Source organism: Streptomyces sp. NPDC028368, assembly GCF_055565615.1.
Genome location: NZ_JBVHTY010000012.1, coordinates 57436 through 113148 on the forward strand (window position 1 = coordinate 57436; position 55713 = coordinate 113148).

52 protein-coding genes and 1 tRNA gene (2 of these 53 cut by a window edge) are annotated in these 55713 nt (G+C 71.0%); 26 read left to right on the forward strand and 27 right to left on the reverse strand.

Translation table 11 applies throughout. The features are described from left to right. A protein-coding gene (locus tag ACZ4S3_RS26090; protein WP_467938158.1) for a peptide MFS transporter crosses the window boundary here: on the forward strand, positions 1–82 show its end. The gene continues 1448 nt to the left of window position 1, outside the view; the window shows 82 of its 1530 coding nt (coding positions 1449–1530); its start codon lies beyond the left edge, outside the window; its stop codon occupies positions 80–82. Positions 83–229: 147 nt separating this feature from the next. On the opposite strand, the gene ACZ4S3_RS26095 is transcribed toward ACZ4S3_RS26090, so the two are convergent. The 9 genes from ACZ4S3_RS26095 to ACZ4S3_RS26135 form a co-directional block, all read right to left on the reverse strand. Further along, the gene (locus ACZ4S3_RS26095; RefSeq protein ID WP_467938160.1) at positions 230–925 is read right to left on the reverse strand and encodes a TetR/AcrR family transcriptional regulator; all 696 of its coding nucleotides are present in this window, start codon (positions 923–925) and stop codon (positions 230–232) included. Positions 926–1092: 167 nt separating this feature from the next. Continuing rightward, positions 1093–1632, reverse strand: a complete 540-nt coding sequence (locus ACZ4S3_RS26100) for a RipA family octameric membrane protein (RefSeq protein ID WP_467938162.1) — start codon at positions 1630–1632, stop codon at positions 1093–1095. Beyond that, a complete protein-coding gene (locus ACZ4S3_RS26105; protein WP_467938164.1) occupies positions 1629–3011 on the reverse strand; it encodes a hypothetical protein in 1383 nt (460 codons plus the stop codon). The genes ACZ4S3_RS26100 and ACZ4S3_RS26105 overlap by 4 nt, the downstream gene beginning before the upstream one ends. A 253-nt stretch (positions 3012–3264) precedes the next feature. Next, complete coding sequence (locus ACZ4S3_RS26110) at positions 3265–4686, reverse strand: hypothetical protein (protein WP_467938166.1); 1422 nt, start codon at positions 4684–4686, stop codon at positions 3265–3267. Between the two features lie 50 nt (positions 4687–4736). Beyond that, entirely contained in the window at positions 4737–5873 is a 1137-nt protein-coding gene (locus ACZ4S3_RS26115; RefSeq protein WP_467938168.1) for a hypothetical protein, read from the reverse strand. After that, positions 5870–6919: a COG1470 family protein gene (locus ACZ4S3_RS26120; protein WP_467938170.1), complete on the reverse strand. Its 1050-nt coding sequence runs from the start codon at positions 6917–6919 to the stop codon at positions 5870–5872. The genes ACZ4S3_RS26115 and ACZ4S3_RS26120 overlap by 4 nt, the downstream gene beginning before the upstream one ends. Before the next feature lie 63 nt (positions 6920–6982). Next, positions 6983–7702, reverse strand: coding sequence for an LPXTG cell wall anchor domain-containing protein (locus ACZ4S3_RS26125; RefSeq protein WP_467938515.1), 720 nt, complete (start codon positions 7700–7702; stop codon positions 6983–6985). A gap of 192 nt (positions 7703–7894) precedes the next feature. After that, entirely contained in the window at positions 7895–8404 is a 510-nt protein-coding gene (locus tag ACZ4S3_RS26130; RefSeq protein ID WP_467938172.1) for an ATP-binding protein, read from the reverse strand. Between the two features lie 174 nt (positions 8405–8578). Next, complete coding sequence (locus tag ACZ4S3_RS26135) at positions 8579–8947, reverse strand: STAS domain-containing protein (protein ID WP_467938174.1); 369 nt, start codon at positions 8945–8947, stop codon at positions 8579–8581. Positions 8948–9354: 407 nt separating this feature from the next. On the opposite strand from ACZ4S3_RS26135, the gene ACZ4S3_RS26140 reads away from it, so the two are divergent. Further along, a complete protein-coding gene (locus ACZ4S3_RS26140; RefSeq protein WP_467938517.1) occupies positions 9355–10176 on the forward strand; it encodes an RNA polymerase sigma factor SigF in 822 nt (273 codons plus the stop codon). A gap of 287 nt (positions 10177–10463) precedes the next feature. Beyond that, positions 10464–11132 carry a rhomboid family intramembrane serine protease gene (locus tag ACZ4S3_RS26145; RefSeq protein WP_467938176.1) on the forward strand — a complete coding sequence of 223 codons (669 nt, stop codon included), beginning with the start codon at positions 10464–10466 and terminating at the stop codon, positions 11130–11132. Between the two features lie 195 nt (positions 11133–11327). On the opposite strand, the gene ACZ4S3_RS26150 is transcribed toward ACZ4S3_RS26145, so the two are convergent. From ACZ4S3_RS26150 to hutU, 5 genes are all read right to left on the reverse strand, one after another. Continuing rightward, positions 11328–12635, reverse strand: coding sequence for an SUKH-4 family immunity protein (locus tag ACZ4S3_RS26150; protein ID WP_467938178.1), 1308 nt, complete (start codon positions 12633–12635; stop codon positions 11328–11330). 69 nt (positions 12636–12704) lie between these two features. Beyond that, positions 12705–13904 carry an imidazolonepropionase gene (gene hutI / locus ACZ4S3_RS26155; RefSeq protein WP_467938180.1) on the reverse strand — a complete coding sequence of 400 codons (1200 nt, stop codon included), beginning with the start codon at positions 13902–13904 and terminating at the stop codon, positions 12705–12707. Between the two features lie 17 nt (positions 13905–13921). Further along, on the reverse strand, positions 13922–15277 hold the full coding sequence (locus tag ACZ4S3_RS26160) for a formimidoylglutamate deiminase (protein WP_467938182.1): 1356 nt from the start codon (positions 15275–15277) through the stop codon (positions 13922–13924). Further along, positions 15268–16485, reverse strand: coding sequence for an allantoate amidohydrolase (locus ACZ4S3_RS26165; protein ID WP_467938519.1), 1218 nt, complete (start codon positions 16483–16485; stop codon positions 15268–15270). The genes ACZ4S3_RS26160 and ACZ4S3_RS26165 overlap by 10 nt, the downstream gene beginning before the upstream one ends. Positions 16486–16502: 17 nt before the next feature. Continuing rightward, on the reverse strand, positions 16503–18167 hold the full coding sequence (gene hutU, locus ACZ4S3_RS26170) for a urocanate hydratase (protein ID WP_467938184.1): 1665 nt from the start codon (positions 18165–18167) through the stop codon (positions 16503–16505). Positions 18168–18439: 272 nt separating this feature from the next. Here hutU and ACZ4S3_RS26175 point away from each other — a divergent pair, with 272 nt between their 5' ends. From ACZ4S3_RS26175 to ACZ4S3_RS26195, 5 genes are all read left to right on the forward strand, one after another. Next, positions 18440–18928 (forward strand): hypothetical protein, encoded by a 489-nt coding sequence (locus ACZ4S3_RS26175; protein WP_467938186.1) that lies wholly within the window; start codon positions 18440–18442, stop codon positions 18926–18928. Next, positions 18925–19272, forward strand: coding sequence for a transcriptional regulator (locus ACZ4S3_RS26180; RefSeq protein ID WP_467938188.1), 348 nt, complete (start codon positions 18925–18927; stop codon positions 19270–19272). The genes ACZ4S3_RS26175 and ACZ4S3_RS26180 overlap by 4 nt, the downstream gene beginning before the upstream one ends. Beyond that, positions 19269–20222: an ABC transporter ATP-binding protein gene (locus ACZ4S3_RS26185; protein WP_467938189.1), complete on the forward strand. Its 954-nt coding sequence runs from the start codon at positions 19269–19271 to the stop codon at positions 20220–20222. The genes ACZ4S3_RS26180 and ACZ4S3_RS26185 overlap by 4 nt, the downstream gene beginning before the upstream one ends. Then, entirely contained in the window at positions 20219–21091 is an 873-nt protein-coding gene (locus ACZ4S3_RS26190; protein WP_467938191.1) for an ABC transporter permease, read from the forward strand. The genes ACZ4S3_RS26185 and ACZ4S3_RS26190 overlap by 4 nt, the downstream gene beginning before the upstream one ends. Before the next feature lie 78 nt (positions 21092–21169). Beyond that, positions 21170–22711, forward strand: coding sequence for a type III PLP-dependent enzyme domain-containing protein (locus ACZ4S3_RS26195; protein ID WP_467938193.1), 1542 nt, complete (start codon positions 21170–21172; stop codon positions 22709–22711). Positions 22712–22802: 91 nt separating this feature from the next. On the opposite strand, the gene ACZ4S3_RS26200 is transcribed toward ACZ4S3_RS26195, so the two are convergent. The 4 genes from ACZ4S3_RS26200 to ACZ4S3_RS26215 form a co-directional block, all read right to left on the reverse strand. After that, a complete protein-coding gene (locus ACZ4S3_RS26200) occupies positions 22803–23339 on the reverse strand; it encodes a hypothetical protein (protein ID WP_467938195.1) in 537 nt (178 codons plus the stop codon). Positions 23340–23428: 89 nt separating this feature from the next. Beyond that, positions 23429–24040 (reverse strand): hypothetical protein, encoded by a 612-nt coding sequence (locus tag ACZ4S3_RS26205; RefSeq protein WP_467938196.1) that lies wholly within the window; start codon positions 24038–24040, stop codon positions 23429–23431. A 152-nt stretch (positions 24041–24192) separates the two neighbouring features. Beyond that, the gene (locus tag ACZ4S3_RS26210; RefSeq protein WP_467938198.1) at positions 24193–25116 is read right to left on the reverse strand and encodes a MurR/RpiR family transcriptional regulator; all 924 of its coding nucleotides are present in this window, start codon (positions 25114–25116) and stop codon (positions 24193–24195) included. A 157-nt stretch (positions 25117–25273) separates the two neighbouring features. Beyond that, positions 25274–26755, reverse strand: coding sequence for an aromatic amino acid ammonia-lyase (locus tag ACZ4S3_RS26215; RefSeq protein WP_467938200.1), 1482 nt, complete (start codon positions 26753–26755; stop codon positions 25274–25276). Positions 26756–27001: 246 nt separating this feature from the next. Between ACZ4S3_RS26215 and ACZ4S3_RS26220 the strand changes: the two genes are divergently transcribed. From ACZ4S3_RS26220 to ACZ4S3_RS26235, 4 genes are all read left to right on the forward strand, one after another. Continuing rightward, positions 27002–28189: an ABC transporter ATP-binding protein gene (locus ACZ4S3_RS26220; protein WP_467938201.1), complete on the forward strand. Its 1188-nt coding sequence runs from the start codon at positions 27002–27004 to the stop codon at positions 28187–28189. Continuing rightward, complete coding sequence (locus tag ACZ4S3_RS26225) at positions 28186–28878, forward strand: ABC transporter permease (RefSeq protein WP_467938203.1); 693 nt, start codon at positions 28186–28188, stop codon at positions 28876–28878. The genes ACZ4S3_RS26220 and ACZ4S3_RS26225 overlap by 4 nt, the downstream gene beginning before the upstream one ends. 7 nt (positions 28879–28885) lie before the next feature. Next, positions 28886–29557: an ABC transporter permease gene (locus tag ACZ4S3_RS26230; protein ID WP_467938204.1), complete on the forward strand. Its 672-nt coding sequence runs from the start codon at positions 28886–28888 to the stop codon at positions 29555–29557. Positions 29558–29622: 65 nt separating this feature from the next. After that, positions 29623–30561 (forward strand): ABC transporter substrate-binding protein, encoded by a 939-nt coding sequence (locus tag ACZ4S3_RS26235; protein ID WP_467938206.1) that lies wholly within the window; start codon positions 29623–29625, stop codon positions 30559–30561. A gap of 21 nt (positions 30562–30582) precedes the next feature. On the opposite strand, the gene ACZ4S3_RS26240 is transcribed toward ACZ4S3_RS26235, so the two are convergent. Further along, complete coding sequence (locus tag ACZ4S3_RS26240; protein ID WP_467938207.1) at positions 30583–31161, reverse strand: dihydrofolate reductase family protein; 579 nt, start codon at positions 31159–31161, stop codon at positions 30583–30585. A gap of 279 nt (positions 31162–31440) precedes the next feature. Between ACZ4S3_RS26240 and ACZ4S3_RS26245 the strand changes: the two genes are divergently transcribed. Both ACZ4S3_RS26245 and ACZ4S3_RS26250 read left to right on the forward strand, forming a co-directional pair. Then, on the forward strand, positions 31441–31770 hold the full coding sequence (locus tag ACZ4S3_RS26245; RefSeq protein WP_467938209.1) for an STAS domain-containing protein: 330 nt from the start codon (positions 31441–31443) through the stop codon (positions 31768–31770). Positions 31771–31970: 200 nt separating this feature from the next. Next, positions 31971–32192 carry a DUF7489 domain-containing protein gene (locus tag ACZ4S3_RS26250; RefSeq protein ID WP_467938210.1) on the forward strand — a complete coding sequence of 74 codons (222 nt, stop codon included), beginning with the start codon at positions 31971–31973 and terminating at the stop codon, positions 32190–32192. A 129-nt stretch (positions 32193–32321) separates the two neighbouring features. On the opposite strand, the gene ACZ4S3_RS26255 is transcribed toward ACZ4S3_RS26250, so the two are convergent. From ACZ4S3_RS26255 to ACZ4S3_RS26265, 3 genes are all read right to left on the reverse strand, one after another. After that, positions 32322–33329 carry a sigma-70 family RNA polymerase sigma factor gene (locus tag ACZ4S3_RS26255; RefSeq protein ID WP_467938521.1) on the reverse strand — a complete coding sequence of 336 codons (1008 nt, stop codon included), beginning with the start codon at positions 33327–33329 and terminating at the stop codon, positions 32322–32324. Between the two features lie 130 nt (positions 33330–33459). After that, a complete protein-coding gene (locus ACZ4S3_RS26260; protein WP_467938211.1) occupies positions 33460–33963 on the reverse strand; it encodes a hypothetical protein in 504 nt (167 codons plus the stop codon). Beyond that, positions 33960–35006 carry a LacI family DNA-binding transcriptional regulator gene (locus ACZ4S3_RS26265; protein WP_467938212.1) on the reverse strand — a complete coding sequence of 349 codons (1047 nt, stop codon included), beginning with the start codon at positions 35004–35006 and terminating at the stop codon, positions 33960–33962. Before ACZ4S3_RS26265 ends, ACZ4S3_RS26260 begins: the two co-directional genes overlap by 4 nt. Positions 35007–35183: 177 nt before the next feature. Between ACZ4S3_RS26265 and ACZ4S3_RS26270 the strand changes: the two genes are divergently transcribed. The 4 genes from ACZ4S3_RS26270 to ACZ4S3_RS26285 all read left to right on the forward strand — a co-directional run bounded on the left by ACZ4S3_RS26270 (position 35184) and on the right by ACZ4S3_RS26285 (position 38651). After that, entirely contained in the window at positions 35184–36101 is a 918-nt protein-coding gene (locus ACZ4S3_RS26270; protein ID WP_467938214.1) for an amidohydrolase family protein, read from the forward strand. Beyond that, positions 36098–36670, forward strand: a complete 573-nt coding sequence (locus tag ACZ4S3_RS26275) for a cysteine dioxygenase (RefSeq protein ID WP_467938215.1) — start codon at positions 36098–36100, stop codon at positions 36668–36670. The genes ACZ4S3_RS26270 and ACZ4S3_RS26275 overlap by 4 nt, the downstream gene beginning before the upstream one ends. Before the next feature lie 120 nt (positions 36671–36790). Further along, entirely contained in the window at positions 36791–38233 is a 1443-nt protein-coding gene (locus ACZ4S3_RS26280; protein WP_467938216.1) for a purine-cytosine permease family protein, read from the forward strand. Between the two features lie 10 nt (positions 38234–38243). Continuing rightward, complete coding sequence (locus ACZ4S3_RS26285) at positions 38244–38651, forward strand: hypothetical protein (protein ID WP_467938217.1); 408 nt, start codon at positions 38244–38246, stop codon at positions 38649–38651. A 308-nt stretch (positions 38652–38959) separates the two neighbouring features. On the opposite strand, the gene ACZ4S3_RS26290 is transcribed toward ACZ4S3_RS26285, so the two are convergent. Beyond that, positions 38960–40351, reverse strand: coding sequence for a cystathionine beta-synthase (locus ACZ4S3_RS26290; RefSeq protein WP_467938219.1), 1392 nt, complete (start codon positions 40349–40351; stop codon positions 38960–38962). 225 nt (positions 40352–40576) lie between these two features. On the opposite strand from ACZ4S3_RS26290, the gene ACZ4S3_RS26295 reads away from it, so the two are divergent. From ACZ4S3_RS26295 to ACZ4S3_RS26305, 3 genes are all read left to right on the forward strand, one after another. Continuing rightward, on the forward strand, positions 40577–41593 hold the full coding sequence (locus tag ACZ4S3_RS26295; protein ID WP_467938220.1) for an SGNH/GDSL hydrolase family protein: 1017 nt from the start codon (positions 40577–40579) through the stop codon (positions 41591–41593). A gap of 259 nt (positions 41594–41852) precedes the next feature. Then, entirely contained in the window at positions 41853–43073 is a 1221-nt protein-coding gene (locus tag ACZ4S3_RS26300) for an acetyl-CoA C-acetyltransferase (RefSeq protein ID WP_467938221.1), read from the forward strand. Between the two features lie 434 nt (positions 43074–43507). After that, on the forward strand, positions 43508–44464 hold the full coding sequence (locus tag ACZ4S3_RS26305) for a hypothetical protein (RefSeq protein WP_467938223.1): 957 nt from the start codon (positions 43508–43510) through the stop codon (positions 44462–44464). Positions 44465–44485: 21 nt separating this feature from the next. Here ACZ4S3_RS26305 and ACZ4S3_RS26310 read toward each other — a convergent pair whose 3' ends face one another. Then, a complete protein-coding gene (locus ACZ4S3_RS26310) occupies positions 44486–44830 on the reverse strand; it encodes a hypothetical protein (protein WP_467938224.1) in 345 nt (114 codons plus the stop codon). A gap of 98 nt (positions 44831–44928) precedes the next feature. Here ACZ4S3_RS26310 and ACZ4S3_RS26315 point away from each other — a divergent pair, with 98 nt between their 5' ends. After that, positions 44929–45156, forward strand: a complete 228-nt coding sequence (locus ACZ4S3_RS26315; protein WP_362709866.1) for a DUF4287 domain-containing protein — start codon at positions 44929–44931, stop codon at positions 45154–45156. A 131-nt stretch (positions 45157–45287) separates the two neighbouring features. Here the strand turns inward: ACZ4S3_RS26315 and ACZ4S3_RS26320 are convergent, their stop codons facing one another. Continuing rightward, the gene (locus ACZ4S3_RS26320; RefSeq protein ID WP_467938225.1) at positions 45288–46121 is read right to left on the reverse strand and encodes a Bax inhibitor-1/YccA family protein; all 834 of its coding nucleotides are present in this window, start codon (positions 46119–46121) and stop codon (positions 45288–45290) included. Between the two features lie 550 nt (positions 46122–46671). Here ACZ4S3_RS26320 and ACZ4S3_RS26325 point away from each other — a divergent pair. After that, positions 46672–49521 carry a bifunctional glycosyltransferase/CDP-glycerol:glycerophosphate glycerophosphotransferase gene (locus ACZ4S3_RS26325; protein WP_467938523.1) on the forward strand — a complete coding sequence of 950 codons (2850 nt, stop codon included), beginning with the start codon at positions 46672–46674 and terminating at the stop codon, positions 49519–49521. Positions 49522–49532: 11 nt separating this feature from the next. After that, on the forward strand, positions 49533–50702 hold the full coding sequence (locus ACZ4S3_RS26330) for a glycosyltransferase (protein WP_467938227.1): 1170 nt from the start codon (positions 49533–49535) through the stop codon (positions 50700–50702). A 103-nt stretch (positions 50703–50805) separates the two neighbouring features. Here ACZ4S3_RS26330 and ACZ4S3_RS26335 read toward each other — a convergent pair. Next, a tRNA-Leu gene (locus ACZ4S3_RS26335) sits at positions 50806–50887 on the reverse strand. Positions 50888–51353: 466 nt separating this feature from the next. On the opposite strand from ACZ4S3_RS26335, the gene ACZ4S3_RS26340 reads away from it, so the two are divergent. Next, the gene (locus ACZ4S3_RS26340; RefSeq protein WP_467938229.1) at positions 51354–52136 is read left to right on the forward strand and encodes an ABC transporter ATP-binding protein; all 783 of its coding nucleotides are present in this window, start codon (positions 51354–51356) and stop codon (positions 52134–52136) included. 61 nt (positions 52137–52197) lie between these two features. After that, a complete protein-coding gene (locus tag ACZ4S3_RS26345; protein WP_467938230.1) occupies positions 52198–54732 on the forward strand; it encodes an ABC transporter permease in 2535 nt (844 codons plus the stop codon). Positions 54733–54801: 69 nt separating this feature from the next. On the opposite strand, the gene ACZ4S3_RS26350 is transcribed toward ACZ4S3_RS26345, so the two are convergent. Beyond that, positions 54802–55713, reverse strand: the 3' portion of a protein-coding gene (locus ACZ4S3_RS26350; protein ID WP_467938232.1) for a class I SAM-dependent methyltransferase. The gene runs 408 nt beyond the window's last position; only the last 912 of its 1320 coding nucleotides appear in the window; its start codon lies off the right edge, out of view; its stop codon occupies positions 54802–54804.

The following is a 55713-nucleotide window of genomic DNA, read 5'->3' on the forward strand; positions in this document are numbered from 1 at the left end:
GGCCGGCATGGCGGTGCTGGCCGGTGTCGCGGTGTGGCTGAGCCGCAAGAAGATCATCGCGCTCATGGGCGACGTCCGCTGACGCGACCCTCACCACGGAAAGGCCCGGTACGCCACCGCGTACCGGGCCTTTTCGCTGTCTGCGCCACGGGGCGGGGCTCGCGGGGCGGGTCAGGGCGCGGGCGAAGGTGTCCGCGGCGGATGCCGCCTCCGTGCGCCGGTGTGCCCGTCAGGGCGTCGGCTCCGGAGGCCGGTACTCGTCGCCCAGGCCCATCCCGGTCATCAGCTCCAGCATCAGCATCTCGAACATCGGCTCCTGATCGGCGTTCATCAGCGGCGCGAAATGGTCGAAGACCTCCAGCGCCACCTGTCCGTAGATCGCCCGCCAGCAGGAGAGCATGACGACGAGCGCACCGAGCGGAATGTTCACGCCGGTGGCCTCGCGGTACTGCGTCATCTGGGCCGCCAGCCGCGGATCGAGATCATCATCGGCGCGGACGGCATACGGGCGGTCGGCCCAGAACTGCATGAACACCACGCCCCAGACCCCGGCCAGCTCCCGCACCCATTGGCTGGTCAATTCCGCCTGGGCGTCACCCGCCGCCTTGGTCGGCGTGCCGAACAGCAGGCTGAACTCCTGGCGATGGGCCAGGGCCCACTCCCGGAACACCCGGGTCGGGGCCACCATGCGGGCCGCGTAGTCCGTTTCCCGCTCCCCCTCGACCGCGCCCTGCATCGCCCGCGCCAGCTCGTCGACGATGTCGCGGGCGGTGTGCCGGACGATGTCTTCCAGGCCGCCGGGGAAATGCCGGTACAGCGCCGCCGGGGTGACGCCGACCCGGCGGGCGATTTCGGCCAGCGTGAGCGCGTCCACGCCCTCACTGGTGATGATCTCCCGCGCGCTGGCCCGGACCTCTTCGGACATCTGAACGCGCAGTCGGTCACGTCGGGTTGCCGCACTCACTCTGTCCAGCCCTTTCCGGTCTCGCAGTGGCCCCGATCCCGACCTTAGGCTGTCCCGGTCCGGCACAGAGTGGTGGGGCCGGGCACAGCGTGCCCTTCCCCGTCCCGTTCGCGGCCGGCGCCGCCTCCTCATCTCGTGATCAGCGCCACCGCCAGCGCCGCCGCGTACAGCACCACGAAGGTCACGGGCACCGCCAACTCGACCCGGGTGAGCGGCACATACCGCCTCCACGACGCGCCTTCGCCCAGCTCCGACCACTCGGCCTCGAGGTACAGCCGCGCGGGCAGCCGGCTCTCCAGCTCACCGATGACGCGGTACTTCGCGCCGTTGAGCTGCTTGTACGAGCGGATCAGCAGCAGCCACACCGTGCACTGGCAGCAGGCGACCAACGCGACCAGCAGCAGGCCCCAGACCGGTAGTTCCCTGAGGAACGAGCGGCTGACGGCGCCCGCCGTGGTGAGCAGCGCGGCGTTCACCGTGAGGAAGAAGGTGTTCGTCAGGCTCCGGCGGGCGCTGATCCGGTCCGCCATTTCCACATAGAGCTTGTATTGCTCCATGACGGCCGTCCGGTATTTCTCGCCGCCCGCCGTCGCATAGTCCTGCGGGCCGACCGCGCCGTTCCACAGCCGCTGGGCGATGACCGGGGCCCCGTCCCGGGGGCCGGTCATACGACCGGGTCCGGTTCCTCGTTCGCGCCGGCGCCGGCGCCCGCCACCGGGCCCACCTGTCCCGGTACGACCGCCGCGTCCGGCTTTTCCACGACGAGCAGCCCGGCCGGATCGGCCACCTGCTCCAGGCCGATGTCCCACTGCGCGATCCGCCCCCGCGACGGCACGACCTTGGTGACACCGACATGCACTTCGCCGCCCTTGGTCACCGAACCGGCGCGAATGGCCTGCCAGAGCTCCTCGCTCATGTTCTTGAAGTGCAAAAGCCCCAGCCGCCGATATCCGGCGAGCCGCACCTTCACATATCCGCCGTCCAGCTTCACATCGAAGAGCGTCCCGACAAACCTCTCCCCCACCTTCGGGTACTCCCCCTCGGGCGGCTCCGTCAGATTCGCCTTCGGCGCCTCGGCCAGCGCGACTTCGATCCGCCGCTGCTGCGGATCGACCCGGGTGATCCGGACCTGGATCTCGTCGCCTTCGCTCAGGCCCGCGGCCCGTGCCTGATAGGGCGGGATGAAGGACCTTCCGCCCGCCGGGGAGAGCCGGATGAAGGCGCCCGCGGGGCCCGCCTCGGTGACCCGTGCGGGGTGGATCTGCCGCGGCAGGTACGTGGACACCCGCCGGGGCCACGGGTTGTTCTCCCGATGCCGCCGGGTGAACCTGGCCCGGCCCGCGTCGTCGACCACGAAGAACCCGGTGACCGTGCTGCCCTGGCGGTATTTCTTCGAGGCCGCCATGTCCTCGGGCAGCATCTCGTCGTAGCTCAGATCCTCCAGGCGGAGTTCGGCACTGCGCTGCGAGTCGTTGATGTCCCGTACGAACACATGGTCCTGGCAGGCGATCTCGATCAGTGTGGTGGCCTCGACCTCTCCGGAGCCGGTGCGCGCCTTGAGGTCCATCTCGGGGTCGGTGCGCCGGCGCTCGGCCAGGATCCGCTCCTTGAGATCTTCCTTGAGCTTGCGGATCCGCTCCCCGTCTCCCGTGTAGGCGATGGGCCGAAGCTGGCCGCGCACGTTCGTCGGCACATCCGCGCCCTCGTACGCGATCACCACCATCCGCTTGTGCAGACACATGGCCCAGCCCAGCTCCATGGCCACGGACGTCGACGGGACCGACAGGTCCACGACCACGATGCCGGCCCGGTCGACGCCGTCCCATGCCGCTTCCAGCACTCCGACGCTGCTGTCGCCGTTCTCGTCGGCCCGCTCGACGCGCACGCCCAGTTTGGTGTCGAGCTCATCGTGGAGCTCTCGATAGATGAAGTCGAAGTCCAGCTCGGAGCCGTCGGCGACGGTCTTTTTCCCGTACGGCATCAGGAAGAACACCAGGTCCGGTTCCACGGGCCGCCCGGACTTCCGCTCCAGGTTCATCAATCCCACAGGGCAACTCCTTACGATCTCCCTCGAGTAACGAGCCATTACAAACTATCGCTGCTTTACTCGACAGTCAGCCGTTACGCGAGGGAGCGCGGAGGCACACAGGGGGCGCATACCGACGACATCGAGCGCCCAACAGCCCGTCCCCGGTGAGCTTGTGACGGTCCGTCACGACGGGAACGCGGGGTGCCGGCACACGGTCCTGGTCCTCCGCGTGCCGGACCCCGCGAGCCCGACCTGATCCAAACGACAGGCCCTAGCGGCGCAGCCGCCGCCATGGGGTGAAGGTGAAGACCGCGCCGCCGAGCAGGATGGCGGTGCCGGCGACGAACCCGAGAGCGGTCAGGGCGCCGTGGTCGCCGGCGCCGGTCGCGGCGAGGCCGCCGGCGCTGCCGCTGCTCCCGCCGCCGCTGCTCCCGGAGTCGGTGGCAGATCCCGTGGCGCCGCCCGACGAGCCGCCCGATGAACTATCCGATGAACCGCCGGTGGAGCCACCCGTCGTACCGCCCTGCTGCGCCGAGGTGTCCAGCGTGAGCGAGGCGCCCGGGTCCTTCTCCGGTGTGCAGGTCGTGGTCGTCCCCAGGGCGTTGACGGTCAGCACGCCGGGTGTCAGCGTCGCCTTCCCGGTGGCGCCCGGCTTGTACGTACCCTTCAGATCCGGGATCTCGATCGGATCGCCCGACTTGATGGGCTTGGCGTTGGTCGGGCCCTCCACCTTGACCGAGCCCTTGTCCGCGCCGCCCACCTTGACGTCCATCGACGGCTTGACCGAGTCCTTGGGGATATCCGCCGGGCTGTCCATGACGGACTTGCGGAACTTCACCGTCAGGTCGTAACTGCCGCTCTTCTTCACGGCGTTGATCTGTACCGGCGAGGTCGCCTTCTTGTCCCCGATGGGGGTCTTGCAGGCGTACGGGACGCTCACCTCCTTGCCCTGGTACGCGGTGCCGTCGGGGTCGCCGCCCGAGCCGCCGGAGGAACCGCCGGACGACCCGGCGTTCGTCCCGCCGGCGGTGCTGCCGCCCGAGTCCGTACCGGCGGACGTTCCGCCGCTGCTGGTGCCGCCGTTAGTGGTGCCGCCGCTCGTCGTGCCGCCGCTCGTCGTCCCGCCGCTTGTCGTCCCGCCGCTTGTCGTCCCGCCGGAGTCGCCTCCGCCGTCCGTCACCTTGATGGTGACCGCCGGCTTCACCTCCTCCTTGGGCGAGCACTTGGTGTCCGTCGAGATCGGCTTGTTGACGTTGATGTTGTAGAAGCCGGGCGACAAGGTCACCTCACCCGGTTTCTCCAGCTTCAGCTTGCCCTTCATGTCCGACAGCACCATCGGGGCGCCCTTGGGGATCGGCGGGTTCTGCCGCGGCCCCTCCATCGGCAGATCGCCGGCCTGTGCCCCGGCCACCTTGATCGTGCCGGTCGGCTGGACGGTGTTCTCACCCAGGTCGAGGATGTCGGGGTTCTTGGAGGCCCCCTCGACCGTCTTCCAGACCACCTCGATCTCGTCGCCGACCTTGGCGGTCGCGGGCGCGCTGACCGACACCTTCGTGGTGCCCTCGATCGGCGGCAGCCCCGATATCGGCGGCGGCAGACACTCCGTCGCGTAGGACACCTCCGCCGCCTGGGCGGGCCCGGCCAGGGCCAGCACGCCCGCACCAGCGAGCGCCAGCGCGGCCGTCGAGGCCATGCCCGCCCTCCTCCGTTGCCTCGTCAGCCTCATCAGCCTCATCAGCGTCATCACGCAGAACCTTTCGACGTGGGTCGTTCGGTTGATGTGGTGGTGGACGGTGCGGTGTCCGGGGTGAACCACGGCAGCGCGGCGCTCTCGCCGGCCTGCCCGGTCACACTGCGTTTCCTTGTGGTGCGTCGGTGGCGGGTGGCGGTGGGCTGCCTGCGCGGACGGACGCGGTCCACGATCGCCATCCCGATACGGAACACCGCCGTCGGGATCACCAGGCACAGCAGCACCCAGAAGAGCGTCACGCCCCACGGCCTGCCGACCCCCCACGGCTGCTCGACCAGGACCTTGCCGCCGTACTTGAGGGAGACCACATAGTCCCCATGAGCCCCGGCGGCCAGCTCCACCGGCAGCTTGACCTCGGCCTTCTTCCCGGCGGGCACGGCCCCCCGCCACTGCTGGTCCTCCCACTCCGGCGCGAAGACGCCGTGCGAGGTGCCGACCTGGAAGACCGGGTTCCTGGCCGGCGCCGAGCCGACATTGCCGACGGTGAGGGTCAGCTCGCGCTGCGGCGGGGCGCCGAACCAGGTCAGCAGTCCGCTGCCGCCCGCCAGCCGTGGCGGGGCCAGGACGGTCAGCCGGCCGCCGGTGCTCTCTTTGGGCAGCGGCGCCACGGGGTGGCCCGCCACCTTGAACACGGCATCCGCGGCGGCCGCCGAGCCGGTCACCGTCGCCACATGCACCACACAGGGGCAGGGCTTGGGCGGTTCGGCGACCGGGAGGCTCTTGTGGAAGGCGCCGTGCGCGTCGGTGGTGACCGCCCGCCCGTCACCGTTGGCGCAGGCATTGGTCCCGCCGATCATGTTCTGCCCGCAGATCAGCAGCGTGAGCAGCGCCTTCGCCCGCCAGCCGCGGCCGGTCACGGTGATGGTGCCGCCCTTGCCCGCCTCCTTCTTGGAGACGTGTACGGAGGGCTGCCCCGCGGCCGCGGCGGAGGCGGCGTGCGCGGAGGCGGCATGCGCGGATGCGGCGGAGCACAGCGCCGACGCCAGGGCAACACAGAGGGCGAGCGCGGCCGCGACCCGTCGCAGGGTGGCCAGGGGGGCAAGGGGGGCAAAGGGGGTCGTGGCGGTTGGGGTCGTGGCAGTTGGGGTCGTGGTGGTGCGGTCCTTCGCCGTATCCGTCTGGCCGTTCACGATCGCGCTCCTGATCCCGGTACCGCTCCCGATCGCGATCCCGTACCTGTCCTCGATCCCGTACCTGAACTCGATCCCGAGCCTGCCTTCGATCCCGTGCTCGCCAACTCCCGTTCGCCGACGGCCACTTCGCACTTCTGGACGGCCATGTGGCCGCCATCGGCCGCACTGCCGGCATCCGTGCCCGCGCCGCGCTCCTGTCCCGTACGCCGCCTCCGTACGAGCACCCAGCCGCCCGCCACCAGGACGGCCACCACACCCGCAACCCCGCCCCAGGGAACCGCCGTATACGCGGCCGTCGCCGCCCCGCGCACCCCGTCGTCGGCCGTCGCCGTCACCCGTACCTGCACCGAGTCCAGAGCGGGGGGATCCGGCCATTTTTCCGTGCGGTCGATGCGCTGACCTGGCCGCAGCTCGCCCGGCAGAGGGCGTACCGCCCTGCGCAGCAGCACGCCGAAGACCCCGTCGGCGCGCACCGCGACCCGTGGCCTGAGCGCGACGTTCCCGCGGTTGACCAGCGCGTACCGGATCACCGCCGTGCCGTCCCCGGCCGTACCCACCGACACGTTCTCGACGGTCAGCGCGGACAGGGCCGGCCCGGTCACCCGTAGATGAACCGGCACCCGGGCCCGTTTGCCCGCCGTGCCGCCGCTGGTGGCGATGATCGCGCCGGGGTGGTTGCCGGGGGCCGTGGTCCGCGGCACGGTCACCGTGAACGGCACGCTCGCCCGGGTGCGCGGCGGGATCCTCACTTGCTTCGCGGCGAGCGCGAGCCACGAGCCGGTGCCGGAGCCGCGCAGCCGTACGGTGACGGCCCGGCCGGCGGGATTGCTGAGGGAGAGCCGGTCGGTCATCACCGTGCCGGGGGCGCCCTCCAGATAGAAGTACGGACGGTCCTGTGCGCTGGGCCGGGCGCCGCCGCCCGGTGCGGGTGCGGCGGACCACGCCGGTGCGGCCGGCCGGGCCGCGGCCGCGGCGGGGCACAGCAGTACGGCGGCGGTCGCAAGGACCGCACCGCTGACCGCTGCGCGGGTACGGAACGGCATCGGCGGCTCCTGGTGCTCGGGCGGGGGCTCGGGCTCGTACGGAGGGCGGGGGCGCGCCCCGGGTCAGGCCCGCTGGTTGCGGCGGGTCAGCCAGAGCGCACCGGCCGCCCCGGCCAGCAGGACCGTGCCGCCGAGGGTGCCCAGCGCGAGGGCGGAATCCGCGGGCCCGGTCTGCGGCAGTTGGCCGCCGGAGGAGCCGCCCGCGGCCGCACCGCCGGCGCCGCCCGACGACCCGCCCGAGCCGCCGGAGCCCTTGACGTCCAGGGAGAGCGAGGGCTTGGGGTTGTTGCTCGGGGTGCAGGTGGTGGTCGTGCCGAGGGCCTTGATGGTGAGGGTGGAGGCCGTGAAGGTGACCTTGCCGTCGGCCTTGGGGGTGTACGTACCGCTCAAGTCGCTGATCTTGATGGGGGTGTTGGCCGGTATCGCCTTGTCGTTGGGCGGCCCGGCGACCGGCACCGTACCGCTGTCCGCGCCGCCCAGCTTGATCAGCGCGCTCGGTTTCATGGCGCCCTTGCCCAGTTCGACGGGGCTGGAGGAGACGCCCTTCTGGAAGGACATGACGAGCTTGTACGCTCCCCCGCTGGGGGTGGACTTGATGTCGATGGGCGATACCGCGCCCTTGTTGCCGATCGGTGTCTTGCACTGGTAGTTGACGTCGACGACCTCGGCGTGTGCGGCCGGTGCGGCGAGCAGCACCGCGGACCCCGCCGTCATCGCCACGGCCAGCGTCAGCCCGGCCGTGCGGCGCGGGTGCCTGCCGTGTGGTTCACAGAAGCGGGCCACCTCGATCTCCCCTTCTCCCGGGTAGCGCACCGCCGGATGTTACTGACGGCACATCAGATTGGGCGTCAAGGTACGCCCGGGGCCTTGCCGAGGGAAGGCACAGCGCAGCCTCGATCGGAGCGGGTGGGCGGGTATACGACAAAGCGCGGGCCCCGTGGGCCCGCGCTCAACTCTTTTCGTCCTGCCCGCCCTTCAAGAAGGCGCGGCGAGCTCCGCCCAGACGGTCTTGCCCGCGCCGTCGGCGTTGCGTACCACGCCCCAGTCCAGGCACAGGCGCTGCACGATGAACATGCCGTGGCCACCGGGGCGGCCCGGACGGTGCGGACTGCGCGGGGCGGGCGAACCGGCACCGAGGTCGCTGACCTCCAGGCGCAGCACCTTGGCGGCGCACCGCAGCCGCAGCTCCTCCGGCCCCTCGGCGTGCAGACAGGCGTTGGTGACCAGCTCGGAGACGACAAGCAGCACGTCCTCGGCCGCGGCCCGCTGGTCGGCACTGGCGGCCGGCAGCCAGCCCCAGTCGTGCAGGGCCTCCCGGGCGAAATCGCGGCCGCGGGCCACGGCGCCTCGGGTGCCCGCCAGGCGCAGCCGGCGGACCTGGCCCGCCGGAGCGGCGGGCTGGGCGGCGGACTGGGCGGCGGAAGCACCCGGGCCACCCGATTCCGGGCCAAGATCGCCCGGCGGGTACGGCCGGGTGGTGCTCATCAGCGCTTCACCTCACCGATTCGCCTTTTCACGGACACTGAACAACTGACTGATTCAACTGATTCTGGGGCTCTCCTGCCCGACCGGGCCGTGAGAACACCCACTTCTTGGGGACGGAAGTTGTGACTCGTACTACGTGCCCGGAATTGCCACCGTCCGGGCATCGCCGTCACGTCAGTCGGCCAGCGCCGCATCGAGCGAGTCATGCACCGTGAAAACGGCATCCGCGCCGGTGATCTCGAAGACCCGGGCCACCACGGGCTGCATCCCGGCCAGATGGACCCCGCCCCCCGCGGCCTCCGCCTTCAGGCGGGCGCCGAGCAGCACATTGAGTCCGGTGGAGTCCATGAATTCGAGGGGTGAGCAATCCACCACCAGGCGCGCATATCCCTCGTCCACACACCCCTCGAGTGACTCACGCAACAGATCTGCGGTGTGATGATCAAGTTCACCGGCGGCGGTCACGACCGCGCTGGCGCCGTGATGCCGGATCGCGACATGCAGCCGGCCCCGGCTTGCACTGCCGACCGTCCCGCGGTCCATGCGCGCGCACCCCTCTTGCTGTCTCGGCGTCTGATTGCTTATGACTGCGCTTGTCGAACACTACGCCCTCCCTCCGCCCAGGGGTAGCCGAACAATCGGCATATAGCCCGAGATATGGACAACACGCACTTGCCATCTTCATGCAAAGCCAGGTAGGCGTAGATGGAGACACATTCGAAACGGCCGGCTTTGGAGGCGCCGCACACCGCAGCTTCACGTAGAGGCATCGGCAGCCATATGCCGAGAACGATGGAGGACACATGTCACCCCGGCTCGACGAATTGCGCACCGACGACACCCGGCAGCACACATCGTCGACACCCCCGTCCGACCCGACCGGGCACATCCCTTCCCAGTCGACAGTCTCCCAGTCGACCCCTGCCCAGGTGGTTCCTGCCGAATCCGAGATGGCGGGAATGTCTGAGATCGACGGTCTGCCCGAGATCCCGCCGTTCGACGAGGTGGGCCCGGTGGACGCGCGGGCACTGTCCAAGACCCTCTTCGAGCGGCTGGAAACACTCGAGGAAGGCACGCACGAATTCGCGTACGTCCGTAACACCCTGGTCGAGCTCAATCTCGCCCTGGTGAAGTTCGCGGCCTCCCGGTTCCGCTCCCGCAGCGAGCCCATGGAGGACATCGTCCAGGTCGGCACGATCGGCCTGATCAAGGCGATAGACCGCTTCGAACTGAGCCGCGGCGTCGAGTTCCCGACGTTCGCGATGCCGACCATCGTCGGCGAGATCAAGCGCTTCTTCCGCGACACCAGCTGGTCGGTGCGGGTACCGAGGCGTCTGCAGGAACTGCGGCTGGATCTCGCCAAGGCAGGCGACGAACTGGCCCAGAAGCTGGACCGCGCCCCCACGGTGAGCGAGCTCGCCGAACGCCTCGACATCACCAAGGACGAGGTCGTGGAAGGGATGGCCGCGAGCAACGCCTACACCGCGAGCTCGCTGGACGCCCAGCCCGAGGAGGACGACAGTGAAGGCGCGCTGGCGGACCGCATCGGCTACGAGGACAACGGCCTCGAAGGCATCGAGTACGTCGAATCGCTCAAGCCGCTGATCGCCGAACTCCCGCCGCGCGACCGCAAGATCCTCTCACTGCGCTTCGTGGCCAACATGACGCAGTCCGAGATCGGCGAGGAGCTGAACATCTCTCAGATGCATGTCTCCCGGCTGCTCTCACGCACGCTCGTACGGCTCCGCAAGGGGCTCATGGTCGACGAGTGACCGCCCGCGGTCGCTCCGCCGGTCCACCGCGGCCGGCAGCCGCCCGCGCAGAGGAGGGCCTGCCCCGAGGGTTTCTCGGGACGGGCCCTCCTCTGCTGTGGCCGTCCTCTCAGGGGGCCAGTGTCCTGAGTCGGAGAGAGAAGAACTACCGAAAGACTTCTGACTCAGACCCCTATTGGCCGGCGAGCCGCTTCCACCGGTGCTGGGCCCACGTAGGACATATGTCATGGCTGTTCCACCACAGGGGTCACTGTCGGTCGGCAGGGTGCGCGCGGAATCATTGCGGCATGAACATGCACACTCTTGTCCTGTACGGCTGCGCGGCCGCTGTCCTCGTACCCGGTACGCAGCTCGTCATGGACCAGTTGGGGGGCCAGCAGGTCAGCCCCGGCCGACTGCTCGCGGCGCTGTGGCGGCGGCCGGTGCCGTGGGCCGCCGCTGTCCTGATGGGCGTGATGACAGTGATGGCCGTGGTGCAGACCGTCGTCCCCGGTGTCATGCCCCACCTGGAGCGGGCTCCCGATGGACCGTGGTGGCGGGTGGTGACCGCGCTGCTGGTGCAGACGTCGGGCTGGGTGCAGCTCGCTTTCAACATGGCTTCCCTCGCGGTCGTTGCGCCGGCGGCCGAGCGCAGGCTGGGTGCCGTGTGGATGCCGGTGGTCTTCCTTCTGTCCGGCGTGGCGGCGCACGTGGTGAGCATGGCGGGCTGGAGTGTGCACGGTGGGGGTGACTCGGTGGGGATCTGTGGTCTGGTCGGCGCTCTCGCGACGTCTTACGCGCTGAGCGGTCGGCAGCGGCCGCTGCGACTGCTGTCCGTGCTCGTGCCGGCCGCCGGTGTGGTGCTGTGCCTGGTGGAGAACAACCATGGCATCGGCGTGCTGACCGGCGTGGTGCTGGGGGCCGCCTTCGCGCTCGTGCCCGAGGGCAGCCGCGAGCAGGCTGTGGCCGCGGGATAATCCCCAGCGTCCTGAGCCGGGGATTCCTGGGCGGTTCCGCCCGACGCGCGTGATCCTCCAGCCTTCACCCGAGACTGCCTGCATCCGGCGTCAGGGGCGGGCCCGCGGCCGATAGCGGCGGCGAACGAAGAACTACCGAAAGATTTCTGACTCAGGACACCAGAGCCCGTCCGGCGGACCATGGCCGGAAAGGCCCTAGAAGCCGTCCTCGTTCAGGCCCGTGATGCCGACGATGAAGTACAGCCACATCTGCCCGCTGGGGCCGTTGGAGTCGACCGTTCCGGGTGCGAGGGCGTCCATCTCCTCCAGGAAGTCCCCGATCGCGTCCTCGTCCGGGTACGAGTGCCAACAGGCGCTCATATAGCGGCGGACGCCTTCGAGGACGCGGGTGAAGTGGTCGAGGTCCGGGGAGAGTTGGATGAGGTCCCTGTCGTCCCCGACGATGTCGACGATGTGGACGCTTCCCTCCCGGCGGTGCAGATACAGCCTGCCGTGGTCGCTGGAGCCGAGAGTGAGCAGGTCGGTGGCCTCGAGGCCGTCCGGCAGGGTGACGCGGTCCAGTGCGTCGTCGTCCAGTGGCGTCGTCCCGGCCGAAAGGCTCGGCTCAAAGGTCGTCCAGGCGCACGCCCACCACACCGGAAGGCCGAGATCCCGCAGATGGGCCCGGCTCGCGGGGTGTTCGAGGGCGGCCGGCAGCTCGTGCTCGGGTATGCGGCCGACCTTGGTCGGGGCGAACGCCTCGTCCAGCCGCGCGGCGGTGAGCGGGCCGTCGGGGACGGGGTAGGACGGCACCTGTCCGGGTGTGCCCTCCTCCGAGGTGTCGTATGCGATCTCGCCGCGCGGCCAGTTGCACAACACCGCCGGATCGGTGTCCAGGAGCGCGAGGCCGTATTCGGCCTCCAGCAGATACCGTGTCCGGCCGTTCTCGCCGACGAGCGGTTTGGCGTCCATCCAGCTCTGGGGCGCGGACAGCTCCCATTCGTCCAGGAGTTGCGCGTCCTTTGAGCCGTAGCGGGAGTGCAGCGAAAGCGTGGCCTCCTCGGGCGGGCCCGGGACCTGCGCCCCGGTCTCCAGATCGAGCCAGGTGTCCTCCCAGGCCCCCTTCACACGAAGGAGCTCCCGCCCGTTGTGCACCTGAAGCCCGAGCGCCCGCAGATACGACAGATTCGGGTGCGCGACATACTTCCCCACCGGCCGCCACCAGGCCCACACCGTCCGCCACGGCATCCCCGGCTCGGCGGCCGCGACCCGCTCCGCGTACGCGTCGTGCCCCAGCACCTTCGCCGCGAACTGCAGCCACGATGCGAACTCCGCGCGCGAGACCTCCGCGCCGCCGAATATCGCCTCGGCCTGCTGGAAGACCTCGCGGCCGACGTGAGGGTCCGGCGTCATGCCCTCGATGTGCGCCCGTACCGCCGCCCGCTCCGCGCCCAGCAGCCGCGCCGGATCGTCCAGCAGATCATCCGTCAGGTCGTCCGTCAGCTCATCAGTCCCCGTGCTCATGAATGCATGGTGACAGCAGGGTCTGACAACGCCGGGCGCGGGCCGGGCCGGCGGCGGTGACGGTGGCCCTCAGACCAGAACCCCCTTGTGCCACACGGCAGATACGAGCGGTACGCCCGGCCGGTAGGCGAGGTGGACGTGGGAGGGCGCGTCGAGCAGGGCGAGGTCGGCGCGGGCGCCGGGGGTGATCCGGCCGACGTCGGTGCGGCGCAGCGCGCGGGCGCCGCCCGCGGTCGCCGACCATACGGCCTCGTCGGGCGTCATCCCCATGTCGCGGACGGCCAGCGCGATGCAGAACGGCATGGAACTGGTGAAGGACGAGCCGGGGTTGCAGTCCGTGGACAGGGCGACGGTGGCGCCGGCGTCGAGCAGCGGGCGGGCGTCGGGCCACTGGGCGCGGGTGGAGAACTCGGCGCCCGGGAGGAGGGTGGCGACGGTGTCGGACTGGGCGAGGGCGTCGATGTCGGCGGAGGTGAGGTGGGTGCAGTGGTCGGCGGAGGCGGCGCCGAGTTCGACGGCGAGCTGGACGCCGGGGCCGTGGCCGAGCTGGTTGGCGTGCACCCGCGGGATCAGGCCCTTGGCCTGGCCTGCGGTGAGGATGGCGCGGGCCTGGTCGCCGTCGAAGGCGCCCTTCTCGCAGAAGACGTCGACCCAGCGGGCGTGCGGGGCGCAGGCGTCCAGCATCGGTCCGGTGACGAGGTCGACGTAGCCGGCCGGGTCGTCTGCGTAGTCGGGCGAGACGATGTGTGCGCCGAGGAAGGTGACCTCGTCGGTGTGGGCGGCGGCGATGCGCAGCGCACGGGCCTCGTCCTCGACGGTGAGGCCGTAGCCGGACTTGGTCTCCTGGGTGGTGGTGCCCTGGCGGAGCCCCTCGGCGAGATAGCGGGCGACGTTGGCGTGCAGCGCGTCGTCGGTCGCGGCGCGGGTGGCGGCGACGGTGGTGCGGATGCCGCCCGCGGAGTAAGGGCGGCCGGACATCCGGGCGTTGAATTCCGCGGTGCGGTCGCCGGCGAAGACCAGGTGGGAGTGGGAGTCGACGAAGCCGGGGATGGCTGCCCGGCCGCCCGCGTCGACGGCGTTGTCAGTGGCGGGTGCTTTGCTGGATTCACCGACCCAGGCGATGCGGTCGCCGTCGAACACGACCGCCGCGTCCTGGATCAGACCGAGGGGGCCTTCGCCGAGGGAGGGGTCGTTGGTGACGAGCTGGCCGATGTGGGTGATGGCGGTGGTGGGCGAGGCCGCCTGGGCGGTCGTCGTGTCGGTCGTCATCGCGGGAGTGTTCTCCTTCAGCCGCGTGCGGCGGCGATGGATTCTGCGAGTGCGGTGGGTACGTCGGGGAGAAGGGTGTGCGCACCGTCCCGGACGATCTGCCGGCCGCCGACGACGGTGTGCCGCACATCCGCCGCGGAGGCGGCGAATACGGCCGTCTCGGCGGCCAGCCGGGGCACTGGTCCGGCGGTGCGTACGGAGTCCAGCGCGATCGTGGTGAGGTCGGCGAGCGCGCCGGTCTCGATGGCGCCGGCGTCGTCCCAGCCCAGGGCGGCGTGGCCGTCGACGGTCGCGGCGCGCAGCAGGGCGGCGGCCGTCCAGTGCCCGCGGGTGCGGGTGCGCAGCCGCTCGTCGAGCTCCATGGCGCGGGCCTCTTCGAGCAGGTCGATGACGGCGTGGCTGTCGCTGCCGAGCGACAGCGGGCTGCCGCGGCCCTGCAGTCGGGCGGCCGGGCCGATGCCGTCGGCGAGGTCGCGTTCGGTGGTCGGGCACATGCACACGCCGGTGGTGGAGTCGCCGAGCAGCCCGATGTCCTCGTGGGTGAGGTGGGTGGCGTGCACGGCGGTGGTGCGGCGGCCCAGCGCGCCGTGGTCGGACAGCAGCTGGGCGGGGGTGCAGCCGTGGGCCGCGTGGCAGGCGTCGTTCTCGGCGGTCTGCTCGGAGAGGTGGACGTGCAGGGGGGCCTGCCGCTCGTGGGCCCAGTCCGCGACGGTGCTCAACTGCCCGGCCGGGACGGCCCGTACGGAGTGGATGGCGGCGCCGATGCGGGCGTGCTCGCTTGCCTTGAGCGCGTCGGCGCGCTGCGCCCAGGCGTCGGCGGTGCCGTCGGAGAAGCGCAGCTGCTGCCGGCTGGGGGGCTCGCCGAAGCCTGCCGAGAGGTAGGCGGTGTCGAGGAGGGTGATGCGGATGCCGGCGTCGGCGGCGGCCGCGATCAGCGCCTCGCCCATCGCGTTGGGGTTGTTGTAGCGGGTGCCGCCGGGCGCGTGGTGAAGGTAGTGGAACTCGCCGACGCAGGTGATGCCGGCCAGGGCCATCTCTGCGTAGACGGCGCGGGCGAGGGCGTAATAGGTGTCGGGGGTGAGCCGGTCGGCGAAGCTGTACATGACCTCGCGCCAGGTCCAGAAGGTGCCGGAGCCGACCTGGACGGTGCCGCGCAGGGCGCGGTGGAAGGCGTGCGAGTGGGCGTTGGCGAGGCCGGGGAGGGTCAGGCCGCGCAGCGCGGTGGCGCCGGGCGGCGGTGCGTCGGTCCCCGTGCGGACGGCCGTGATCCGCCCGTCCGCGACGTCCACGGTGACGCCCGGCTCGACGTGCGTGCCCAGCCAGGCATGTTCGAGCCAGTACGTCGTCGGTGTTGCCTGCGTGGTCAGCGGCACGCCAGCCCCTCCAGTACGTCGGCGAGTGCGGTGACCCCGGCGATGCAGTCGTCCTCGGCCGCCGTTTCGGCGGGCGAGTGCGAGACGCCGGTGGGATTGCGTACGAACAGCATGGCGGTGGGGATGGTTCCGGACAAAATACCGGCGTCGTGTCCCGCACCGGTGCCCAGGACGGGCACCGGCCGTTCGCCCGCCCCGCCGAGGATCGCGCCCAGCTCGTCGCGCAGGGCGTGCTGGAACTCCACGACGGGGGTGAAGGATTCGCGGACGATCTTCAGATCCACGCCGTCGTGGGCGGCGCGCTCGGTGGCCGCCCGCTCGATCTCGGTGATCACCGTGTCCAGGGTCTCCTGGTCGGCGGCGCGGGAGTCCAGCCAGCCGCTGACCAGCGAGGGAATGGCATTGACGCCGTTCGGCTCCACGCTGATCTTCCCGAAGGTGGCCAGGGCGCCGGCCAGCCGGGCCTGCTCGCGGGCGGCGAGCACGGTCGCGGCGTAGCTGAGCATCGGGTCGCGGCGGTCCTCGAGGCGGGTGGTGCCGGCGTGGTTGGCCTCGCCGTGGAAGTCGAACCGCCAGCGGCCGTGCGGCCAGATGGCGGAGGCGATGCCGACCGGATCACCGGACAGGTCCAGGGCGCGGCCCTGCTCGACGTGGAGCTCGACGAACGCGCCGATCCTGGCGAGACGTCCGGGGTCGGGGCCGATGGCCTCGGGGTCGTATCCGGCACGCTCCATGGCCTGCGGGAGGGCGGTGCCGTCGCCGTCGCGCAGCCGGTGTGCGGCCTCGGTGGTGAGCGCCCCGGCGGCCAGCCGGGAGCCGACGCAGGCCAGGCCGAAGCGGGCGCCTTCCTCGTCGCCGAAGTTGACGATGGCGAGGGGCTTGCCGAACTCCGTTCCCCGCCGCCGTATTTCGTCCAGGGCGGCGAAGGAGGAGACCACGCCGAGCGGCCCGTCGAAGGCGCCGCCGTCCGGTACGGAGTCCAGGTGCGAGCCGGTGACGATCGCCTCGCCGGGCGCCACGTCCTCGTACGTGGTGGCCCCGAGCCACGCCCACTGGTTGCCGTTGCGGTCCAGCTCGTAGGCGAGCCCCCGGGCCTCGGCCTGGGCCTTGAACCACGCGCGGCAGTCGGTGTCCGCGCCGGTCCAGGCGTAGCGGCGGTAGCCCCCGGAGGAGGAGTTGCGCCCGATCGGCCGCAGCTCCTCCCACATCTCGTGGAACGAGGCGGTCACGCGCCCTCGCCCTCGCGCATCGGGATGCGGACGCCGCGCTCGGCGGCCACCTCGTCGGCGCGCTCATAGCCCGCGTCGACGTGGCGGATGACGCCCATGCCCGGGTCGTTGGTGAGCACCCGGCGGATCTTCTCGCCGGCCAGCGGGGTGCCGTCGGCGACGGTGACCTGACCGGCGTGGATGGAGCGGCCCATGCCGACGCCGCCGCCGTGGTGCAGCGAGACCCAGGAGGCGCCGGAGGCGACATTGACCATGGCGTTGAGCAGCGGCCAGTCGGCGATCGCGTCCGAGCCGTCCTTCATGGCCTCGGTCTCGCGGTAGGGCGAGGCGACGGAGCCGCAGTCGAGGTGGTCGCGGCCGATAGCCAGCGGGGCGCGCAGGGTGCCGTCGGCGACCATCTCGTTGAAGCGCTCGCCGGCCTTGTCCCGCTCGCCGTAGCCGAGCCAGCAGATCCGGGCGGGCAGGCCCTGGAAGTGGACGCGTTCGCCGGCCAGCTTGATCCAGCGGGCCAGCGACTCGTTCTCCGGGAAGAGGTCCAGGATCGCCTTGTCGGTGGCGGCGATGTCGCGGGCGTCGCCGGACAGCGCGGCCCAGCGGAACGGCCCCTTGCCCTCGGCGAACAGTGGCCGGATGTAGGCGGGCACAAAGCCGGGGAAGTCGAACGCCCGCTGATATCCGGCGAGCTGGGCCTCGCCGCGGATGGAGTTGCCGTAGTCGAAGACCTCGGCGCCGGCATCCATGAAGCCGACCATGGCCTCGACGTGCTTGGCCATCGACTCGCGCGCCCGCTGGGTGAAGTCGGCGGGCTTCTCCGCCGCGTAGGCGGCCATGTCGGCGAAGTCGATGCCGACGGGCAGGTAGGCCAGCGGGTCGTGGGCGCTGGTCTGGTCGGTGACGATGTCGATCGGGGCGCCCTCGGCGAGCATCTGCGGCAGCAGTTCCGCGGCGTTTCCGAGCAGCCCGATGGACAGCGGCTTGCGCTGGTCGCGGGCCTCGACGGCGAGCTGCAGCGCGTGCTGGAGACTGTCCGCCTTCACGTCCAGGTAGCGGTGCTCGATCCGGCGCTCGATGGCGCGCGGGTCGACGTCGATGCAGATGGCGACGCCGTCGTTCATGGTGACGGCGAGGGGCTGGGCGCCGCCCATGCCGCCGAGACCGGCGGTGAGGGTGATCGTTCCGGCCAGCGTGCCGCCGAACTTCTTCGCCGCGACGGCAGCGAACGTCTCGTAGGTGCCCTGCAGGATCCCCTGCGTCCCGATGTAGATCCACGAACCGGCCGTCATCTGCCCGTACATGGTCAGACCGAGGGCCTCCAGCCGCCGGAACTCCTCCCAGTTGGCCCAGTCGCCGACGAGGTTGGAGTTGGCGATGAGCACCCGCGGCGCCCATTCGTGGGTCTGCATCACGCCGACCGGCTTGCCGGACTGGACGAGCATCGTCTCGTCCTGCTTGAGCGTGGTGAGCGTGCGCACCATCGCGTCGAAGGAGCGCCAGTCACGGGCGGCCTTGCCCGTACCGCCGTAGACGACGAGCTGGTCCGGGTGTTCGGCCACCTCCGGATCGAGGTTGTTCTGCAGCATGCGCAGCGCGGCTTCCTGCTGCCATCCCCGAGCACTCAGCTCCGTACCGCGCGGTGCCCGCACGGGTCGCGGTCCCGACATGGGCCGTGCCTCCCTGACGTCGAATGGATTGAGCTATTCACATATTGAAGTCGCTGAATAGCACTAGTCAACAGGGCGCGGGGAGCTGATGCCGCGAACCGCGTCTATCAGCCACCGCACCCGCGCCCGACCCGCGCCGGGTGCGGGTTGTCCACAGGATCGAGATCCGACTTGCCTGCCGGGAAAGTCAGCGCTAACTTTCCCAGTAGGCAAGTGAAAGCCGTGGCCGTCACCGGCCGCGCGCACCGAACCGTCACGGGGAGACGATGATCATGAGCACGCCGGTGGAAGCCGAGAAGGCCTGGGCGGACCTGCAGCGCATCCGGGTGCCGCAGGAGCGGGTGTACGACGAGATGGAGCGGTGCGCGTCCGGCGACTCCGGCACGACCTACGCCATGGCGGCGATCATGTGGGTCTTCCTCGCGACTCTCGGGCTCGACCTGCCCAAATGGGGCGTCTTTGTGACGCTCGCCGTGTATATCGGGCTGATGGCGGCGCTGGCCGTCTCCATCAGCCGCAAGACCCGGATGCGGGCGCACCGCTCGGTCTACACCTGGCGGTCGTACGCCTCGTTCTTCGCGGGCGCCCTGGTGACCGGCGGGACGGTCATCCTCTCCGGCCACCTCGTCGAGTGGCTCCATCTGCCGCTCGGCGGCGTCATCCAGGCCACGATCTCGGTGGGCGCCTTCCTTCTCTTCGTCGGCCCGGCCAATCGCTGGGCGGTCGGGACCGTCCGTGGCCGTCTGGAGATGCGCCGATGAGTACCCCTTCAGGCTTCGACGAGCTGATTCACCCGTCCACCCGACTGTCGGTGGTCGCGCTGCTCGCCGCCACGGAATGGGCCGATTTCGCGTTCATCCGCGACAGTCTCTCGCTCAGCGACTCCGCACTCTCCAAGCAGCTGCACACCCTGGAAGAGGCCTGTTATCTGGAGCTGCACAAGGAGGGCGGCGGCCGCAAACGCCGCACGAAGGTACGGCTGACGGAGCGCGGCCGGACCGCCTTCGAGGGACATGTGGCGGCGCTCCAGGCGATCGTCGAGGGCGCGGGACCCGCCGCAGTGGCGCGGGACCGGGCGCAGGACCACGCGGAGGCAGGCCGATGACCACGACCGAGCGAGCGGCCGTACGCCCCACCGGCCCGGCCGCACCCACCCCCGCCGCCCCGCCCGTCATCCAGGTACGCGACATGCGCATGGCGTACGGAGGTGTCGGCGTGCTGCACGGCATCGACCTGGACATCCACCACGGCGAGATCTTCGCCCTGCTCGGGCCCAACGGCGCCGGGAAGACGACCACCGTCGAGATCCTGGAGGGCTTCCGGCAGCGTTCCGCCGGTGAGGTCCGCGTGCTCGGCATGGACCCGGAGCGCGGCGGCGACGCCTGGCGCGGCCGGATCGGACTGGTCCTGCAGTCCTGGCGCGACCACCGCCGCTGGCGGGTCGCCGAGCTGCTGAAGCACTTCGCCCTGTACTACCCCGACCCGCGTGACACCGCCGAGCTGCTGGCCCTGGTCGGCCTCACCGACCAGGCCGGCCGGCAGGTGGACCAGCTCTCCGGCGGCCAGCGCCGCCGCCTGGACGTCGCGCTCGGCATCATCGGCCGCCCCGAGCTCCTCTTCCTGGACGAGCCGACCACCGGCTTCGACCCCGAGGCGCGGCACGACTTCCATGTCCTCGTCGAACGGCTGGCCCGCGAGGAGGGCGTCACGGTCCTGCTCACCACCCACGATCTGGTGGAGGCCGAGCGGCTGGCCGACCGGATAGCCGTGCTGGTCAACGGCCGGATCCGGGCCTATGGCACGCCGGCGGAACTGGCCCGCCGGGCCGCCGCACAGGCCGAGGTCCGCTGGACGGCCGCCGACGGCACGGCGCACCGCGAGCGCACCGAGGACCCCTCGCAGCTGGTCTGGGACCTCCACCAGGAGAGCGGCGGGCCGATCGCCGGCCTGGAGGTCCACCGCCCGACGCTGGAAGACACCTATCTGCACATGGTGCACAGCGACGGCGAGAGCTCCGAGATCCGGAACGAGAACGGGGAGAAGCAAGCCGCATGACCGAGACCCACCACTTCCGCCGCCGCTTCTGGCGCGCCGGCTTCCTGCGCGGTGGCACGGAACTTCGCCACCTGATCCGCAACCGTAAGGAGATGGCCGGCCACCTGATGAACGTGGTCGTCGCGCTGGTGCTGGCGGGGAACCTCAGCAAGAACGTGTCCGGGACGCACATCCCGATGGCCCAGCTGACCCTGGCGGGCTTCGCCGCGTATCTGCTGTTCCAGATCGGACTGGTCAGCCTCCCGCAGATCCTGGTGACCGAACGGGAAGAGGGCGCCCTGCTGCGCCTGCGCGCCACGCCCGGCGGCATACCGGCCTATCTCGTCGCCAAGGCGCTGCTCGTGGTCGTCATGGCGCTCGGCACTCTCATCGTCCTGCTCGGGGCGGCCGCGCTGCTGGTGGACGGGCCGCTGCCGCGCGATCTCGGCAGCTGGCTGACGCTGCTGTGGGTCACCACGCTCGGGCTGCTCGCCGTCGTGCCGCTGGGCGCGGCCATCGGGGCCGTACTGCCCAATCCGCGCGAGGCGCTGGCGTTGCTCATGCTGCCCGTGATGGGGCTGCTGGTCACCTCGGGAGCGATGTTCCCGCTCACCTCGCTGCCGGTGCCGGTGCAGCAGATAGCCTCCGTCTTCCCGCTCAGGTGGATGGCGCAGGGCGTGCGCTCGGCGCTGCTGCCGGACGTCGCGCGGGTCGCGGAACCGTCCGGCTCCTGGGAGCTGCCGACGGTCGCCCTGGTACTGAGCGCCTGGGCCGTCCTCGGCTTCCTCCTCGCCATACCCCTGCTGCGCCGCGCCGCCCGCCGCGAGTCCGGCTCCCGGCTGACCGAGCGCCACCGCAAGGCGGGGCTGAGCGGAGCCACGGCGGCGTAACGGCGGGGGCGTGGCGGTACGGGGGCGGCGTGCCGGTATCCGATGGCGCAACGGGCCGCCCAATGATGGAGTTGCCTCATGACTGGCCCCCAGGATGAGCCCACGACAGGTCCCCTCACCGGTCCCGTGCCGGTCCCCCTGCGCGACTCCGCGGCCGGCCCCGCCACCGGGCCCGTCCCCGGTCCGGCCCACGGCTCGGTAACCGGCCCGACAAGCCCCACCGGCCACACAAGCCCCACCGGCTCTGCGGGCTCCACGGATTCCTCCGGCCCCACTGACTCCGCGGCCTTCGCCGGCCGTACGGACCGCGACCGTGCCGTTCAGGCGGCCGTCGCGCAGGGGCTGGTGGGTCCCGCCGAGCCCGTCGCCGGGCTCCTCGATGTGGCCGGGATCCGGCGGTCGGCGGCCGAACTCCGCGCCGCCTTCGAGGAGTTCGCCGCGCCGGGCACCCCGGTCCTGCACGCCTTCGCGGTGAAGGCCGCCTCGCTCGTTCCCGTACTGCGGCTGCTCGCACAGGAAGGGCTCGGCTGCGAGGTGGCCAGCCCCGGGGAGCTGGCGCTGGCCCGCGCCGCGGGGGTGCCGGCCGCGCGTACGGTGCTGGACTCCCCCGCCAAGACCCACGCCGAGCTGCGCGAGGCCCTGGCGCTCGGCATCGCGGTCAACGCCGACAACCCCGAGGAACTGTCCCGTATCGACGCCCTGATGGCCTCCGCGCCGAGCAACGCCCCCCTCGGCCTCCGCATCAATCCGCAGATCGGCGGCGGCAGCATCGGCGCGATGAGCACCGCCACCGACACCTCCAAATTCGGGGTGGGGCTGAGCGACGAGGGCGCCCGTGAGTGGGTCGTACGGGCCTTTCTCGACCGCCCGTGGCTGACCCGGCTGCACGCCCATGTCGGCTCCCAGGGCATGCCGCTGGAGCTGATGGCCGCGGGGGTGGCGGCCCTGTTCCAGCTGGCCGAGGAGATCAACGAGAAGGCCGGCCGGCGGCAGATCGACACCCTCGACATCGGTGGCGGCCTCCCGGTCAACTTCTCCTCGGACGCCATCACCCCGACCTTCCGCGAGTACGCCGCGCTGCTCCGCTCGGCCGTCCCCGGGCTGCTGTCCGGACGCTACGGGCTCGTCACCGAGTTCGGCCGCTCGCTGCTGGCCAAGCACGGCACGGTTCTCGCCCGCGTCGAGTACGCGAAGTCGGCGGGCGGCCGTCCCATCGCGGTCACCCACGCCGGCGCCCAGGTCGCCACCCGTACGGTCTTCGTCCCCGACGCCTGGCCGATCCGGGTCGCCGCCTACGACGCGCAAGGCCTCCCCAAGACCGGCGCACCGGTCGCCCAGGACGTGGCCGGCCCGTGCTGTTTCGCCGGCGACCTGATCGCCCGGAACCGCCCGCTCCCCCTGCTCCGCTCCGGCGACCACGCCGCCCTCCTGGACACCGGCGCGTACTACTTCTCCACCCACTTCGCCTACAACTCCCTCCCCCGCCCCGGGATTTACGGCTACGCGACCGCCCCCGACGGCACCGTGCGCTTCGCGACCGTACGCACCCCGCAGACCCTGGCCGAACTCACCGCGGAAAGCGGCGGCGCCCGCCCGAACGCGCTGCGCGGTCTCGGCTAAGGCCGGGCGGCTGCGCCAGGTGATGTGACGGTGGGTCATGGGGTGGCCCGCCGTCCGCGGCGCGACGCGCGGCCCGGGGCTCTGCGCACCCTCAGGCCCGGACGCCGCGCTCCGCAGCCGATACCGCCCCGGTGACCGTCCAGGCCGCCATGCCCCACAGGGAGAGCGCGGAGAAGAGACCCACCACGAGGCGAACGGTCTCATCCGGGCCGTTCGTGGCCCACACGGTCATGCCCGCCGCGCCGGCCGCGCTCAACAGGGCCGCCGGTATGCGCAGCCGGGGCTGCTCGAACACCGCCGCCAGCGGCAGGAAGTGGAGCCCCACGACCACCGCGACCAGCGGAGGGATGAGCACCGGCACCCCGGCGCGGCCGCACACCACGCCGATGGCGATGATCAGCAGCCACTGGAGGCCATTGATCTGGTTGAAGCGACGGCGCCGGTCGACGGGGAACGGCCCTCCTGCCGACGAGGGAAGAAAGCGGCGTGCGGCGAGCATCAGCCCGACCGTGACGGCACAGCCGGCTACGACCGCGACCAGCCGTACCCACCCCTCGAATGCGCTGGTGCCCAGCAGCCACCAGCCGAGCCCGAACAACGCGAGGAACCCCACCCCTGACTTGAACATGTTCGATACCTTAGGCGGAAGAACGGTCCGCGCGACCCGTCGAGCGGGAAATTCCGACGTGCCACGGGCACCGGCCGGAAGACCCGCACCTAGGGCCTGGCCGCCCCGGCACCGCTCGCGGCACGCACGCCACGCCCGGCCCGAGTCCGCGCCCCGCCCGGCGCCGCATCCCCCGCCGCCACCCCCGTCGTCACATACCCGCGGACGTCGCTGCCCGCGGCCCCACCCCGCCGGGCCGACTCCGTACGCACCCACAGCAGCGCGTCGTGCTCCCGCTCCCAGCGGCCCAGCCACAGCGCCTTGCCCCACAGCCCCAGTGCGGCCCCGGCCATCAGCAGGCCACCGGCCGCGGGCAGCGCGAACGATGACCCGACCGCCGCCAGGAAGGCGAGCAGCAGCCACCAGCGGTGCGCCCGGCGCCAGATCCGCAGGGTGACCGCCCGGTCCTGGAGGATGACGGCCTTCCCGGCCCGCGTCGCCCCGCCGGCCAGCGCCGCATACCGCCGGCGCCGCACCCCGAACACCACGAACGCCGCGATCACGCCCAGCGCCGCCCCCGCCGACTCCCCGATCATCCGCCCGGTCAGCCCCGGCACCAGCGCCCCGATCCCCGCCGCCACCAGTCCGGACCACCACAGCCACCCGGCCGGCGCCCGCACCACCACTGCCACCCGAGCCAGCGCATACACCCCGCGCCCCACGACAGACCTCCTCATGCCGAGACGGCCACGCCACGCCGTCCTCGCCGTATCGCTACCCGTACCGGCGGCGGATCGTAGCCAGTGCGGATGAGGATTCCCTGAGACCGGACGGCGCGGTGGCGCCCGGGTGTCGCGTCACACCGCGCGTCGCCTCACTCCACGAACAGCCCCCGGGCCACCGCGTTCGCATCGAACTCCTCCAGCCGCGCCTGCGCGTCCGGCAGGGCGTCGCACATCGCCTCCAGGAGGACGCGGCCCAGCAGCATGGGGGCGCAGGCCGTGTCGAAGGCCAGGCCGGTGCCGACCGCAGCGGGGAGGAGGAGGTCGGTGTGGTGGGCGACGGGGGCGAAGGCGCTGTCGGCGACGGTGACGACGGTCAGGCCCGCCTCGCGGGCGTAGGCGAGGGCATCGACGACCTCGCGGGGGTGGCGGGGCAGGGCGAAGCAGAGGAGGGCGGTGGCGCCGGCGCGTACGGCGGCGTCGATACGGTCGGTGAGCATGGTGCCGCCCTCGTCCAGGAGGCGGACGTCGGGATGGACCTTGCGGGCGAAGTAGGTGAAGCCGGCGGCCTGGGCGCCGGCGGCGCGCAGGCCGAGGACGGGGAGCGGCCGGGAGGCGGCGAAGAGGCGGCCGGCCTCGATCACCGGGGACGGGTCGGCGAGGGCGGCGGCGAGGTGACGGAGGTTGTCGATCTCCGCCTGTACGGCCTGCTGGTACTCGTTGTACGAGCCGGTGTCGTCGGGCTTGTCGCCGGGCGCGACCTCGCGCAGATGGCGGCGGAGCGCCGGGTAGCCGTCAAAGCCGAGCGCGACGGCGAAGCGGGTGACGGACGGCTGGCTGACACCGGCCAGTTCGGCCAGTTCGACGCTGGAGAGGAACGGCGCGTCGGCGGCCTGCCGCACCATGCAGTGCGCGATCCGGCGCTGGGTGGGCGTCAGCCGGTGCCCCTCGAAGAGCTTCTGCAGGCGGGCGGCGGTGCCCGTATCGGCCGCGCCCGTGTCCGTGCCCGTATCGGCCGTGCCCGTGCCCGTACGCGTGCCCTCGTCCGCGCCGCCGTTCTCCCCGTCCCCGCTCATCGCCTCTTCTTCCCGGCCCGGCAGGGGCCTTGTGGTGTGTGGTGTGTGGTCGGTGTTGTGTGGTCCGTGGTGGGTGGTGTCGAGATCGTGTGCCGACCGACTGTACGGACTGACGGACAGCAGGTAATCCCTGGCCCGTCGCGACGATGCCTACGCCTCACGCCCCCGCCAGCCCGTCCAGCAGCCCCGCCGCCACCGCCACATCATCGGTCAGCGGGCGGTCCTCCATGCGCGGATCCAGCGCCTCGGCGGCGAACGCGTAGGCGGCGGCGAGGGGGAGGCCGGGCTCGGGTTCCAGGGAACGCATCCTCAACGCCCGTACGGCGGCCACGAGTTCGCACGCCAGGACCTGGCGGTAGTACGTAGCCGCGCGCAGGGTCTGGCGGGCGCCGAGGGAGGCGAAGCTGGCCTGTTCCTCCACGCCCCGGGAGAGGACGGCGTGGCCGAGGGAGGCCGGGTGGGAGACGGCGCGCATCTCGCCGAGCGCCGCGCCGGCCGCGTATTCGAGGATCATGACGCCGGAGCTGGCGGGTGCCGCGTCGCCCAGGAACGGCCGCAGGCGGGTGAAGTCGGGTTCGGAGAGGGCGGCGAGCCGGGCCGTGGAGAGCCGGGCGGTCTGCAGCACGGCGAGCCGGAAGGTGTCCAGGGCGAGCGCGGCGTGTGCGGCGTAGAAGTTGCCGTGGTGGTAGGCGGCCTGGTCCTCGATGCTGATGAGGGGGTTTTCGCCGGCCGCGTTCACCTCGACGGTCAGCACGCCGTCGAGGGTGTCGGCGGCATCCAGCGCCGGGCCGTGGATCTGGGGGATGCAGCGGAAGCCGTACGGGTCCTGGATACGGCCGAGGGGCGGCGAGGGGCGGTCCGGGACGCCGGAGAGGGTGCGCAGGCGGGCCGCGGCGGCCGCGGAGCCGGGGTGCGGGCGGGCGCGCATCACGGGTTCGGCGAAGGGTTCGTAGGAGCCGCCGACCGCGAGGAGGGAGAGCGCGGCGACGGGGAGGGAGGCGGCCAGGAGGCGGCGCAGTTCGTCGAGGGCGAGCGCGGACTGGCCGAGGGTGAGGGCGTTGCTGCTGATCAGGGCGAGGGCGTCGTTGTTGTCGAGGGCGATGGGGGCGGGGGCCCGGCCGCCGGGCGCGCAGTGCCAGGGGTGTTCGCCGGCCAGCGCGAGGCCGGTCTGGGCGAGGGCCGCGAGGTCGCCGGTGCCGACGGCGCCGTGTTCGTTGACGACGGGATGCGCGCCGGCCTCCAGGGCGGCGAGCAGGGACGTGATCACGGCGGGGTTCAGTCCGGCGCCACCGGCCAGCAGCTGGTTGGCGCGTACCGCGAGCATGGCGCGGACCTCGCGGGCGGGCAGCGGGTCGCCGATCGCGCCGGCGTGGCTGCGCAGCAGGCGGAGCCCGTGGTCGGCGTCGGCTCCGACCTCCTCCGTGCGGTTGGCGCCGACGCCGGTGCTGCGCCCGTAGACCCGGCCGGTGGCGGCGAGGCGGCGGGCGGTGTCCCAGGATTCCTCGGCGAGCGCGAGCGCCTTGGGGTCGGGCGCCCCGGTGTGTGCGGTGCGCTCCGCGAGGGCGGCGATATCGGTGGTGTGCAGACCGGTGCCGTCGAGTGTGATGCGCCGGCCGACCCGTCGGCCATTGTCCAGCATGTGAGAAACCAAGGGGCTCAACTCCCTCTTATAACGCTCTTTGTGGACGAAAGTCCGACACCTCGTTCCGTACGGTGAACGGAAACAAACAGGCGATATCCGGTACGGCATAACCGGTGATGCGGCCGGCGATGCCACCGGCGGCGTAACCGGAGATGTAACAGGTGATTTACGCCCGCCTATTGACTTCTATTCACGTGCCTAAGACTCTGCATGACCATATGCAGGCCGGGCAAGGGGCAGCGGATGATCAAGTTCGACGCAGTCAGCAAGCGATACCCGAACGGCACAACGGCGGTGGATGATCTGTCCCTGGATTTCCCCGAGGGCGGCGTCACCGTCCTCGTCGGATCGTCCGGATGCGGCAAGACCACCAGCCTGCGGATGATCAACCGAATGGTCGAACCGACCTCCGGCACCATCAGCGTCGGCGGCCGCGACATCCTGGAGGCGGACGCCGCCGAACTGCGCCGCGGCATCGGATACGTGATCCAGCAGTCCGGCCTTTTCCCCCACCGTACGATCCTCGACAACATCGCGACCGTGCCGCTGCTGCTCGGCTGGGGCAAGCGCAAGGCCCGCGCCCGAGCCGCCGAGCTGCTGGAACTGGTGGGCCTGCCCGGCGACGCCGCAAAGCGCTATCCGCACCAGCTCTCCGGAGGCCAGCAGCAGCGCGTCGGTGTCGCCCGCGCGCTCGCCGCCGACCCGCCCGTCCTGCTGATGGACGAGCCGTTCGGCGCGGTCGACCCGGTCGTGCGCACCCAGCTCCAGAACGAGCTGCTGCGCCTCCAGAACGAGCTGCGCAAGACCGTCGTCTTCGTCACCCACGACATCGACGAGGCGGTCCGCCTGGGCGACCGGATCGCGGTCTTCCGTACCGGCGGCCGGCTCGTCCAGTGCGCCCCGCCCGCCGAACTCCTGGCCCGCCCCGCCGACGACTTCGTCGCCGGCTTCCTGGGCGCCGAGCGCGGTCTGAAGCTGCTCTCGCTCACCAGCCTCGCGGACGTGCCGTACGCGCCGGGCCGCGCCATACGCGCGGACGAACCGGTCGGCAAGATAGCCCGCGACGGCGACCGCTGGCGCCTGGTGACCTCCCCGCGCGGCGAACCGCTCGGCTGGCTGGACACCGACGGGCTGCCGGCCGGCGGTACGGCGGGCGAGGCCGCGCTGGAGCCCGTACGGCCACTGCGCGACGACGACTCGCTGCTCTCCGCGCTCAACGAGGCGGTGTCCTCGCCGGCCGCCGCGGTCGCCCGGGTCGACGCCGACGGCGCCCTCGTCGGCGTCACCGTCCGCGACGCGATCCACGACCGGGCGGGCCGCAGCCACGCGGAGGCGGGACGGACCGCTACGGCCCCCGTGACGGAAGCCGGGGAGGCCGAGCCCCCCGGGGCCGAGGCCAAGACCATCGCCCCCGCGGAGCGCCCCGCATGACCATCGACTGGGGCTGGTTCCCCGACCACGCCGACGAGATGACCCGCCTGACCGCGGACCACCTCGCCACCGCCGTCCCCGCCGTCCTCCTCGGCCTGCTGATCGCGCTGCCGCTGGCGGTCCTCGCACACCGCGTACGCCCGCTGCGCGGCTTCGTCCTCGGCGCGTCCAACATCCTCTACACCATCCCCTCCCTCGCCTTCTTCGTCCTGCTCCTGCCGATCACCGGCCTCACCCGCACCACCGCCATCGTCGGCCTCACCGCCTACACACTGGTGGTGCTCGTACGCAATACGGTCGAGGGACTGGACGCCGTCCCCGCCAAGGCCCGCGAGGCGTCGAAAGCCATGGGGACGAGGCCCCTGCGCACCCTGCTCACCGTCGAGCTGCCGCTCGCCCTCCCGGTGATCATGGCGGGTGTACGGGTCGCCACCGTCATGTCCATCTCCCTTGTCAGCGTGGCGAGTTACATCGGATACGGCGGCCTCGGCCAGCTCTTCACCGACGGCTTCCAGCGCAACTACCCCACCCCCGTCATCGCCGGTGTGGCCCTGACCCTGCTGCTCGCCCTGGTCGCCGACGCGCTGCTGGTGACCGTCCAGTGGCTGTGCACCCCCTGGCGGCGCGGCACCGGCAGGCAGCACACCGGCAAGCTGCCGGCCGCCCTCAAGCTGTGGAAGCGAGCGTGACGCGCCGATGCTCGAACTCCTGAAGAACCTCGTCTCCTGGCTGACCGGTCCGGCCCAGTGGTCGGGCCCCGAGGGCATCGCCACCCGCGTCCTGGAGCACCTGGAGTACTCGGTCCTCGCCACCCTGGCCGCGGCCGTGATCGCCCTGCCCATCGGCCTGCTCATCGGGCACACCGGCCGCGGCGCCTTCCTCGCCGTCAACCTCTCCTCGTTCGGCCGCGCGCTGCCCACCGTCGGCCTGGTCACCCTGGTCTTCCTCGCCGGCGGACTCAGCGTCTGGCCGGTGTACGTCTCGCTGGTCGCCCTCGCCGTCCCCGTCATCATCACCAACACCTACGCGGGCATGGCCGCGGTGGATCCCGAGGTGAAGGACGCGGCGAAGGGCATCGGCCTGCGCGGCCACCAGATCCTCCGGCAGGTCGAACTCCCCCTCGCGCTCCCGCTGATCATGACCGGCATACGGCTCGCGACCGTGCAGGTCGTCGCCACCGCCACCATCGCCGCCTACGTCAGCTTCGGCGGGCTGGGCCGCTATGTCTTCGACGGGCTGGCGCAGCGCGACCTGGTGCAGGTCCTCGGCGGCGCGACCCTGGTCGCCGTCCTCGCCGTCGCCGCCGACCTGGCCCTGGGCGGGGTGCAGCGGCTGCTGTTCCGCGGCCGCCCGACGGCGGCCCGCTGAGAGCCCGCCGCCCCGCCCCGCCCCGTAGATACGTCCCGTAGATACGTCCCGAGGAGCCCGACGTCATGAACCGCCCCACCCGCCGTACCGCCCTGACCGCCCTCCTCGCCGGCGCCTCGGCCCCGCTGCTGGCCGCCTGTTCCTCCGGTATCACCTCGCTCAAGGGCGACGGCGCCGGCGGCGACAGCGGGAGCAGCAGCGGCGGACTGGTCATCGGCACCGCCAACTTCACCGAGAACCAGGTCCTTGGCTACCTCTACGCCGGCGTCCTGAACGCCGCCGGCGTCGAGACCACCGTCAAGCCCAACCTCGGCTCCCGCGAGATCGTCGTCCCCGCACTGCGCTCCGGCGACATCGACCTGCTCCCCGAGTACCAGGGCAGCCTGCTCCTCTACCTCGACAAGAAGGCCACCGAGACCGAGGCGGGCGCCATGCAGAACGCGCTGGCCACGGTCCTGCCGGACGGCCTCGAAGTCCTCCCGTACGCCGCCGCCGAGGACCGCGACAGCTTCGCCGTCACCCGCGGGACCGCCGACCGCTACGGCCTGAAGTCGCTCGCCGATCTGCACAAGGTGAACGGCAAGCTGGTGTTCGGCGCGGCCGCGGAGATGAAGAAGCGGGTCGTGGGGGTCGTCGGGCTCAAGGAGCAGTACGGCGTCGAATTCAAGGAATTCAAGGCGCTGGACTCCTCCGGCCCCCTCGTCAAAGGGGCCTTGAAAAAGGGCGACATCGACATCGCCAATGTCTTCACCACCGACGTCGACACCGCCGAGAACGGCTGGATCCTGCTCGCCGACCCCAAGCACCTCATCCCCGCTCAGCACATCGTGCCGCTGATCGCCTCCCGCAAGGCCGACTCCAAGGTCCGCAAGGCCCTCGCCCGCCTCGGCAACGTCCTCACCACCCCCCAGCTCACCGAGCTCAACCGCCTCGTCGACAAGGAGAAGCAGGACCCGGACCGGGTGGCCGCCAAGTGGCTGGCCAGGCACAAGCTGGGAAGCTGAGGAGGCGGGCCCGCGCCGGCATCACTCGCCCTCGGTCTCCCCCTCCACCTTTTCGCCCGGCTTCCCGTCGGGCGTGTAGACGAGCGACAGCACCCCCGTGCTCAACGTCCTCGACTCGGCCAGCCGGAGCGGAACGCTGTCACCTTCCGCGAACAGCCGCTCGCCCTTGCCGACCACGATCGGGTGCACCAGCAGGTGCAGCTCGTCCAGCAGCCCGGCCCGCAGCAGCGACCGCACCAGGCTGATGCTGCCGACCACCCCCAGGTTCTTCCCCGGCCCTTCCTTGATCCGGGCCAGCTCGGCGAGCGGGTCCTGCCCGCCCACCACGGTGGAGTTCTGCCAGTCCGCCCGCTCCAGCGTCCGCGAGACCACGAGCTTCGGCGTGCCGTTCATGTGCTCTGCGATCTCCTCATCGCTGCCGGGCCAGTACGCGGCGAACAACTCGTATGTGTTCCGCCCCAGCAGCATGGTGTCCGCGTCGTCCATCTGCTTCTGCACAACGGCCCCCATCTCGTCGTTGAAATAGGGGAAGTGCCATGTCTCCGGCGCCTCGGCCACGCCGTCCAGCGACAGGAAAATGCCCGCGGTGATCTTCCTCATGACTCCGGTCCCTCCGTCGCGGCCGCCACTGCGGCGCCCGTTCACCACCTCAGACCGCACCGCCCACCGGAACTCATCGGCCCCGCCCGGACTTCTTCCGGTTTTCTTCCGGAAGAAGTACCGGCCGACTTCCGCGGCCCGGGATCTCCCCCGGGATCTCCCCCGGGATCTCCCCTTGGGATCTTCACCGCCGATGACTTTCCCCGCCCCCCGAGGTCTCCCCTACGGACGCTCCCGGCACGCACCCACGCCGGTCACCCACACCGCAGGAGGCCGCCCGTGTCCACCCCGTACGAGCCGGCCCCCGAACCGACCGTCCGGCTTCTCGGCCCCTCGATCACCCGCGCCGACATCCCGCTCCTGTGCGCCCGCCTCGACACCTTCCTGCGTGCGCACCCCCACACCGCCACGGTCGTCTACGACGTACGGGCCCTGACCGCGCCCCCGGACACCACCGCCCTCGAGGCCCTCCTCCGGCTCCAGCTCACCGCCCGCCGCCTCGGCCGCACCATCCGGCTGTGCCACGTACCCGAAGCCCTGGCCCATGCCCTGACCCTGACCGGTCTCACCGAGCCGCTCCCGGCCGACGACCCACCGGACCGGCCCTAGGCGTATTGCCCCGGAGCGTTGTGGACAGCGCGCTCGGTTTGCTCAATGCGAAGGCCTCGGTGGGGGTTTATACACTTCACCGCACGAGGTCTTGGTGCTCCACCGTCATGCCCGACTGGCCGTCTCATGACATAAGTCATCGACAGAAGGTGACTCAAGGCCCTGCATGGTCGGCTGCCGATCCTCGTAGACTCCACGTCATGACCAAATCCCACAAAGTCGGACGAGATGACTCCTGGGAAGGCGTCGTCATCGATAAGTCCCGAGGCATGCTCGACGGCTCGAACATGTACCACTTCGTCGAAGTTCGCCTTGCCGACGGCGAATCCGTGAAGGCCCGGATCGGCCGCCGGCTCTGGAAGTCGATCGCGGTCGGCGACCGGATCGTCAAGCTGCCGGGCGCCGACCCGGCCAAGGGGTAGCCCTCCGACCAAGCCGGCCACCGCCTGCGGCGCAGCCGCAACGGCGGCCGGCCGACCGGCTTCGACCCACAGACCTACAAGCAACGAACACCGTCATCTGGACCCGACACCGACCAAAAAGACAGATCCTTAGCCCGCGAACCTCATCGGCAGCCCGAACAGCGGAAACAACCGCTCGGTGTCCAGGAACGAGTTGAGCCCGGTGATCCGCCCGTCGGCCATCTCGATCACCTGGATCGCCCAGGGCGCACCGTCCGCCCGGTACTGCCCGAAGGCCGGCCGCCCATTGGCCGTCAGCGGCACCAGATGCGACCCCTCGCAGCCGCAGCCCGGCCCGCGCATCCACCGCACGATGTCGTCGCGGCCGCGCAGCCACAGCTCGTACGGCGGCATCGACAGCGTCGAGTCCTCGTGCAGGAGGGCCGTCAGCGCCTCCATGTCGAAGCGCTCGAAGGCATCCACATACCGCTTCAGCAGCGCCTGCTGCTCATCGTCGAGCGGCTGGGGTGCGCCATCCCCGTCCGCGGCGAGCGTGGCCCGCGCCCGCTGCAACGCGCTGTTGACCGCGGCGACCGAACTGCCGAGCAGCTCCGCGACCTCGCTCGCCGACCAGCTCAGCACCTCCCGCAGAATCAGCACCGCGCGCTGCCGGGGCGCCAGCCGCTGCAAAGCGGAAATGAAGGCGAGCCGGATCGACTCGCGCGCGACGGCCGCCTCCGCCGGGTCCCCGGCCTCCGCCAGCACTCGCCCGTCCGGCACCGGCCCGATCCAGGTGGCCTCGGGCAGCCCATTGCCCACCGGGGTGTCCACACTCGACGGCGACCCGAGATCCATCGGCCGCGCCCGCCGCTGACTCCCCTTGAGCAGGTCCAGGCACACATTCGTCGCGATCCGGTACAGCCAGGACCGCAGCGAGGCGCGCCCCTCGAACCGCTCGTAACTCCGCCAGGCCCGCACCATGGTCTCCTGCACGGCGTCCTCGGCCTCGAACGCGGACCCCAGCATCCGGTAGCAGTACCCGGTCAGCTCGGTACGGTGCGTCTCGAGCCGATCCGCCAGGTCCCCCGGCGCACCGTCCTGCCGGGCCCCGCCCGCCACGGCGGCTTCACTCGTCGAGGACGTGGTCGGGGACTGCATCGGGGACTTGATCGAGGACTTCATCGAGGACCGCCATTCACCCGTCGGCCGACCGCCGGCACACATGCGATGACGGTACCGGAGCACCGTGCACCAGTCTGCTCCCCCGGCAGCGGGCGCGCAGCGCGGGCTAACCCGCCTCCGGCCGCGCCCGCCGCACCGCGCCCGCCGGCCACACCACGTCCACCTCGAGTCCCGACCGGCGCGCCTGCACCACGGTGTCCGCCGTGCCGCCGCCCTTGCCCGACGGCGGCGATCCGTCCCATACCGCGACCAGCCGGTCGGCCCGCGCCAGCAGCTCGCGGTTCGCCGCCTCGTACGCCGCACGGCCGGCGGCCGCCGCCGGGAGGACGACCACCTCGGCCGCCGCCTTCAGGAGCCGGTCGAACGTCTCGGCATGGTCCGGCCCGACCGTCGTCTCCCGGTAGTCCCGCGACGGCACCACGACGACGAGCCGCCCGCCGACCGCCACCACTTCCTCGGCGAACAGCGAGTCGGCCCCTTCGGCGATACACGAGACCCCGACCAGGGCGCCGTGCCGGTGCCCACGCACCAGCTCCCGCAGCGCCGCCCGGACCGCGGGCACGGCCGCCTCGGTCAGGTCCATGTGTCCGGTGACCGCGAGGGTCGTCACGGACGCACCCCCGCGGCCGAGCCCCGCTCCGACAGCCGGGGCGCGCACAGGATGCGTTTGCGGCGGACGCGGCGGCCCTCGATGGCGGCCACTGCGAGACGGGCCGCCTCCTTGGCGATATCGGTGAGGCCCCAGTCGACGGTGGTCAGGGGCGGGGTGAGGACGCGGGAGACGGGGTGGTCGTCGAAGCCGACGACGGAGAGGTCGCGGCCCACGGTCAGGGAGGCCTCGGCGGCGGCCGCGTAGACGCCGTAGGCGATGGAGTCGGAGAAGCAGAAGACGGCGGTGGGCGGGGTGGGGCCGGCGGGGTCGGCGCGCGGGCGGCCGTCCGGGGTGTTGGTCAGGACGCGGCGGGCGACGGCCGTGGCCTCGCTCAGCTCCTGGGCGCAGGGCAGGACTTCGGCCTCGATCCCGAGGCGGTCGGCTGCCTCGCGTACGTAGACATCGGCGGGGCGGTCGGGGGTGGAGGGGCCGGTGGGGGTGAGGACCGTGACCCGGCGGTGGCCCAGGCCGCGGAGGTAGTCGAGGACGGCGTCGATGCCGGCGCGGTTGTCGAAGAGGACCTCGCCGGCCGTACGGGCCCGGCTCAGGGCGTCGCCGATGGAGACGACGGGGACCGCGTCGGCGATCTTCGCCCAGCCCTCCGCTGAGGGGTCGACGGGTGAGACGAGGAGGCCGTCGACGCGCTGGTCGCGGAGTTGTTTGGCCAGGGCCAGCTCACGGGCCGGGTCGCCGCCGGCGTCGAGGATGAGGGCGTAGCGGTCGCCCGCCAGGAGCTCGCGCCCTATCGCCGCCATCAGTTGCTGCTGCCAGAGGTCCTGGAGGTCGCCGGCCAGCACGCCGACCATGCTCGTGCGGCCGCTGGCGAGGGCGCGGGCGATCGGGTCGGCCTCGTAGCCGAGTTCGGCCGCCGCCTTGCGCACCCGCTCCTCGGTCTCCTTGGAGACGTGCTTGCCGCGCAGCGCGTAGGAGACGGCTGCGGTGGAGAGTCCGGTGGCCTCGGCCACCTCGCGGAGGGTGGTGCGCTTATTGGGCCTGGCCATGTCGGGAAGCCTACCGAAGGAGGCCCCGCGGCTTGCTCCGATCCGGTGCAGGCCTTGACAGCCGCGCGTGTTAACCGGTTCACTTAAGCGCATCAGTTAACCGCTTAAGTAGGCCGTTGAGCAGACGGTTGGCCAAGCGGTTGAGCGGAGATGACGGAGGGAGGGCGGCGGCCACCGATGCCCACCGATGTCCACCAGCACATCTGGCCGCGGGAATTCATCGCGCTGCTGCGTGCCCGTACGGCGCCGCCGCGGCTGGACGGCTGGACGCTGCACCTGCCCGGCGAGCCGCTGTACGCCGTCGACCCGGCCGACCACGACATCGCGGCCCGCGCCCGGCTCGCCCGCGCGGACGGCGTCGGCCTGGCGCTGGTATCGCTCTCCAGCCCGCTCGGTATCGAATACCTGCCGCCCGGGGAGGCCGAGCCGCTGCTCGACGCGTTCCATGACGGCGCCCTGGAGCTGCCCGGCCCGTTCGGCGTCTGGGCCTCCGCCTGCCTGTCCGCACCGGAGCCGGACCCCGGGGCGCTGCGCCGGGAGCTGGCGCGCGGGTGCGTGGGGCTGCAGCTGCCGGCCACCGCGCTGCTGGACGCGCAGGGGTGGGAGCGCTGCGCCCCCTTGCTGGACGCGGCCCGGGAGCGCGACAAGCCGGTGTTCATCCACCCCGGTGCGGCGCCGCCCGCCACCGATGGCGCGCCCTCCTGGTGGCCCGCGCTGGTGCCCTACATCCACCAGATGCACGCCTCCTGGTTCGCCTTCCGGGCCTTCGGCCGGGCCCGGCACCCGGGTCTGCGGGTGTGCTTCGCCGCGCTGGCCGGCCTGGCGCCGTTGCACGGTGAGCGGCTGGTGGCGCGCGGCGGCGGGCGGGACCGCGGGCGGGTGGACCACGAGGTGTTCTACGAGACGTCCTCGTACGGGACGCGTGCGGTGGACGCGCTCGTACGGGCCGTCGGGATCGATGTGATCGTCAGCGGCAGCGACCGCCCCTACGCCGAGCCCGTGATCCCCGACCTGGGCGCGGAGGCCGCCGTCCACGCCCTGCGTACCGCCAATCCGGCCCGCCTGCTGGGCCCGACGAAAGGAGCTCCCCGATGACCGAAGTCGCCCGGACCGGTGTCGAGTTGACCCCTGCCGCCGACATCGGCGCGCCCGATCCCGCCGAGCCGCTGTTCGGTGCGCTGCCCGAGCGCAACCTCGGCAAGCGCGAGCTGCAGGCCCTGGTCGATGACCTCGCCGGCCGCCCCGAACTGTGGCGCGAGCAGGTCGCCTTCTCCGACTCCGAGCGGCATTACGCGTCCCTGCACCGCGATGAGTTCGTCGATGTCTGGCTGCTGTGCTGGACGCGGCAGAACGACACCGGCTGGCACGATCACGACCTCTCCTCCGGGGCGGTACGCGTCGTGCAGGGCGTACTGACCGAGTCCAATCCGCGGATCGGCGGGGAGCATCTGGCCACGGCGGTCGGGGCGGGGGGCTCGTTCTGCTTCGGGCCGGATCACATTCACCGGCTCACCGGAGCGACGGATGACGCGGTGTCGGTGCATGCGTACTCGCCGCCGCTGTGGCGCCTGGGTCAGTACGACATCACGGCGGACGGGCTGATGCGGCGGGTATCGGTGTCGTACGCGGATGAGTTGCGCCCGATGGACGCACCTGCCGCATAAGTCCCGCCCGCTTACCGCGAATTAACCGCTGACTTCACCCCGCCTATTGACCTTCCATTCATTGGCGTCGATCCTGCATGAACCCATACAGGAGCCGGAGTCGACACTAGGCGGGCATGCATGGCAGGCGTGGTGGAACAGCGCTCGATCGACGTCGTCCCCGATGACGAACGGCACGGCAGCGCCGTCAGCCAGTTCACCCTCTGGCTGGGCGCCAACCTCCAGATCACCGCCGTCATCACCGGCGCGCTGGCCGTCGTCTTCGGGGCGAACGCCTTCTGGTCGCTGATCGGGCTGCTGCTCGGCAACCTCGTGGGCGGTGCGGTGATGGCGCTGCATTCGGCCCAGGGGCCGCGGCTGGGACTGCCGCAGATGATCACGTCGCGGGCGCAGTTCGGGGTCCGGGGCGCGGTGGTGCCGCTGGCGCTGGTCATCGTGATGTACGTCGGGTTCTTCGCGAGCGGGAGTGTGCTGGCGGGGCAGGCCGTCGGCGAGCTGACGCATCTGGGCCAGACGCCGGGCATCGTGCTCTTCGCGGGCGTGACCGCCGTCGCCGCGGCCGTCGGATACCGGTTGATCCACACTCTGGGACGGATCGCCGGGCTGGTGTGCGCGCTGGCCTTCCTCTATCTGGGCATACGGCTGCTCCAGCGGGCCGACCTCGGCGCGCTCCTGCACGACCACCGCTTCGGACTGCCGGTCTTTCTGCTCGCCGTCTCGCTCTCGGCCTCCTGGCAGCTGGCGTTCGGGCCGTATGTCGCGGACTACTCGCGCTATCTGCCGCGGCACACCTCGGCGCGCGCCACGTTCTGGTGGACGCTGTCGGGGTCCGTACTCGGGTCGCAGTGGTCGATGACGTTCGGCGCGCTGGCGGCGGCCGCGGCACCCGCCGCGTTCGTGGGGCACGAGGTCACCTACATCGTCGGCCTGGGCGGCGCGGGGCTGATCGCCTCGTTCCTCTACTTCGTCATCGCCCTCGGCAAGCTCACCATCAACATCCTCAACACCTACGGCGGCTTCATGTCGCTGGTCACCAGCGTCAGCGGATTCCGCGGGCAGCGCACGCTGTCACCGCGCGGCCGCGCCGCCTATATCGCCGGGATCATGGTGGCCGGCACCGCCGTCGCGCTCCTGGGCAAGGACTCCTTCCTCACCTCCTTCAAGGATTTCCTGCTCTTCCTGCTGACCTTCTTCACCCCGTGGTCGGCGATCAACCTGGTCGACTACTACCTGATCTCCAAGGAGCGCTACGACATCCCGGCGCTCAGCGATCCCGCCGGCCGCTACGGCGCCTGGAACGTCCGGGCGCTGACCGTCTACGCCCTCGGCGTGCTCGCCCAACTCCCGTTCCTGGCAACGGCCTTCTACACCGGCCCCCTGGTGACGCCCCTCGGCGGCGCCGACATCTCCTGGCTCATCGGACTCGCCGTACCCGCCGTCCTGTACTGGGCCGTCGCCCGCCGCGACACGGGCCGCCTCCCGGATACGCACACGCTCCCCGAGGAGCAGCCCCGGCCGGATCGGGGGGTTAGCCCTACCGCCCCGCCCGCCCCGCGTCCGTAATCTCACCCTCATGGCGACACACGACCCCGAACTGCACAAAGAGCTGGACGCGATCCTCCGCACGCGCGAGGAACTGGGGCCGGAGTACGAGCCGGAGCTGAGGGAGTCCCTCCTGGAGAAACTCGAGGGCGCCGTCGACCGGCGGGTGCGGCGGCAATCGGCCGAAGAGCGGATGCAGGTCGCGCGCGGGGTCCACCCGCCGCACCGCGGTCCGGGCGGCGGGGGCTGGGGCGGCCCCGACGGCTTCGTCGCGCGGTTCGGGTTCGCCACCGTCTCGCTGGTGCTGGCCGTGCCGCTGTCCGCGATCGCCGCGGGTACCGAGGGGATGCCGGGGCTGCTGGTGTCGTGGGCCGGGATCGTGGGGGTCAACGCCGCGCACCGCGCGGGCCCATGGGGCCGGCCGCGGAGCCGGGACTGAGCCCCGGCCGCGCCAGGAACGCGCGGGCAAAAGACTGTCGCGGGGACCGCCGCACCCCGGCCGAGCCGGGGGCGGGACGACGGCGGTCCCCGCAAGGGACGCGACCCGGGTCAGGGCCGGGCGTCACGTCCTGGCGATCGTGGAGGTCCGGGAGCCGCTCCGGAGGTCCGTATCGCCGTAGTCATCAATGTGCCTGACGAGTGTTAAGTCCGTGCTGCGAACGCATGACGCATACGTACACCTTGCGGTGCAGGCCCGTTTCCTGACGGCCACTTAACACCGGTACGGCAACCCGACGCTCGCCGCGCCTACTTGGCCACCACGCCGCGCGCCAGATAGGCCAGCAGGTCCTGCCGGCTCACCACACCCTTCGGCTTGCCCTCGACAAGGACGACCGCCGCGTCCGCGTTCTCCAGGACCGCCATCAGGTCGCCGACCGCCTCGCCCGAGCCGACCTGCGGCAGCGGCGGGCACATGTGCTTCTCCAGGGGGTCGGAGAGCGATGCCCGCTGGGTGAACAGGGCGTCCAGCAGCTCACGCTCCACCACGGAGCCGATGACCTCGGCGGCCATCACGTCCGGGTGCCCGGCGCCCGGCTTGACGATCGGCATCTGGGAGACGCCGTACTCCCGCAGCACGTCGATCGCCTCGCCGACGGTCTCCTCCGGGTGCATGTGGACGAGCGAGGGCAGCGCGCCCTCCTTGTACTCCAGCACCTCGCCGACCCGGGCCGCGGTGCCGCTCTCCTCCAGGAAGCCGTAGTCGGCCATCCACTCGTCGTTGAAGATCTTGGAGAGATAGCCGCGGCCGCTGTCCGGCAGGAGGACGACGACGACATCGTCCGGGCCGAGCCGGGAGGCGACCTCCAGTGCGGCCACCACGGCCATACCGCAGGAGCCGCCGACCAGCAGGCCCTCCTCCTTGGCGAGCCGCCGGGTCATCTGGAAGGCGTCCTTGTCGGAGACCGCCACGATCTCGTCCGCGACCGTGCGGTCGTACGCGGTCGGCCAGAAGTCCTCGCCGACGCCCTCGATCAGATACGGGCGCCCGGAGCCGCCGCTGTAGACCGAGCCCTCCGGGTCCGCGCCGATGACCTCGACCCGGCCCTCACTGGCGTCCTTGAGGAAGCGGCCGGTGCCGCTGATCGTGCCGCCGGTGCCGACACCCGTGACGAAGTGGGTGATCCGCCCGTCGGTCTGCGCCCACAGCTCCGGGCCGGTCGTCTCGTAGTGCGACCGCGGATTGTTGGGGTTGCTGTACTGGTCGGGCTTCCAGGCACCGGGCGTCTCGCGCACCAGCCGGTCGGAGACGTTGTAGTACGAGTCCGGGTGCTCGGGGTCCACCGCCGTCGGGCAGACCACCACCTCCGCGCCGTACGCCCGCAGCACATTGATCTTGTCCGTCGACACCTTGTCGGGGCAGACGAAGATGCACTTGTAGCCCTTTTGCTGGGCCACGATCGCCAGGCCCACACCGGTGTTCCCGGAGGTCGGCTCGACGATGGTGCCACCCGGCTGCAATGCGCCGGACTCCTCTGCGGCCTCAATCATCCGCACGGCGATCCGGTCCTTGACCGATCCGCCGGGGTTGAAGTATTCGACCTTGGCCAGGACGGTGGCCTGGATGCCTTTGGTCACGTTGTTGAGCCGCACAAGCGGGGTGTTGCCGACGAGCTCAATCATCGAATCGTAAAACTGCACGGTGGTCTCCGCGGTCGGGGGCACGCTCTCCTGCGCCCGTGCCGCCAGCCTATTCGCCAGGTCCAATCGAGGCCCGATCCGTTGCGTTCCGTTAGAGGACAGGTGCGTTGCGTTCCGCACGGGAACGGGCAACAACCTGATGTACGAAATTGTTGTAGCCCACACCAGCGCGTCCGGTCCCCGGGACCGCGGCGCGCCCGCACTGCACGGGGAGGTGCCCGGCCTATGCCGATGACGATGTCCAGGGCGCGAGTGGCGCGCCGGATCGCGACCGCCGCGGCGTTCGGCGGCGGCGGGATCGGCCTGCTCGGCGTCGCCGCCGTCGGCGTGCTGGTCACCGAGGTCCGGCTGGCCCGCCGTACGGTCGGCGGCTCCAGTGACACCCCGCCCTGCGCGGACGGCCGCTACGGCGCGGTGTTCAACCACTGCGACGACGGCCGGCCGCCGCTGCGGCTCGGCTTCCTCGGCGACTCCACCGCCGCGGGACAGGGCGTGCACCGCGCTCGCCAGACCCCGGGCGCACTGCTCGCCTCGGGGCTCGCCGCGCTCTCCGAACTGCCCGTCGACTTCCGCAATGTGGCGCTGCCCGGCGCCCAGTCCGACGACCTGGAGCGCCAGGTGGAGCTGATGCTGGCGGAGGGTGTCGAGCCCCCGGACGTCTGCGTCATCATGATCGGCGCCAACGATGTCACCCACCGGATGCCGCCGGCGGAATCCGTGCGGCATCTGTCCGAGGCGGTGCGCCGGCTGCGCGCGGCGGGCTGTGAAGTGGTGGTCGGCACATGCCCTGATCTGGGCACCATCGAGCCGGTCTACCAGCCGCTGCGCTGGGTGGCCCGGCGGCTCTCCCGGCAGCTCGCCGCCGCCCAGACCATCGGGGTGATCGAGAGCGGCGGCCGTACGGTCTCGCTCGGCGACCTCCTCGGCCCGGAGTTCGAGGCGCATCCGCGCGAGCTGTTCGGGCCGGACAACTACCACCCGTCGGCGGAGGGGTACGCAACGGCCGCGATGGCCCTACTGCCGACGCTGTGCGCCTCGCTGGGGCTGTGGCCGGAGGACGAGCGGCCGGAGCCGGCCCGCGGCGAAGGCATTCTGCCGGTCGAGCAGGCGGCCGCCGAGGCGGCGTCCGAGGGCGGCACGGAGGTCAGCGGCCGCCGCGCCCCGTGGGCGCTGCTCAAGCACCGCAGGCGGCGGCAGCTGCCGGCCCCGGAGCCGACGGAGGTGCCGCCGGTGGGCTGGTGACTGCGGGGTCCGGGGAGGGGCCGTACGGGAATACCCGGCGGCCCCTCCCCGTTCCCATAAGCGCCCGCTTAGAAAAGAGGTCCGCATCACAGCACGCACCCCGTGACCTCAGCACTACGTGCAGGTAACTTCCCACAGAGTCCATCCCGCCCGTCGCCCATCCTTCCCCAAGCTCTCAACCACGTTCGAGCAGGGGAGGCCCCAACCCCTCAACGAGGCGCTACGCGCCGCCTCTTGCCTGACTCTCTGGAGCCGTGTGATGCCCGAAGCCGTGATCGTCTCAGCCGCCCGCTCCCCGATCGGCCGCGCCTTCAAGGGCTCGCTCAAGGACCTGCGCCCCGACGACCTGACCGCGAAGATCATCGAGGCCGCCCTGACCAAGGTCCCCGAGCTGGACCCCACCGACATCGACGACCTGATGCTCGGCTGCGGCCTGCCCGGCGGCGAGCAGGGCCACAACCTCGGCCGCATCGTGGCGGTCCAGATGGGGATGGACCACCTCCCCGGCTGCACCATCACCCGTTACTGTTCCTCCTCGCTCCAGACGTCCCGGATGGCGCTGCACGCCATCAAGGCGGGCGAGGGCGACGTCTTCATCTCGGCGGGCGTCGAGACCGTCTCCCGGTCCGTCAAGGGCAGCTCCGACGGCCTGCCCGACACCCACAACCCGCTCTTCGCCGACGCCGAGGCCCGTACCGCCGCGCGCGCCACGGAGGCGGGCGCCGTCTGGCACGACCCGCGCGAGGACGGCCTGGTCCCGGACGCGTACATCGCGATGGGCCAGACCGCGGAGAACCTCGCCCGCCTCAAGGGCGTCACCCGCCAGGACATGGACGAGTTCGGCGTACGGTCCCAGAACCTCGCCGAGAAGGCGATCAACAACGGCTTCTGGGAGCGGGAGATCACCCCGGTCGAGCTGCCCGACGGCACGGTCGTCTCCAAGGACGACGGCCCGCGCGCCGGCGTCACCGTCGAGGGCGTCTCCAGCCTCAAGCCGGTCTTCCGCCCCGACGGCCTGGTGACGGCCGGCAACTGCTGCCCGCTGAACGACGGCGCCGCGGCACTGGTCATCATGTCCGACACCAAGGCGCGCGAGCTGGGCCTGACCCCGCTGGCCCGGATCGTGTCCACCGGCGTCTCCGGCCTGTCCCCCGAGATCATGGGATACGGCCCGGTGGAGGCCAGCAAGCAGGCCCTGCGCCGCGCCGGCCTCTCGATCTCCGACATCGACCTGGTCGAGATCAACGAGGCGTTCGCCGCCCAGGTGATCCCCTCCTACCGCGACCTGGGCATCGACCTGGACCGGCTGAACGTCAACGGCGGCGCGATCGCCGTGGGCCACCCCTTCGGCATGACCGGCGCCCGGATCACCACCACCCTGATCAACTCCCTCCAGTGGCACGACAAGCAGTTCGGCCTGGAGACGATGTGCGTGGGCGGCGGCCAGGGCATGGCGATGGTCATCGAGCGGCTGAGCTGAGCTGCAGCGGAGGGTAGGGGCGGGCAGTCACGAGCCCGCCTGAACGGTGCCCTCGGAGGGTGCGCGCGGAGATAGCGACCAACTCCCGCTCCGCGCGCACCCTTCGCTGTTGTCCGGGCACCTACGGCGACACCCTGTGGCCTGCGTCACCTGGTAACAAGATCGCGACCCAATAGCCGCCAGGATTGTGACCAACGCCCCCTCGCAACGGCGTTCTTGCAGGTCACCCTGGGGGCACCCGAACGCACGAGGCCCAAAGCCCCCTGCATTTCGGGACATAGCGCACTGGGAACGGTCGCCGTCCCCCTGCACCCTGATGTAGGAAGTCGGGGGACATTCTGCTATCGGGAGTACGGCATGAGCGAGCGCAGCGAGCGAACGATGCAGAGGTGCGCGCCTCGCGAATGCGGGGCCGAGCGAAGCGAGGTTTCGGCATGAGCATTATTACCCTCATCCTGCTGTCGGCCGCGGCCGTGGCCGTGGTGCTGGGCGCCGCCGCCCTGCACACCACCCGCGCCCTGCGCCGCCAGGTCACCGCGCTGCACGCCGAGCTCGTGGCCGCCCGTACGGCCTCCGGTGCGGCGGGCCCGGCCGCGGCCATCCCGGCCGCCCGCACCACACCGGCCGCCGAGACGCCGCTCGCGGACATACGTGCCGCGGTCGCCGACGCGCTGGCCGAGGAGCGGGAGCGTGAGCTGGCCGAGGCCCGCGCGTTCTGGGCCGCCCAAGAGGCCCGGGACGCCGCCGACGCCCCGTCGCTGCTGGGCGGGCTGGCCGGCCTCGGCGAGGAGGGCCCGGTCGACGCCCGCGCCGGGCAGCGCGAGCTGCCCGCCGATCGGATCGAGGACCGGATCGAAGCCGACCGGCTCGACGCCCGGCCGTTCCTGCCCCGGCAGGCGGACCTGGCCGGGCTGGAGCCGCTGCTCGGACCGGACGCGCTGGAGCCGTTCGACGCGCTGGAGTCCGTGGAGGCACTGGACGCGCCCGAGTTGGAGCATGTCGAGGAGGCCGAGTCCGCCGAGCTGGCCGCCGCCCGCCGGCGCCACCCCTCGCACCCGGACTTCTCGCCCTCCCCGGTGATCAGCGATCACGAGCGGACCGTCGCGCGTCTGGAGGAGCTGGCGCAGCAGGCCGTCCCGCTCGCCGACGTACGCCCCGGCCCGCTGGGCACCCTGGATGTCTATGTCTTCGGCGACGGCACCACGCTCTGTCTGACCCCCGGCGACCGGGACGCCGCCGAGCGCATCGCCGGTGCGCTGCGCGCGGGCCACACGCCGGTGCTGATGGGCGGCTCCGGTATATCCGGCGCGTACGCCCTGACCTTCTCCTGGGGCGAGCGCCACCAGGAGAGCGTCTACATCCTGGCCGACCGGGTCATCGCCTCTGTGTGACCCGGGGCCCGGCGGCCGCCGCTAACAGCGGCCCGCCGCCTCCTTGACCAGCCGCACGGCCTCCGCCAGCTCTTCGGCGGGGGCCGCTTTCGCGTCATGGGAGGGGCCCGCCGCCGCTTCCCGCAGCGCCTCGGCGAGATCGTGTCCGGCCACCGCCAGCTGGTCGCCGGTCGCGAACATCCCGGCGTCCGGCAGCGTCCGCGGCGCCCGCCCGGGGGCCTCGATCCGCTGCGCACGCAGCGTCAACTCCCGTGCCAGCGCGAGCCCTTCGGCCGCGGCGCCGCGGTCCAGGGTGCTCTGCGGCAGCGACCTGAGACGGTCGGCGAGGGCGTCCACGGCAGTCTGCAAAGGCATCACGTCAAGCACGTGGTGAGCCTATGCGCCACTCCCGGGTGGTTGCCAACACCCGAACGCTCAGGCACGGTGTGCTGAAGAACCAGCATCGACCGCGTCCGGAGGCGCCGATGTCTCAGCTCTTCTCCGAAGAGACCCACCGGAATCTGCTCTCCCGTATCCCGCACTGCACAGGCCGGGAGATCTCCGACTGGCTCCGCACCGTTGACGAAGGACCCTCTCTTTTCCGCTTCGACGAAAAAGTCAGCTGGCTCCGTGGTGAGCACAATCTCGCCTACGGGCACGCCAAAGCGATCGTCCACGAACACGACCTCAGGCGCGCCGCCCGCAAGCTGTGAAGCCGGTCCGTGATGACGGGCTCACCACTCATCCCCCTTGAGGCATCTCCCTTGAGGCGGGCAATGCCGAAGGGCCCGCAGGCGACTGCCTGCGGGCCCTTTCGCACGGCACAGCGTGTGCGCGTGCGACGTCAGTCGCCCCGGAGGATGGAGATCAGCCGCAGCATCTCCATGTAGATCCACACCAGGGTCAGCGTCAGGCCGAACGCGGCCAGCCAGGACTCCTCGCGGGGAGCGCCGTAGGCGATGCCGTCCTCGACCTGCTTGAAGTCCAGGGCGAGGAACAGCGCGCCGAGGACGATGCCCACGACGCCGAAGAGGATGCCGAGGCCGCCGCTGCGGAAGCCGAGGCCCTCGCCCCCGCCGAACACCATGAACATCAGGTTGACCAGCGACAGCAGGACGAAGCCCATGGCCGCGATCATGACGAAGCGGGTGAAGCGGGCGGTGACCCGTACGATCCGCGTCTTGTAGGCGACCAGCATGGCGACGAACACCGCCATCGTGCCCAGCACCGCCTGCATGGGGGCGCCGTGCATGTTCGGCAGGTCGTTGATGAAGCCGCTGAGCGCGCCGAGGAAGATGCCCTCGAGGGCCGCGTACGCCAGGATCAGCGCGGGGACCGGCTTGCGCATGAACGACTGGGCGAAGCCCAGCACCATCGCGACCAGGCCGGCGCCGATGGCGAAGCCGAGCTGCTGGGTCAGGAAGAGCCAGCCGACCGTGGCGCCGGCGACGACCGTGCCGAGCGTCATGCCGGTGCGCGTGACGACGTCGTCCATCGTCATCGGGCGGGTCTGGGGGACGTACTGCGGCGGCGCCTGGGTGGCGTCCTGCGCGTAGGGGTTGGCTCCGGCGTACGGGTTGGCGGCGGCGCCCCCGGCCTGCGGCGGTGCGTTGAAGCCCGCGTAGCCGGTGTCGCGGCTGAACCCCCGTCGCGAGAAGACCGGGTTGCTGCTCCTCATCTCACTCCTTCATGGCCGCCCTGCGCGGCCTTGACGGCAAGCGTAATGGTCTGGCAAAAGCGCGTCGCTAGTTCTCGAGCAGGATCTTTCCCCGAGCCCGGTACGACGCGCCCTCTACAGGGAGGACGTACGGGAGCGCGCGGAGGTGCCCGGATCCGGGGAGCGGCTGCCGGCCGTGCGGCTCGGTGCCGCCGTTCAGGTACCGGTCAGGTTGGCCGTGCAAGTGTGCCGGGTAGGTATACCGAACGGGTCATGACGGGCCACATATGCCGGGGATAATTTCCCTCCGCTCCTTCCCCGGAATCCGATAAATGTCTGATCGGAACGGCTGATGTGACGCCTCGATGAGACGAGCGTTACGCCTTGAGAGGCAACCGATTCGCAGACGCGACCGTCTTCCCTGGTAGCCGGAATCTGCCCCGGGGGCGGACACGTCGCGCGCCATGGCGATCACTGTCCGTATCGAACCGGGTGCGGATGGTCTGCGGATCAAGGGTGCAGATAGGTCTATTCTGGCGGAAAACAGTAGCGAAAGAGGGTTGAGGTGCCTGTGCCTGACGTCTCAGTAGTCGTCATTGTCTACAACGACGCCGACCGGTTGCCGACCGCTGTCCAGTCCGTACTGGATCAAACGCTCCGGGACGTCGAGGTGGTGATCGTCGACGATTGCAGCACCGACCGTTCTTTCGATGTGGCGCAACGCCTCGCGGCTACCCACCCCGAGCGGGTAAGAGCCTTCCAATTGCCCGAGAACAGCGGCGCGGGCGGCGAACCGCGTAACGTCGGAATCCAGCACACCACCGGCAAGTACGTCATGTTCCTGGACAGTGACGACGTACTGGAGACGAATGCCTGCCGGAACATGCTGGAGGCCGCCGAGGAAACCGGCTCGGATATTGTTTCCGGGCTGTGTGTACGGCTGCACAAGGACACCCGTAACCAGAAGCGCGACGAGTGGTACGCCTGGCTGTATTCCACCACGCGCACACTGGAGTCGGTCACGGAGCTGCCCGACCTTTTCGTGTGGGACACGCTGTCCACCAACAAGTGCTATCGCCGTGACTTCCTCGTCGAGAACGATCTCCGGTTCCCCAAGGGGATGTTCTACGAGGACCTGATGTTCATCGCGGAGGCCTATCTCAGGGCCAAACGCATCACGCTGATCCCCAATCAGGTCTACTTCTGGCATGTCTTTGCACAGGCCGCCGTGAAGTCGGTGACGAACCGCCGGCACGAGATGACCAACTACGCACACCGGCTGGAGATCCACCGGCGAATCGACGCGTTGCTGGCCGAGCGCGGGCTGACCGAGATGCGTGTCGCCAAGGACGTCAAATTCCTCAAGCACGATCTCGTACTGCATCTGCGGGATCTGCCGTTCCGGGACGAGTCCTACCGCCGCGAATTCGCCGAGCTCTCCCAGGAATATCTCGCGGGCATCGCCCCCGAGGCGTATGAGCGGGTGCAGCCGATACAGGCCATCTGTGCCTATCTGCTCCAGCAGGGCGACTGGGACAATCTCATCCCGGCGGTCGACACCCTCATCAACCGCGACAAGCTCTCCTCGCCGCTCGCCGAGCACGACGGCCGGATCTACTGGTGCGACGGGCATTTCGACGACGCATTCGGCCGCGGTGTGCTGGATGTGACCGATGCCGGTTACCACGAGAAGCCGGTCAACAAGCTGTTCCTGCGCAATCAGCTCACCCGGTTCCACGAGACCGGCCGGACCGTGGCGCTGCAGGGCCGGATCACCAATCCGCTCGGGGTCATCCCTTCGGGCGCGCAGCTGTCGGCTGAGCTGGAGTTCAGCGCCCGGCGGCGCAGCCTGCAGTCCTTCCGCTTCCCGGTGCGGGTGGTACGCCATGAGGGCGACGCCATCCACTGGGAGGCCACCGCGGACCTCACCGCGAAGCTGCGCCCGCTGGGCATCGTCGACACCATCTGGGACGTACGGCTGGGGCTGAACGTCGACGGGGTGCGCACCACGACCCGGCTCACCGTGGCCGAAACCGAGCTGTCCGGGGACCCGCTGCCGGTACGCCCGCGGCTGACGCGGATGGTCGCCGATCACATCGAGCCGCATGTCTCGGCCCGCGGGCATCTCGCCTTCCGGCTGGTCAGCGAGAACCGCAACGCCGAGCGGGTCCAGGAACTGATCGCGCGCGGGGTCCAGGGAAAGCCGGGAACGCTGGCCAAGAACGGCTATCGCAAGGCGAAGGCGCTGCGCAAGAAGGTCATCTCCGGGGACAGCAAACTCCGCGTCTATCACGAGGTGTTCAGCCGGCTGCCGATCAAGAAGCGCACCGTCGTCTTCGAAAGTCATCTGGGCAAGCAGTACAGCGACAGCCCGCGGGCGATCTACGAGGAAATGCGCCGGCAGGGCCTGGACTTCGAGGCGATCTGGTCCTACGCCGGGTCGCCGAAGGAATTCCCGCAGGATGCCACGCTCGTACGGCGCTGGTCGCTGCCGTATCTCAAGGCGCTGGCGCAGGCGGAGTTCTGGGTGGACAACCAGAGTTATCCGCTCAAGCTGACCAAGCGCCCGGAGACCACATACCTGCAGACCTGGCACGGCTCGGCGCTGAAGAACATGGGCTTCGACCAGCCGGCGCTGAAGGCGCAGACGCGGCACCAGCAGGCCGAGCAGCAGCGTTCGCTGGACCGCTTCGACCGTTTCCTGTGCCGGTCCGAGCACGATGTGCGCACGCTGGCCAAGGCGTTCCGGCTCAAGGAGAAGACCCTGCTGCGGGTGGGCTATCCGCGCAATGACGCCCTGGTCAGGTCGCGGCAGCGGGAGGCGGAGCTGGGACACCGCGAACGCGGGGAACTGGCCGCGGAGTTGGGCATTCCCGACGACAAGACCGTGCTGCTGTACGCGCCGACGTTCCGCAAGGCGGGGGGCCGGCACGGCCGCTTCACCCTCCCCTTCGACGTGGAGCGATTCGCGGAGCAGTTCGGCGACCGCTATGTCCTCCTGGTGCGCTCGCACTACCTCAATCACGTGGTGCTGCCGCCGACCGTGGAGGGCAAGGTCATCGACGTCTCCGCGCGCCACGACGTGACGCCGATCCTGGCACTGGCCGACGGGCTGATCACCGACTACTCCTCGGTGATGTTCGACTATGCGCTGCTCGACCGGCCGCTGGTGTTCTTCACCTACGACTATGACGAGTATGTGCACGAGGGCCGTGGCACCTACTTCGATCTGCTGGCGCATGCGCCGGGTCCGGTGGTCCGCAGCGAGGACGAGTTCTACGAGACCATCAAATCGTTCGATACGCAGGCACTGGAATTCGCGACGGCCCGAAGGGAATTCGTCGCCGCATTCGGCGAATACGACCAGGGCGATGCCGCACGGAGCATCGTCGATCAGTTCTTCGCGCAGTGGAGGCGTTGATGGAGGCGCTGATGAACAAGCCGGACGCAGCCGGGCCGCGGGACATCTTCTTCGTCTCCAACAGCGTCAATGAAATGGGCGGCATTACGAGTTGGTCGCACCAGATGGCGCGTCTGTTCAGCGAACGGGGCCACCGGGCGCACATCATCGGGGTGGTGCCGCCGCCCGAGGGCCGGGTGCACGAGCTGGCCGCCGACCTGCCGTTCGAGACCACCACGCTCTACGACGAGCATCCGCCGAGCGTGCGCCCCGTACGCGGCCTCAAGGGCAAGCTCAACCTCGCCGAGCAGCGCCGCCGGGCCGCCAAGGAGGCCGGGATGCAGGAGCAGGCGGCCAAGATGAGCGCGCTGTTCCGGGCGGCGAAGCCGGGCGGGGTGGTGATCGTCACCCAGGTGTGGGCGATGGAGTGGGTGGCGCTGGCCGATACCCACGGGCTGACGGTGATCGGAATGAGCCATGAGTCGTTCGCGACCTGCCGTAAGTCGTCCCGTTTCGGGCGGGTGAAGCGGTTCTACAAGGGCGTCGACCGGATGCTGACCCTCACCCGGGAGGACGCCGACCGCTGGATCCGCCAGCGGATGGACAACGTCGGCTTCATGCCGAACCCGCTGCCGTTCTTCCCCGAGGTCCCCTCCGACCGGTCGGCCAAGTGCGTGGTCAGCATCGGCCGGCTGCACGAGGAGAAGGGCGTCGACCTGCTCCTGGAGGCCTGGGCGCGCATCGCGCCGCAGCACCCGGACTGGACGCTGCGGATCTTCGGCTCGGGCGAGGAGGAGGACGCGCTGCGCAAGCTGTCCGCGGAGCTGGGGGTGGCCGCCTCGGTCGCCTGGATGGGGCGGACCCGCGATGTGCCCGGGGCGCTGCGGGAGAGCGCGGTGTTCGCGCTGAGCTCGCGCGGCGAGGGGTTCCCGCTGGCCCCCATGGAGGCGATGGCCACCGCCGTGCCGTGTGTGGCGTTCGATGTCGCGCCGGGTGTTCACGAAATCATCACGGACGGCGAGGACGGGTTGCTCGCACCCCCGGGCAATATCACCGAATTCGCCCGCCATCTCGACACCCTCATCTCCGACAAGGAGCTTCGCGACGCGATGGGCGAGGCCGCCCGGGAGAACATCCAGCGGTACTCGGCCGAGGAGATTGTCGGCCGCTGGGAGAGTCTGTTCGCGCTCATGGAGCGATGAGCGCACGGCGCGGATAGCGAGGAGGGCCGCCGGCTTTCACCGGCGGCCCTCCTCGTTGAAAATTCAGTTAATGGCCCCTCTGGGTCCGGTCGTCCGACGGCAGTGCCCGGAGCCGGACTTGAACCGGCACGGCCCGTAGGCCAGCGAGGTTTAAGCTCGCCGTGTCTGCATTCCACCATCCGGGCCTGGGGTCCCCCATGCCGCCTCAAAGAGGGCAGCACGAGCGTAGCCCGCAGCGCACCACGCAGTTCGGCCGCTCACCCCGAGGTTGTCTTATTTTATTGGCAACTGAGGGTGCATCAGCGACCGGTACAAGCCTTCGGCACATGCCTGAAGCCCACATTTGCCGATGCACCGGCGCAACGGAATTCGCGCCCGAATTGACGGAAACTCGACGTCTGCCCGGTGCCCCCCGTCACCCCGGCGCCACCGGCCACCACTCGGCCTTGACGCGGCGGCGGCATCAGGGTCCGTCTCCTCCCCAGGGATGACCGAAGGGGTGGACGGCTACGCCCCAGGGCTCGCTCAGGACGGTCACAGGGGTTGACGTCCGCACCCCTTTTTCTGGCCCACGATGGAAAGGTCCGCGCCACATGGCCGCCCGGCCGGCGCGGATCAGATGGTCCCTCGTCCCGACAGGAGCTCCTCCCCGTGACCACCACCCACTCCGGCGTCTCCACCGCCACCCGCACCACCGCGGTGGCCGCCCGCGCCACGGACCTCACCAAGGTCTACGGACAGGGCGAGACTCAGGTGGTCGCCCTGGACGCCGTCTCCGTCGACTTCCGGCAGTCCCAGTTCACCGCGATCATGGGCCCCTCCGGGTCCGGCAAGTCGACCCTGATGCACTGCATGGCCGGCCTGGACGCGATCTCCGGCGGCTCCGCCCGGATCGGCGACGTGGAGCTGACCGGTCTGAAGGACAAGAAGCTCACCCAGCTGCGGCGCGACAAGATCGGCTTCATATTCCAGGCGTTCAACCTGCTGCCCACGCTGACCGCCCTGGAGAACATCACCCTGCCGATGGACATCGCGGGCCGTAAGCCGGACCGCGCCTGGGTGGACCGTGTGGTGGAGACCGTCGGCCTGGCCGACCGCCTCAAGCACCGCCCCGGCCAGCTCTCCGGCGGCCAGCAGCAGCGCGTCGCGGTGGCCCGTGCACTCGCCTCCCGGCCCGAGATCATCTTCGCCGACGAGCCCACCGGCAACCTCGACTCCCGTTCCGGCGCCGAGGTCCTGGGCTTCCTGCGCAACTCCGTACGCGAGCTGGGCCAGACCGTGGTGATGGTGACCCACGACCCGGTCGCCGCCTCCTACGCGGACCGCGTGATCTTCCTCGCCGACGGCCGGATCGTCGACGACATGCCCGACCCGACCGCCGACATGGTGCTGGAGAGGATGAAGGGTTTCGACGCCAAGGGCCGTACGAGCTGACGCCCGGCAGCCGCCACCCTCCCTCCGGATCTCTCGGACCTCTTCTCCAGGACTGACCCACATGTTCCGTACTGCCTTGCGCAATGTGCTCGCGCACAAGGCCCGGCTGCTGATGACCGTCCTCGCCGTGATGCTCGGCGTGGCCTTCGTCTCCGGCACCCTGGTCTTCACCTCGACCATCTCCGACGCCTTCCAGAAAAGCTCCCAGAAGGGCTTCGACAACGTCGACGTCGCCATCCAGCCGCGGTCCTCGGACAGCCACCGCGGTGCGCCCGGCGCGGACCCGAAGCTCGACCAGAAGCTGCTCGACAAGACGGCCAAGGTGCCCGGCGCCGCCTCCGCCACCGGCACGGTCTCCGGCTTCACCGCCATCGCCGACAAGAAGGGCGAGCTGATCGGCGACGGCTTCTCGACCCGTGGCGGCAACTACTTCCCCGGCAAGGACGGCAAGGACGCCCGCTACCCGCTGCGCGACGGCGCCGCCCCCAAGGGCCCGCACGAGTTCGCGCTGGACGCCCACACCGCCGGCAAGGCCGGCTACAAGGTGGGCGACACGGTCCGGATCTCCGTCGACGGACCGGTCCGCGAGCAGAAGCTGACCGGCATCTACACCACCGACGACGGCACCGTCTCGGCCGGCGGCAGCCTCGCGCTGTTCGACACCGCGACCGCGCAGAAGCTGTTCGCCACGCCCGGTGAATTCAGCGAGATCGACGTCAAGGCGGCCCCCGGCACGTCCCAGGCGGCTCTGAAGACCGCCATCGACAAGGTCCTGCCCAAGGACCGCGCCGAGGCCACCACCGGCAAGAAGCTCGCCGACGACCAGGCCGAGACGATCGCCCAGGGCATGGACGGCATGAAGACCGGCCTGCTGGCCTTCGCCGGTATCGCGCTCTTCGTCGGCATCTTCATCATCGCCAACACCTTCACCATGCTGGTCGCCCAGCGCACCAAGGAGCTGGCGCTGCTGCGCGCGGTCGGCGCCAGCCGCCGCCAGGTGACCCGGTCGGTGCTGATCGAGGCCTTCCTGGTGGGCGCGGTCGCCGCCGTCACGGGTCTGGCGGCCGGTATCGGTATCGGCGCCGCGCTGCGCGCCCTGATGAGCAGCACCGGCGCCACGGTCCCCGACGGCCCGCTGGTGATCTCGCCCGCCACGGTCCTGGCCTCCCTCCTCGTCGGCATCGTCGTCACCGTCCTGGCCGCCTGGCTGCCGGGCCGCCGCGCCGCGAAGATCCCGCCGGTCGCCGCCATGAACAGCGTGCACGCCACCGCCACCACCAAGTCGCTGGTGGTCCGCAACACCATCGGCGCGCTCTTCGCGGGCGCCGGCGCGGCCGCCGTCATGGTGGCCACCGGCATGGACGACGGCAAGGCGATGATGGGCGGCGGCGCGGTGCTGCTGCTGATCGGCGTGTTCATCCTGACGCCGCTGCTGTCCCGCCCGCTGATCGCGCTGGCCACGCCCGTTCTGCGGCTGTTCGGCATCTCCGGCAAGCTCGCCCGGCAGAACGCCCTCCGCAATCCGCGCCGTACGGCCGCCACCGCCTCCGCTCTGATGGTCGGGCTCACCCTCATCACCGGCCTGACGGTGATCGCGGGCAGCGTGCAAAAGGGCATCGACAAGATGGCCACCGACTCGCTGGCGGCGGACTACGTCGTCTCCATGGCCGGCGGCACGCCGCTCTCCCCCGATGTCGCCAAGAAGCTCGGCGCCCTCGACGAGGTCACCGCTTCCAGCCCGCTGCGCACCTCCCCGTCCCGGATCGGCGCCGGCATCGAGCCCCTGACCGGCGTCAACGGCAAGGACTTCGGCAAGCTCACCCGGCTCGACTTCACCAAGGGGTCGCTGGGCGACCTGCACGGCGGCCGGGCCGTGGTGGACGCCGCCACCGCCAAGGAGAAGGGCTGGCGGGTCGGCTCGCACGTCCCGGTGACGTACGAGGACGGCAAGAAGGGCGCGCTGACCGTGTCCGGCGTCTACCAGGGCAACCAGATGATCAAGGGCATCATCCTGGACAACGCCACCCTCGCCCCGCACCAGCAGCACCCCACCGATATGCAGGTGATGGTCAAGACGAAGGACGGCGCCACCGACGCGACCAAGGACGCGCTGGTCAAGGCCCTCGGCAAGAACCCGGCGATCTCCGTCTCGGACAAGAAGGACGTCTCCGACGGCATCGCCCAGATCTTCAGCCTGATGCTGAACATGCTCTACGGCCTGCTGGCCATGGCCGTGATCGTCGCGGTGCTCGGCGTGATCAACACCCTGGCGATGTCGGTGTTCGAACGCTCGCAGGAGATCGGCATGCTGCGCGCGATCGGCCTGGACCGCCGCGGCATCAAGCGCATGGTGCGCCTGGAGTCGCTGGTGATCTCGCTCTTCGGCGGGGTGCTCGGCATCGGCCTGGGCGTGTTCTTCGGCTGGGCGGCCGGTGAGCTGATCGGCGGCTCGCTCCCGACGTACGAACTGGTCCTGCCCTGGGGCCGGATGGGCATCTTCCTCGCCCTGGCCGCCGTCGTCGGCGTCCTGGCCGCGCTGTGGCCGGCCCGGCGGGCGGCGAAGCTGAACATGCTGGGCGCGATCAAGGCGGAGTAGCCCCCCGTACGGCCCGAGGGCCCCGGGACCACCATCGGTCCCGGGGCCCTCGGCCGTACGCGGCCGCCCTCAGCCCTGCCAGGCCCGCGCCCGCAGCGGCATCCCAGACGCCCCGGACTCCGGCGTCCGCACGGCCAGCACCTGGTTGACCCCTATGCGGTTGCGCTCGAACGACAACGCGCAGGCCGCCATGTACAGCCGCCACACCCGCGCCCGCCCCGGCGACGTGAGCCGCACCGCCTCGCCCCAGTGCCGCTCCAGATTGGCGACCCACTCCCGCAGCGTCAGCGCGTAGTGCTCCCGGATCGCCTCCACATCGCGCACCTCGAAGCCCGCGTCCTCCAGCGCACCGGTGGTCCGGCCCACCGGCGCCAGCTCGCCGTCCGGGAACACATACCGGTCGATGAACTCATCGACGCGATACGCCTCCTCATCGGTCAGCGGCCGCCGCGCGATCTGATGGTTCAGCAGCCGTCCACCGGGCCGCAGCAGGGCGTACAGGGCGCTCGCGTACTCCGCGTACCGCTCCTGGCCGACATGCTCGGCCATCCCGATCGAGGAGATCGCATCGAACGGCTCGTCCTTGATCTCGCGGTAGTCCTGCACCCGGATCTCCACCCGGTCGGCGAGCCCCGCGTCGGCGATCCGCTTACGGGCGTAGGCGGCCTGCTCCTCGGAGAGCGTGATGCCGACCGCCCGTACGCCGTACTCGCGGGCGGCGTGCAGCACCATCGAGCCCCAGCCGCAGCCCACGTCCAGCAGCCGCCGGCCCTCCTGGAGCCCGAGCTTGCGGCAGATCAGGTCGAGCTTGTCGCGCTGGGCGTCCTCCAGCGTGGCGGCGGTGCCTTCGGCGGACTCCCAGTAGGCGCAGGAGTAGACCATCGAGGGGCCCAGCACCAGCGCGTAGAAGTCGTTGCCGACGTCGTAGTGGTGACTGATGGCCGCCCGGTCTCTGAGCAGCGTGTGCAGCGGGCCGCGCCG

What these genes read in the sequence shown, in the direction of transcription:
- ACZ4S3_RS26230 (WP_467938204.1), top strand. Translation starts at nt 28,886, where the DNA reads ATGCTCGAACTCCTGAAGAACCTCGTCTCCTGGCTGACCGGTCCGGCC.
- ACZ4S3_RS26185 (WP_467938189.1), top strand. Translation starts at nt 19,269, where the DNA reads ATGACCACGACCGAGCGAGCGGCCGTACGCCCCACCGGCCCGGCCGCA.
- ACZ4S3_RS26220 (WP_467938201.1), top strand. Translation starts at nt 27,002, where the DNA reads ATGATCAAGTTCGACGCAGTCAGCAAGCGATACCCGAACGGCACAACG.
- ACZ4S3_RS26120 (WP_467938170.1), bottom strand. Translation starts at nt 6,919, where the DNA reads ATGCCGTTCCGTACCCGCGCAGCGGTCAGCGGTGCGGTCCTTGCGACC.
- ACZ4S3_RS26265 (WP_467938212.1), bottom strand. Translation starts at nt 35,006, where the DNA reads ATGGCCAGGCCCAATAAGCGCACCACCCTCCGCGAGGTGGCCGAGGCC.
- ACZ4S3_RS26180 (WP_467938188.1), top strand. Translation starts at nt 18,925, where the DNA reads ATGAGTACCCCTTCAGGCTTCGACGAGCTGATTCACCCGTCCACCCGA.
- ACZ4S3_RS26300 (WP_467938221.1), top strand. Translation starts at nt 41,853, where the DNA reads ATGCCCGAAGCCGTGATCGTCTCAGCCGCCCGCTCCCCGATCGGCCGC.
- ACZ4S3_RS26165 (WP_467938519.1), bottom strand. Translation starts at nt 16,485, where the DNA reads ATGTGGGAGGAGCTGCGGCCGATCGGGCGCAACTCCTCCTCCGGGGGC.
- ACZ4S3_RS26345 (WP_467938230.1), top strand. Translation starts at nt 52,198, where the DNA reads ATGTTCCGTACTGCCTTGCGCAATGTGCTCGCGCACAAGGCCCGGCTG.
- ACZ4S3_RS26110 (WP_467938166.1), bottom strand. Translation starts at nt 4,686, where the DNA reads ATGGCCTCGACGGCCGCGCTGGCGCTCGCTGGTGCGGGCGTGCTGGCC.
- ACZ4S3_RS26175 (WP_467938186.1), top strand. Translation starts at nt 18,440, where the DNA reads ATGAGCACGCCGGTGGAAGCCGAGAAGGCCTGGGCGGACCTGCAGCGC.
- ACZ4S3_RS26210 (WP_467938198.1), bottom strand. Translation starts at nt 25,116, where the DNA reads ATGAGCGGGGACGGGGAGAACGGCGGCGCGGACGAGGGCACGCGTACG.
- ACZ4S3_RS26095 (WP_467938160.1), bottom strand. Translation starts at nt 925, where the DNA reads ATGTCCGAAGAGGTCCGGGCCAGCGCGCGGGAGATCATCACCAGTGAG.
- ACZ4S3_RS26100 (WP_467938162.1), bottom strand. Translation starts at nt 1,632, where the DNA reads ATGACCGGCCCCCGGGACGGGGCCCCGGTCATCGCCCAGCGGCTGTGG.
- ACZ4S3_RS26150 (WP_467938178.1), bottom strand. Translation starts at nt 12,635, where the DNA reads ATGAGCACGGGGACTGATGAGCTGACGGACGACCTGACGGATGATCTG.
- ACZ4S3_RS26195 (WP_467938193.1), top strand. Translation starts at nt 21,170, where the DNA reads ATGACTGGCCCCCAGGATGAGCCCACGACAGGTCCCCTCACCGGTCCC.
- ACZ4S3_RS26270 (WP_467938214.1), top strand. Translation starts at nt 35,184, where the DNA reads ATGCCCACCGATGTCCACCAGCACATCTGGCCGCGGGAATTCATCGCG.
- ACZ4S3_RS26235 (WP_467938206.1), top strand. Translation starts at nt 29,623, where the DNA reads ATGAACCGCCCCACCCGCCGTACCGCCCTGACCGCCCTCCTCGCCGGC.
- ACZ4S3_RS26320 (WP_467938225.1), bottom strand. Translation starts at nt 46,121, where the DNA reads ATGAGGAGCAGCAACCCGGTCTTCTCGCGACGGGGGTTCAGCCGCGAC.
- ACZ4S3_RS26200 (WP_467938195.1), bottom strand. Translation starts at nt 23,339, where the DNA reads ATGTTCAAGTCAGGGGTGGGGTTCCTCGCGTTGTTCGGGCTCGGCTGG.
- ACZ4S3_RS26275 (WP_467938215.1), top strand. Translation starts at nt 36,098, where the DNA reads ATGACCGAAGTCGCCCGGACCGGTGTCGAGTTGACCCCTGCCGCCGAC.
- ACZ4S3_RS26285 (WP_467938217.1), top strand. Translation starts at nt 38,244, where the DNA reads ATGGCGACACACGACCCCGAACTGCACAAAGAGCTGGACGCGATCCTC.
- ACZ4S3_RS26305 (WP_467938223.1), top strand. Translation starts at nt 43,508, where the DNA reads ATGAGCATTATTACCCTCATCCTGCTGTCGGCCGCGGCCGTGGCCGTG.
- ACZ4S3_RS26330 (WP_467938227.1), top strand. Translation starts at nt 49,533, where the DNA reads ATGAACAAGCCGGACGCAGCCGGGCCGCGGGACATCTTCTTCGTCTCC.
- ACZ4S3_RS26130 (WP_467938172.1), bottom strand. Translation starts at nt 8,404, where the DNA reads ATGAGCACCACCCGGCCGTACCCGCCGGGCGATCTTGGCCCGGAATCG.
- ACZ4S3_RS26145 (WP_467938176.1), top strand. Translation starts at nt 10,464, where the DNA reads ATGAACATGCACACTCTTGTCCTGTACGGCTGCGCGGCCGCTGTCCTC.
- hutU (WP_467938184.1), bottom strand. Translation starts at nt 18,167, where the DNA reads ATGTCGGGACCGCGACCCGTGCGGGCACCGCGCGGTACGGAGCTGAGT.
- ACZ4S3_RS26240 (WP_467938207.1), bottom strand. Translation starts at nt 31,161, where the DNA reads ATGAGGAAGATCACCGCGGGCATTTTCCTGTCGCTGGACGGCGTGGCC.
- ACZ4S3_RS26315 (WP_362709866.1), top strand. Translation starts at nt 44,929, where the DNA reads ATGTCTCAGCTCTTCTCCGAAGAGACCCACCGGAATCTGCTCTCCCGT.
- ACZ4S3_RS26295 (WP_467938220.1), top strand. Translation starts at nt 40,577, where the DNA reads ATGCCGATGACGATGTCCAGGGCGCGAGTGGCGCGCCGGATCGCGACC.
- ACZ4S3_RS26255 (WP_467938521.1), bottom strand. Translation starts at nt 33,329, where the DNA reads ATGCAGTCCCCGACCACGTCCTCGACGAGTGAAGCCGCCGTGGCGGGC.
- ACZ4S3_RS26250 (WP_467938210.1), top strand. Translation starts at nt 31,971, where the DNA reads ATGACCAAATCCCACAAAGTCGGACGAGATGACTCCTGGGAAGGCGTC.
- hutI (WP_467938180.1), bottom strand. Translation starts at nt 13,904, where the DNA reads ATGACGACCGACACGACGACCGCCCAGGCGGCCTCGCCCACCACCGCC.
- ACZ4S3_RS26190 (WP_467938191.1), top strand. Translation starts at nt 20,219, where the DNA reads ATGACCGAGACCCACCACTTCCGCCGCCGCTTCTGGCGCGCCGGCTTC.
- ACZ4S3_RS26135 (WP_467938174.1), bottom strand. Translation starts at nt 8,947, where the DNA reads ATGGACCGCGGGACGGTCGGCAGTGCAAGCCGGGGCCGGCTGCATGTC.
- ACZ4S3_RS26140 (WP_467938517.1), top strand. Translation starts at nt 9,355, where the DNA reads ATGGCGGGAATGTCTGAGATCGACGGTCTGCCCGAGATCCCGCCGTTC.
- ACZ4S3_RS26215 (WP_467938200.1), bottom strand. Translation starts at nt 26,755, where the DNA reads ATGCTGGACAATGGCCGACGGGTCGGCCGGCGCATCACACTCGACGGC.
- ACZ4S3_RS26280 (WP_467938216.1), top strand. Translation starts at nt 36,791, where the DNA reads ATGGCAGGCGTGGTGGAACAGCGCTCGATCGACGTCGTCCCCGATGAC.
- ACZ4S3_RS26225 (WP_467938203.1), top strand. Translation starts at nt 28,186, where the DNA reads ATGACCATCGACTGGGGCTGGTTCCCCGACCACGCCGACGAGATGACC.